At 44.5% G+C, this 57671-nt stretch carries 47 protein-coding genes, 1 pseudogene and 2 riboswitches (2 of these 50 running past the window's edge); of the genes and pseudogenes, 26 read left to right on the top strand and 22 right to left on the bottom strand.

The window, feature by feature from the left end:
* Nucleotides 1-361, bottom strand: the 5' end (the start) of a protein-coding gene (locus JMX70_RS01460; protein ID WP_201588970.1) for a DNA topoisomerase IB. The gene continues 773 nt to the left of window position 1, outside the view; only the first 361 of its 1134 coding nucleotides appear in the window; its start codon is at nt 359-361; its stop codon lies beyond the left edge, outside the window.
* A 190-nt stretch (nt 362-551) separates the two neighbouring features.
* On the opposite strand from JMX70_RS01460, the gene JMX70_RS12430 reads away from it, so the two are divergent.
* The gene (locus tag JMX70_RS12430) at nt 552-731 is read left to right on the top strand and encodes a hypothetical protein (RefSeq protein WP_227671121.1); all 180 of its coding nucleotides are present in this window, start codon (nt 552-554) and stop codon (nt 729-731) included.
* Nucleotides 732-746: 15 nt separating this feature from the next.
* A pseudogene (locus JMX70_RS12425) lies at nt 747-1007 on the top strand (GNAT family N-acetyltransferase); the annotation flags it as partial.
* A gap of 90 nt (nt 1008-1097) precedes the next feature.
* Here the strand turns inward: JMX70_RS12425 and ppnP are convergent.
* From ppnP to JMX70_RS01440, 3 genes are all read right to left on the bottom strand, one after another.
* On the bottom strand, nt 1098-1382 hold the full coding sequence (gene ppnP, locus JMX70_RS01450; RefSeq protein ID WP_068408828.1) for a pyrimidine/purine nucleoside phosphorylase: 285 nt from the start codon (nt 1380-1382) through the stop codon (nt 1098-1100).
* 212 nt (nt 1383-1594) lie between these two features.
* Nucleotides 1595-2690 (bottom strand): peptide chain release factor 2 gene (gene prfB, locus JMX70_RS01445; protein ID WP_191691386.1). Its coding sequence is split into 2 segments (ribosomal slippage): nt 1595-2617 and nt 2619-2690, totalling 1095 coding nucleotides; the frame shifts between segments, so codons are not numbered across the junction.
* A 116-nt stretch (nt 2691-2806) separates the two neighbouring features.
* Entirely contained in the window at nt 2807-3508 is a 702-nt protein-coding gene (locus JMX70_RS01440) for an HAD family hydrolase (RefSeq protein ID WP_201588967.1), read from the bottom strand.
* Nucleotides 3509-3703: 195 nt separating this feature from the next.
* On the opposite strand from JMX70_RS01440, the gene JMX70_RS01435 reads away from it, so the two are divergent.
* Entirely contained in the window at nt 3704-4150 is a 447-nt protein-coding gene (locus JMX70_RS01435) for a hypothetical protein (protein ID WP_198328059.1), read from the top strand.
* 19 nt (nt 4151-4169) lie between these two features.
* Here JMX70_RS01435 and JMX70_RS01430 read toward each other — a convergent pair whose 3' ends face one another.
* Nucleotides 4170-4706, bottom strand: a complete 537-nt coding sequence (locus tag JMX70_RS01430; RefSeq protein WP_201588964.1) for a gamma carbonic anhydrase family protein — start codon at nt 4704-4706, stop codon at nt 4170-4172.
* A gap of 199 nt (nt 4707-4905) precedes the next feature.
* Between JMX70_RS01430 and JMX70_RS01425 the strand changes: the two genes are divergently transcribed.
* From JMX70_RS01425 to JMX70_RS01390, 8 genes are all read left to right on the top strand, one after another.
* Nucleotides 4906-5481 carry a phosphatase PAP2 family protein gene (locus JMX70_RS01425; protein WP_201588961.1) on the top strand — a complete coding sequence of 192 codons (576 nt, stop codon included), beginning with the start codon at nt 4906-4908 and terminating at the stop codon, nt 5479-5481.
* Nucleotides 5482-5810: 329 nt separating this feature from the next.
* Nucleotides 5811-7043, top strand: a complete 1233-nt coding sequence (gene carA / locus JMX70_RS01420) for a glutamine-hydrolyzing carbamoyl-phosphate synthase small subunit (protein WP_201588958.1) — start codon at nt 5811-5813, stop codon at nt 7041-7043.
* 162 nt (nt 7044-7205) lie between these two features.
* Nucleotides 7206-10460, top strand: coding sequence for a carbamoyl-phosphate synthase large subunit (gene carB, locus JMX70_RS01415; protein WP_201588955.1), 3255 nt, complete (start codon nt 7206-7208; stop codon nt 10458-10460).
* Between the two features lie 375 nt (nt 10461-10835).
* Nucleotides 10836-11312 (top strand): transcription elongation factor GreA, encoded by a 477-nt coding sequence (greA, locus tag JMX70_RS01410; protein WP_144297093.1) that lies wholly within the window; start codon nt 10836-10838, stop codon nt 11310-11312.
* 494 nt (nt 11313-11806) lie between these two features.
* Nucleotides 11807-12757 carry a hypothetical protein gene (locus tag JMX70_RS01405; RefSeq protein WP_227671120.1) on the top strand — a complete coding sequence of 317 codons (951 nt, stop codon included), beginning with the start codon at nt 11807-11809 and terminating at the stop codon, nt 12755-12757.
* 230 nt (nt 12758-12987) lie between these two features.
* Entirely contained in the window at nt 12988-14256 is a 1269-nt protein-coding gene (locus JMX70_RS01400; RefSeq protein ID WP_144297094.1) for a putative DNA modification/repair radical SAM protein, read from the top strand.
* A gap of 57 nt (nt 14257-14313) precedes the next feature.
* Nucleotides 14314-15186 carry a TIGR03915 family putative DNA repair protein gene (locus tag JMX70_RS01395; protein WP_201588952.1) on the top strand — a complete coding sequence of 291 codons (873 nt, stop codon included), beginning with the start codon at nt 14314-14316 and terminating at the stop codon, nt 15184-15186.
* A 149-nt stretch (nt 15187-15335) separates the two neighbouring features.
* Nucleotides 15336-16754 carry a glycosyltransferase gene (locus JMX70_RS01390; protein WP_227671119.1) on the top strand — a complete coding sequence of 473 codons (1419 nt, stop codon included), beginning with the start codon at nt 15336-15338 and terminating at the stop codon, nt 16752-16754.
* A gap of 120 nt (nt 16755-16874) precedes the next feature.
* On the opposite strand, the gene JMX70_RS01385 is transcribed toward JMX70_RS01390, so the two are convergent.
* From JMX70_RS01385 to JMX70_RS01375, 3 genes are all read right to left on the bottom strand, one after another.
* A complete protein-coding gene (locus tag JMX70_RS01385; RefSeq protein ID WP_201588950.1) occupies nt 16875-18314 on the bottom strand; it encodes an APC family permease in 1440 nt (479 codons plus the stop codon).
* A 211-nt stretch (nt 18315-18525) separates the two neighbouring features.
* A complete protein-coding gene (gene gabT / locus JMX70_RS01380) occupies nt 18526-19824 on the bottom strand; it encodes a 4-aminobutyrate--2-oxoglutarate transaminase (protein ID WP_193030809.1) in 1299 nt (432 codons plus the stop codon).
* Between the two features lie 174 nt (nt 19825-19998).
* Nucleotides 19999-21471, bottom strand: coding sequence for an NAD-dependent succinate-semialdehyde dehydrogenase (locus JMX70_RS01375; RefSeq protein ID WP_201588948.1), 1473 nt, complete (start codon nt 21469-21471; stop codon nt 19999-20001).
* Nucleotides 21472-21733: 262 nt separating this feature from the next.
* On the opposite strand from JMX70_RS01375, the gene JMX70_RS01370 reads away from it, so the two are divergent.
* Nucleotides 21734-22510, top strand: coding sequence for an IclR family transcriptional regulator (locus tag JMX70_RS01370; protein ID WP_201588946.1), 777 nt, complete (start codon nt 21734-21736; stop codon nt 22508-22510).
* A 52-nt stretch (nt 22511-22562) separates the two neighbouring features.
* Here JMX70_RS01370 and JMX70_RS01365 read toward each other — a convergent pair whose 3' ends face one another.
* Nucleotides 22563-23762, bottom strand: a complete 1200-nt coding sequence (locus tag JMX70_RS01365) for a CaiB/BaiF CoA transferase family protein (protein ID WP_201588944.1) — start codon at nt 23760-23762, stop codon at nt 22563-22565.
* 172 nt (nt 23763-23934) lie between these two features.
* Nucleotides 23935-25119, bottom strand: a complete 1185-nt coding sequence (locus tag JMX70_RS01360; protein ID WP_201588942.1) for an acyl-CoA dehydrogenase — start codon at nt 25117-25119, stop codon at nt 23935-23937.
* Nucleotides 25120-25294: 175 nt separating this feature from the next.
* Between JMX70_RS01360 and JMX70_RS01355 the strand changes: the two genes are divergently transcribed.
* The 4 genes from JMX70_RS01355 to JMX70_RS01335 all read left to right on the top strand — a co-directional run bounded on the left by JMX70_RS01355 (nt 25295) and on the right by JMX70_RS01335 (nt 30045).
* Complete coding sequence (locus JMX70_RS01355) at nt 25295-26122, top strand: IclR family transcriptional regulator (protein WP_198328069.1); 828 nt, start codon at nt 25295-25297, stop codon at nt 26120-26122.
* Between the two features lie 179 nt (nt 26123-26301).
* Nucleotides 26302-26760 (top strand): DIP1984 family protein, encoded by a 459-nt coding sequence (locus tag JMX70_RS01350; RefSeq protein WP_102076625.1) that lies wholly within the window; start codon nt 26302-26304, stop codon nt 26758-26760.
* Between the two features lie 583 nt (nt 26761-27343).
* Nucleotides 27344-29146, top strand: coding sequence for an FMN-binding glutamate synthase family protein (locus tag JMX70_RS01340; protein WP_102076647.1), 1803 nt, complete (start codon nt 27344-27346; stop codon nt 29144-29146).
* Between the two features lie 56 nt (nt 29147-29202).
* Complete coding sequence (locus tag JMX70_RS01335; protein WP_201588940.1) at nt 29203-30045, top strand: phosphodiester glycosidase family protein; 843 nt, start codon at nt 29203-29205, stop codon at nt 30043-30045.
* A 130-nt stretch (nt 30046-30175) separates the two neighbouring features.
* Here JMX70_RS01335 and JMX70_RS01330 read toward each other — a convergent pair whose 3' ends face one another.
* The 4 genes from JMX70_RS01330 to JMX70_RS01315 form a co-directional block, all read right to left on the bottom strand.
* A complete protein-coding gene (locus JMX70_RS01330) occupies nt 30176-31399 on the bottom strand; it encodes a vWA domain-containing protein (protein ID WP_201588938.1) in 1224 nt (407 codons plus the stop codon).
* 81 nt (nt 31400-31480) lie between these two features.
* Entirely contained in the window at nt 31481-32344 is an 864-nt protein-coding gene (locus JMX70_RS01325) for an AAA family ATPase (RefSeq protein WP_144297108.1), read from the bottom strand.
* A gap of 258 nt (nt 32345-32602) precedes the next feature.
* Complete coding sequence (locus tag JMX70_RS01320; protein WP_144297109.1) at nt 32603-33220, bottom strand: hypothetical protein; 618 nt, start codon at nt 33218-33220, stop codon at nt 32603-32605.
* 231 nt (nt 33221-33451) lie between these two features.
* A complete protein-coding gene (locus tag JMX70_RS01315) occupies nt 33452-33772 on the bottom strand; it encodes a YcgL domain-containing protein (protein ID WP_102076631.1) in 321 nt (106 codons plus the stop codon).
* 236 nt (nt 33773-34008) lie between these two features.
* Nucleotides 34009-34145: riboswitch (glycine riboswitch) on the top strand.
* A gap of 52 nt (nt 34146-34197) precedes the next feature.
* A riboswitch (glycine riboswitch) is annotated at nt 34198-34356 on the top strand.
* A gap of 182 nt (nt 34357-34538) precedes the next feature.
* Between JMX70_RS01315 and gcvT the strand changes: the two genes are divergently transcribed.
* The 6 genes from gcvT (at nt 34539) to JMX70_RS01285 (ending at nt 41914) form a co-directional block, all read left to right on the top strand.
* Nucleotides 34539-35723 (top strand): glycine cleavage system aminomethyltransferase GcvT, encoded by a 1185-nt coding sequence (gcvT, locus tag JMX70_RS01310; RefSeq protein ID WP_201588936.1) that lies wholly within the window; start codon nt 34539-34541, stop codon nt 35721-35723.
* 72 nt (nt 35724-35795) lie between these two features.
* Nucleotides 35796-36176, top strand: a complete 381-nt coding sequence (gene gcvH, locus JMX70_RS01305; RefSeq protein WP_068404068.1) for a glycine cleavage system protein GcvH — start codon at nt 35796-35798, stop codon at nt 36174-36176.
* Between the two features lie 259 nt (nt 36177-36435).
* Complete coding sequence (locus JMX70_RS01300) at nt 36436-37194, top strand: nitroreductase family protein (protein ID WP_201588932.1); 759 nt, start codon at nt 36436-36438, stop codon at nt 37192-37194.
* A gap of 71 nt (nt 37195-37265) precedes the next feature.
* The gene (gene gcvP / locus JMX70_RS01295; RefSeq protein ID WP_201588929.1) at nt 37266-40163 is read left to right on the top strand and encodes an aminomethyl-transferring glycine dehydrogenase; all 2898 of its coding nucleotides are present in this window, start codon (nt 37266-37268) and stop codon (nt 40161-40163) included.
* Between the two features lie 329 nt (nt 40164-40492).
* On the top strand, nt 40493-41113 hold the full coding sequence (locus JMX70_RS01290) for a hypothetical protein (protein WP_201588926.1): 621 nt from the start codon (nt 40493-40495) through the stop codon (nt 41111-41113).
* 108 nt (nt 41114-41221) lie between these two features.
* Complete coding sequence (locus JMX70_RS01285; RefSeq protein WP_201588924.1) at nt 41222-41914, top strand: esterase/lipase family protein; 693 nt, start codon at nt 41222-41224, stop codon at nt 41912-41914.
* Between the two features lie 34 nt (nt 41915-41948).
* On the opposite strand, the gene JMX70_RS01280 is transcribed toward JMX70_RS01285, so the two are convergent.
* From JMX70_RS01280 to JMX70_RS01265, 4 genes are all read right to left on the bottom strand, one after another.
* The gene (locus JMX70_RS01280; RefSeq protein WP_201588922.1) at nt 41949-43286 is read right to left on the bottom strand and encodes a ribonuclease D; all 1338 of its coding nucleotides are present in this window, start codon (nt 43284-43286) and stop codon (nt 41949-41951) included.
* Nucleotides 43287-43434: 148 nt separating this feature from the next.
* On the bottom strand, nt 43435-44028 hold the full coding sequence (gene recR, locus JMX70_RS01275; RefSeq protein ID WP_144297116.1) for a recombination mediator RecR: 594 nt from the start codon (nt 44026-44028) through the stop codon (nt 43435-43437).
* A 121-nt stretch (nt 44029-44149) separates the two neighbouring features.
* Nucleotides 44150-44479: a YbaB/EbfC family nucleoid-associated protein gene (locus JMX70_RS01270; protein WP_068404078.1), complete on the bottom strand. Its 330-nt coding sequence runs from the start codon at nt 44477-44479 to the stop codon at nt 44150-44152.
* A gap of 90 nt (nt 44480-44569) precedes the next feature.
* Complete coding sequence (locus JMX70_RS01265) at nt 44570-45889, bottom strand: O-succinylhomoserine sulfhydrylase (protein WP_201588920.1); 1320 nt, start codon at nt 45887-45889, stop codon at nt 44570-44572.
* A gap of 485 nt (nt 45890-46374) precedes the next feature.
* Here JMX70_RS01265 and JMX70_RS01260 point away from each other — a divergent pair, with 485 nt between their 5' ends.
* The 3 genes from JMX70_RS01260 to dusA all read left to right on the top strand — a co-directional run bounded on the left by JMX70_RS01260 (nt 46375) and on the right by dusA (nt 50677).
* Nucleotides 46375-48045, top strand: a complete 1671-nt coding sequence (locus JMX70_RS01260) for a phospholipase D family protein (protein WP_201588918.1) — start codon at nt 46375-46377, stop codon at nt 48043-48045.
* A gap of 91 nt (nt 48046-48136) precedes the next feature.
* Nucleotides 48137-49438 carry an MFS transporter gene (locus JMX70_RS01255; RefSeq protein ID WP_198327927.1) on the top strand — a complete coding sequence of 434 codons (1302 nt, stop codon included), beginning with the start codon at nt 48137-48139 and terminating at the stop codon, nt 49436-49438.
* 267 nt (nt 49439-49705) lie between these two features.
* Complete coding sequence (gene dusA / locus JMX70_RS01250) at nt 49706-50677, top strand: tRNA dihydrouridine(20/20a) synthase DusA (RefSeq protein ID WP_201588916.1); 972 nt, start codon at nt 49706-49708, stop codon at nt 50675-50677.
* Nucleotides 50678-50775: 98 nt separating this feature from the next.
* Here dusA and JMX70_RS01245 read toward each other — a convergent pair whose 3' ends face one another.
* The 4 genes from JMX70_RS01245 to JMX70_RS01230 all read right to left on the bottom strand — a co-directional run bounded on the left by JMX70_RS01245 (nt 50776) and on the right by JMX70_RS01230 (nt 57040).
* The gene (locus JMX70_RS01245) at nt 50776-51564 is read right to left on the bottom strand and encodes a CPBP family intramembrane glutamic endopeptidase (RefSeq protein ID WP_227671118.1); all 789 of its coding nucleotides are present in this window, start codon (nt 51562-51564) and stop codon (nt 50776-50778) included.
* Nucleotides 51565-51638: 74 nt separating this feature from the next.
* The gene (locus tag JMX70_RS01240) at nt 51639-52526 is read right to left on the bottom strand and encodes an alpha/beta fold hydrolase (RefSeq protein ID WP_201588913.1); all 888 of its coding nucleotides are present in this window, start codon (nt 52524-52526) and stop codon (nt 51639-51641) included.
* Nucleotides 52527-52652: 126 nt separating this feature from the next.
* On the bottom strand, nt 52653-53708 hold the full coding sequence (gene sppA, locus JMX70_RS01235; protein ID WP_198327924.1) for a signal peptide peptidase SppA: 1056 nt from the start codon (nt 53706-53708) through the stop codon (nt 52653-52655).
* A 266-nt stretch (nt 53709-53974) separates the two neighbouring features.
* Nucleotides 53975-57040, bottom strand: coding sequence for a ComEC/Rec2 family competence protein (locus JMX70_RS01230; protein ID WP_201588910.1), 3066 nt, complete (start codon nt 57038-57040; stop codon nt 53975-53977).
* Nucleotides 57041-57327: 287 nt separating this feature from the next.
* Here JMX70_RS01230 and JMX70_RS01225 point away from each other — a divergent pair, with 287 nt between their 5' ends.
* Nucleotides 57328-57671: the 5' portion of a DUF2062 domain-containing protein gene (locus tag JMX70_RS01225; protein WP_223808538.1), read on the top strand. Its footprint extends 235 nt past the window's final position; only the first 344 of its 579 coding nucleotides appear in the window; it begins with the start codon at nt 57328-57330; its stop codon lies off the right edge, out of view.

Raw genomic sequence — 57671 nt, 5'->3', positions numbered from 1 at the left:
CAAAGCCTATCATCGCTGCAAACTTAGCATTGTCTCGCACGCGATTCCATTCGGGATGATATAGGTACTGCTTGCGCGCTTTGTCATCGCGGCCTGTCGATTGCAGATGACCTTTAACATCTTGGCATATCCAAACCTCTGACCACATCGGCGGAATGACCAAGGCATCAAAACGCTGACGCAACGCTTTATCTTTGACCGTTTTGCCGGTGGCGTCTTTATAAGTAAAGCCGCGGCCCCAACGCCTGCGAGTAAACCCTGGCTCATCATCGCTGACGTAGCGTAAGTTGGCCAAGCGCGCCAAATGTTCATAATCATGGCGCACATCTTGCGTGGTCGTTTGGTCATCTAGCTTCGCCATAAAAAATACTCAATTAATCAAATAGTCGTTTTAGGATAATGAATTGCGGCTATTTTTGCTGTTTGTTTGCCACAAGCAAAGTGTAATCGATGTGTAAAACACCGCTTTGAAAGGTTCTAAACGATGAGATTTTGAGCCATAATTCGCCGAACCCCACAACTTAAGTCAAATAAATATAATGACAAATACTTTGATAAAAATAGTCCCGTTATTTATAGCTCCATTGTCTAAAGCGGATTACGACGCTTGGTTAAAATTGTGGCAAAGTTATTTAACCTTTTATGAAACTCGTCTGCCGCCAAGTACCACAGAAAAGACATGGCACAACCTACTTGAAAGCGATGTGCCGATTTATGGCTTTGGTGCGTAGCAGGACGACAAGTTAGTAGGTATCACGCATGTGGTACTACATCCCAATACTTGGAATACGACAGAATGTTGTTACTTAGAAGATTTATACGTTAGTGATGCGGTTCGCGGGCAAGGCGTTGGGCGCGCACTGATCGAACAGGTGTATGAATTTGCCAATGAGAAAAACTGCAACCGTGTTTATTGGACGACGCAAGAAGACAATGCGACGGCGCGCAAACTCTATGATGTAATCGCTACTAAAACTGATATGGTGCAATATCGCAAAGATTTATGACTTAAACTTATCAAAAAACACAGCCATAAAAAAACGCCAAGTGTTAAACGCTTGGCGTTTTTTTACGACACAAATCTAAACTAAAAATGATTATTTACCATAAGTACATAAATAAGCACTTTCAACGTCTACTTTTACTTGAAACTTCTGATTGGCTTCAACGGTAAATTGCTCGCCAGCCTTAAAGGTTTGCCACTCATCGCTTTCTGGCAATTTAACCGTCAATGCCCCACTGACTACGCTCATGGTTTCAAATTCGCTAGTACCAAACTCATACTCACCAATTTCCATCACGCCGACGGTAGCTGGCAGGGTTGCCGTTTGAAAGGCAATAGAAGTCACTTTATTATCAAAATAGTTATTAACGCTTGGCATAATTTTCCTTAAGTCGTTTCGTTTAAAGTCTGATTAGTGATTAAATAGCAGCAATAGCCCATCTATAACAGCATAGCAATTTAATAAAGAACACTCGGCTCTGTTGTTCGTAAACTCTCAAAGTCGCTCGTTTATCTTTATTAAATCGCCTTTATAATAGGCTATTGCTGTTCCTTTTATGTATAGCAGTCGATAGTGTTTATAGACTAAATTTACAGCCCAGCTTTTAAGCTTGCTACAATAAATTGATCGAGGTCGCCATCTAATACCGCGCCAGTATTAAAGGTTTCAACACCAGTACGCAAGTCTTTGATACGCGAGTCATCGAGTACATAAGAGCGGATTTGACTGCCCCAACCGACATCAGATTTATTATCCTCGACCGCTTGCTGGCTCTCCATACGTTTTTGCATCTCAAGCTCATACAACTTGGCGCGGAGCATTTTCATCGCCGTCGCTCTGTTTCCATGTTGGCTACGCTCGTTCTGACACGTGACCACCACGCCACTTGGCTCGTGAGTAATACGCACCGCAGAATCGGTGGTGTTCACGTGCTGACCACCCGCGCCTGATGAGCGGTAAGTATCGATACGCAAATCGGCTGGATTGATATCAATTTCAACGTTGTCATCGATTTCAGGCGATACAAAAACGGCGGCAAAGGAAGTATGACGACCATTATTACTATCAAATGGTGACTTACGCACTAAGCGATGCACGCCAATTTCGGTACGTAACCAACCAAAGGCATAATCGCCTTTAATCTCAATCGTCGCTGACTTAATGCCAGCGACACTACCTGACGATACTTCGATAACTTCGACTTTAAAGCCATGAGATTCGGCCCAGCGCGTGTACATCCGCAGCAGCATTTCTGCCCAATCTTGCGCTTCGGTGCCACCACTACCCGACTGGATATCCAAGTAGCAATTGTTCGGATCCATCTCACCGCTAAACATCCGGCGGAACTCTAAATCCGCAACGCGTTTCTCCGCATTGTCGAGCTCTGCTTGCACATCAGCAAGCAAGGATTCGTCTTCTGCTTCTACTGCTAAATCAAGCATGGCAGCGGCATCTGCTAAAGTCATTTCAAGCGAAACCACAACGTCGATGACGCCATCAAGCTGACTTTTTTCTTTATTAATCTTGGTCGCGCGCTCTGGATCATTCCACAGCTCAGGGTTTTCCAACTCTAAATTGACTTCCTCTAAGCGTTCTTGCTTACCGTCGAAGTCAAAGATACCTCCGCAAATCCTGCCCACGCTCAGATAAATCTTTGATACGTTCTTGATACGGATTGATTTCCATAAAGTTTCCTGTCTTTTTAAATAAATATCTTACTGATATGGCGCTATTTTAAATGAGATTGATGCTAAATAGTTGGCTAATTAATACTGCCTTTATATTAAATAGCTATAGACCAGCTAAATCGTCCAATCTTCTACTGCCCAGCGATGGGCAAGCGCGTGCGCATGTAGCGCATCATCGGGTGACACGCAGATAGCCACATCCGCCCATTCGAGTAATGGGATGTCATTTTTGGAATCTGAATAGGCATAAGTTTTATCAAAAGTGATACCCGCTAATTGCTTTTTATTAAGCCACTTGTCTAGATGGTAGATTTTACCTTCTTTAAAATTGGGCTTATCGGTTAATTTACCGGTATAACGCTCGTTTTGAATTTCAAGCGGTGTCGAGAGCACATTGGCATCTTCAATACCGAAATGCTTGGCAATGGCGGATACCACAAAGTTGTTGGTGGCAGAAATAATCACCACGTCGTGACCCTGCTCGACGTGATGACAGAGCGCCTCCATGGCTTTTGGGCGAATATGCGGCTCGATTTCCGTCTTAATATAATCTTCGCGTAGCTCATGCAGTCTGTCCATCGGTAAACTGCTCAAAAACTGCGCGACAAATTCATTGTATTCGGTCGCATCGAGCGTACCTTCGATATAATCTTGATAAAACTTTTGATTGGCGGTGCGATATTCAGCTTCGTCAACCAGATTATGCTTGACGATATACTCGCCCCATAGGTAATCGCTATCGACATCGAGTAACGTATGGTCTAAATCAAAAAGTGCCAACTCTTTTGGAGCTTGTCCCGCTTGTGTTGCCTGCATAATGGAGCCTTGTTTTTATTAATTAAAGGAATGATTTTTTGACTATAAAATATGTTAGAAAATTATTGGATATAAAACGTGTTGCATCATGCGCTATAAGTCTACTGTTTACTAAACATAATTATGCTAACTTATTTACTTTAATATCTCATTACCTTATCTTTAATCTGCTTGATAATAACAATAGAGAACTGTATGAAAGCGCCTGATGATAAAACTGCTTTGTCCAACCGACCGCGACGTCCTGCCCGCTCCATCAGAGAAATCAGGCGACGGCAGTTAGGCAAAAGCTATCAATCGCCTTTAGAGCGTCTACTTTATGCGCTGTTAAACGCTCTGTTATATGGTTTTGGCGGCTTACTTATCGACCTTGCCATCGTTGTTATTCGCTCCATCGCCGGTATGGGCAATGGCGAGATATTCTGGCTATTCACGCCGTTTATGCTAGTTTTGGGGGCGTTAACGGGTTTTATTGTCGGTAAAAGCGCCGGCGCTGAAAGCGTCAATGCTTTAAATATCGATGATACGAGTAATAATTATTACCTTAATGACCATTCTATACGCCATGATATCTTCCGCGGACTGATTATCGGTATTATCATTTTTGCCGTTATTTGGCTTATCATGATGCTAATGGCATAAAATTCCGCTTTCTGATGCCTCAATCAGGCATCGCTATTTCTGTTAGGCCGGTTTTAAATTTCTGACAGCGCTCCGCATAATGCATAGCTGATAGCTTTAACATTGCCGCTTGCTCATCGCTTAAGGTTTTGACCACTTTTGCCGGCGCGCCTATCACCAGCGAATTATCCGGTATCTCTTTACCTTCGGTGACCAAAGCTTTGGCACCAATGATACAGTTTTTGCCGATTTTGGCATTATTCAATACCACCGCACCGATACCAATCAGGCTATTATCACCAACTTCGCAGCCATGCAACATCGCTAAATGGCCAATGGTGACGTAATCGCCGATTTTAACCTCAATACCAGCATCGGTATGAATGACGCTGTTTTCTTGTACATTACTATAATCGCCGATATGAATGCGCTCGTTGTCACCGCGTATCACCGCCCCAAACCAGACGTTGGCTTGATGACCCAAATACACATCGCCTATTACGCGTGCGGTATCAGCTACCCAACCGTTAAATGGTACGGCAAACTCTGGCGTTTTGTCTAAATATTGATAAATCATCATCCATCCTTAGTCATTATTCTCATAAACGTTTATAAATAGTAAAAGTGTGGTAAAAAATGATAGCGTTATAGTCTTGTCTTAAATAAATATGGTGTAAAGCTTGTAAGTCATAAATAGCTGTAAAATTTTATAAAAACTATTTTATAAAAACTTTATAGTATAATGCCGCCCATAAATCCTCTTTAGGCTCGCCGCCATGTTTATCATTAAAAGCAGTAAAAAACATCCAACGACTATTCTATTATCTAGCGTCCTATTAACCAGTGGCGTTATCGTCACTCTCCCTGCTCACGCAGACAGTAGCACTACTAGTAAAGTGGGCGATGTGCTGAGCTTTGCTATCCCAGCTGCTGCTTACGGTAGCACTTATTATATGGATGATAAAGAGGGTCGTCAGCAATTTTACTATTCATTTGCGACCAACGTTGCTACGACGCAAGTCCTAAAGTCGGTGATAGACAAAGAGCGACCCAATGGCCGTGATGAGGATTCCTTCCCTTCTGGCCATACCTCGATGGCGTTTCAGGGTGCCAGCTTTATCCATAAACGCTATGGCTTAGAATATAGCATTCCTGCGTATATTGGCGCAGGTTTCGTGGCTTATAGTCGTGTTGAAGCCGATGAGCATGATGTGGCCGACGTGGTGGCAGGGGCAGCATTAGGAATTGCCAGTAGTATGTATTTAACCAAAAGCTATTATGACGACCAAGTGCACATCGCCACCAATTTAGCACCCGACTATTATGGGGTATCGGTGCATTATAATTTTTAATAGCACTTATTTATCCCATTTGAAAGCACTAAATACAGACATTAGAAATAACAGAAGAGATAAGATGCTAGCCCTTAACGCAAAACTCTAGTATAATGCGCAAAATCTGTGCCAAAGCGAGCGGACATGATGCAAGTTACTCATTCACCCTTAGTGAATCCTGTACCTTTTCATCTATGATGTCTTCTCGCTTTTTTGTGGAAAAAATTTGGCTTCAGCCCTTTTTTATGTGTATTTAGCAGTATTTAAATACCTCTAAAAAGCCATTTTAGAACAAAATTTTTATCATAAAACATCACGGCACTCACCCATAACAGCGGAGGCAACCCTTGAATTCATCGGCAGAAATACAAGCAATTTTGGCACTAGCAGACGGTACTATTTTTCGCGGTTTGAGTATCGGTAGTCTTGGTCATCGTGTCGGTGAGGTGGTATTTAATACAGCCATGACAGGGTACCAAGAAATTCTAACTGACCCAAGTTACGCGCGCCAGCTGGTCACGCTTACCTATCCGCACATCGGCAATACTGGCACCAACGCTGAAGATGTCGAATCTGGTAATGGCCATCAAGTATGGGCTGAAGGGCTTATCATTCGTGACGCGACGATGGTCACTTCAAACTTCCGTAACTCAGAGTCATTGACGGATTATTTACAGAACCATGATACGGTCGCCATTGCTGATATCGATACCCGCCAGTTGACGCGCTTATTACGTGATAAAGGTGCACAAAACGGTTGTATCATGACCGCTTCTAACGGCGCAACGATTAGCAGCGAAGATGAGCAGCAAGCGATTAAATTGGCGCAAGAATTCGCTGGTATCGAAGGCATGGACTTGGCAAGAGAATGCTGTACGCCGAAGACGTTTGAATGGACAGCAGGCAGCTGGGATTTGTCAGACACCCTACTCAACCGCGATATACCGGGCAGCCATGATAGCGGTACGGGCGGCTTTTTTAAACAGCTTGGCACCCATGTTGACTCAAAATACAACGTTGTCGCCTACGATTTTGGTAGCAAAACCAATATCCTGCGTATGCTCGTAGACCGCGGTTGTCATGTGACGGTCGTACCCGCCCAAACGCCTATTGCAGATGTGTTAGCAATGAATCCAGACGGTATCTTCTTATCAAATGGTCCTGGCGATCCTGCGGCTTGTGATTACGCTATCGATGCGGTCCGTCATATCATTGAAGAAACCGACATTCCAACCTTTGGTATCTGCTTAGGTCATCAGCTCATTGGTCTTGCCAGCGGTGCCAACACCATTAAGATGAAAACCGGCCATCATGGTGCCAATCATCCAGTACAAGACTTAGCCACTGGTACGGTGATGATTACCAGTCAAAACCATGGTTTTGCCGTTGATGAAGACACCTTGCCTGATAACGTTAAATCTACCCATCGCTCATTATTTGATGGTACCAACCAAGGCATTGAACTGACCAATAAGCCGGTCTTTAGTTTTCAAGGTCACCCAGAAGCCAGCCCTGGTCCACATGATGCTGCGCCACTGTTTGATAGGTTTGCGGATATGATGGCAGCGGCAAAAGCGTAACTTATCAATAGTTAACCGCAAACAGAGAATAAATATAAGTATAAAGCTTGAAGCACAGATGGTGGTTCAAGCTGCACCCTAGCAGACACGATAAGTATTATCGAACATATCGTTAAAATACAGATTACTCAAAATATCACCCAAACGAAGGTAGCCCTAACTATGCCAAAACGTACCGACATAAAAAGCATTCTTATCATTGGCGCAGGCCCCATCGTCATCGGTCAAGCATGTGAGTTTGACTACTCAGGCGCGCAGGCGTGTAAAGCGCTAAAAGAAGAAGGCTACCGCGTCATCTTGGTCAACTCAAACCCTGCAACCATCATGACCGATCCTGTCATGGCTGATGCGACTTATATCGAGCCGATTACCTGGCAGACGGTTGAGCAAATCATTGCTAAAGAGCGTCCTGATGCTATCCTGCCAACGATGGGCGGACAGACAGCGCTAAACTGTGCTTTAGACCTAGACAAACATGGCGTCTTGACCAAATACAACTGTGAATTGATTGGCGCGACCAAAGACTCAATCGAGATGGCAGAAGACCGCAACTTATTTGATAAAGCCATGAAGCGTATCGGCCTTGAATGCCCGCGCGCTGAAACCGCTGAGACCATGGAAGAGGCCTTTGCAACCCAAGAAAAAATGGGCTATCCGTGCATCATTCGTCCGTCATTTACCATGGGCGGTTCAGGCGGCGGTATTGCGTACAATCGTGACGAATTTATCGAGATTTGTGAGCGCGGTTTTGACTTATCACCGAACCATCAATTGCTTATTGATGAGTCACTAATCGGCTGGAAAGAATATGAGATGGAAGTGGTTCGTGATAAAAACGACAACTGCATCATCATTTGTGCGATTGAGAACTTTGACCCAATGGGCGTGCATACCGGCGACTCAATCACAGTCGCCCCAGCACAAACTTTGACCGACAAAGAATACCAAATCATGCGTAATGCTTCATTAGCCGTACTGCGTGAAATCGGTGTGGAAACAGGCGGCTCAAACGTCCAGTTCGGTATCAACCCTGACACGGGTCGTATGGTCGTCATCGAGATGAACCCGCGTGTCTCACGCTCATCGGCATTGGCATCAAAAGCAACCGGCTTCCCGATTGCTAAAATCGCTGCCAAATTGGCGATTGGTTATACCCTAGATGAATTGCAAAATGACATCACAGGCGGCAAAACGCCAGCGAGCTTTGAGCCGGCGCTCGATTATGTTGTGACCAAAATACCTCGCTTTAACTTTGAGAAATTCCCACAAGCCGACAGTGTGTTATCAACCCAGATGAAATCGGTTGGTGAAGTGATGGCAATCGGTCGCAACTTCCAAGAATCGATGCAAAAAGCCCTGCGCGGCATGGAAACCGGCAATGATGGTTTTGATGAGCAAATCGACTTAGCAAAAGTCAGTATTGAAAAAGCCCGTAGCGAGATTAACAATCGCTTAACCATTCCAACACCTGAGCGCATTTATTATCTTGCCGATGCTTTCCGTATCGGCATGAGCGTCGATGAAGTGTTTAATTTAACCAAAATCGACCCATGGTTTTTGGTACAAATTGAAGACATTGTCAAAACCGAAGTACAAGTTAAAGCCCTAGGCTTTGGCGGTTTAACTGAGCAAAATCTGCGTAGCTTTAAGCGTAAAGGCTTATCAGATTTACGTTTGGCAAAATTGCTTGGCGTCTCACAAAAACAACTACGCAAAAAGCGTTGGGATTTAAACGTTTATCCAGTATATAAACGCGTCGATACCTGTGCAGCAGAATTTGCCACCAGCACCGCTTATATGTACTCAACGTACGATAGCGAATGTGAAGCCAATCCAACGGATAACAAGAAAATCATGGTTATCGGTGGCGGTCCAAACCGTATCGGTCAAGGTATCGAGTTTGACTATTGCTGTGTTCACGCAGCCCTTGCCATGCGCGAAGACGGCTACGAGACCATCATGGTTAACTGTAACCCAGAAACGGTTTCAACCGATTATGACACCTCAGACCGTCTGTATTTTGAGCCAATCACGCTTGAAGATGTGTTAGAAATCGTGCGTATCGAAAATCCAGACGGCGTGATTGTGCAATTTGGCGGTCAAACGCCATTGAAACTGGCGCGTGCGCTTGAAGCTGCTGGCGTCAAAATCATCGGTACCAGTCCTGATGCGATCGACCGTGCTGAAGACCGCGAACGCTTTCAGCATATGATTCAGCAATTGAATCTTGTGCAACCAACCAATGCGTTAGCGACAAGCTTAGAAGATGGTTTGGTTAAAGCCAAAGACGTTGGCTATCCGCTAGTAGTCCGCCCATCATATGTACTTGGTGGTCGCGCGATGGAAATCGTCTATAACGAAGACGAGTTAAGACATTACTTGCGCACCGCGGTTCAAGCGTCAAACGAAGCGCCTGTACTCCTTGACCGCTTCTTAGATGATGCCATCGAAGTCGATGTTGACTGTGTCTGCGACGGCACTGACGTGGTGATTGGCGGTATCATGCAGCATATCGAACAAGCTGGCGTACACTCTGGCGACTCAGCCTGCTCATTACCACCTTACTCATTATCAGATGAGCTTTGCGATAAAATGCGCGCGCAAACCGTTGCGATGGCAAAAGAGCTTGGCGTCGTCGGTTTGATGAACGTTCAGTTCGCGGTAAAAGGCGAAACGGTTTACATTCTAGAGGTGAACCCACGTGCAGCCCGTACCGTACCTTTCGTATCTAAATGTATCGGTACGTCATTAGCACAAGTCGCGGCGCGCTGTATGGCTGGTACGTCATTGAAAGATCAAGGTTTTACCACTGAAATCGTCCCAGCATTTTATGCGGTCAAAGAAGCGGTATTCCCATTTGCTAAATTCCCGGGTGTTGACCCAATCTTGAGCCCTGAGATGAAATCAACCGGTGAAGTCATGGGCGTTGGTAAAACCTTTGGCGAAGCATTCTACAAAGCGGTTATCGGTAGTAATGAGCGTCTGCCAGGTCTACCAACTGAGGGCGAAACCAAAACTGTCTTTATCTCGGTGCGTGATAGCGATAAAGAGCAAGTCACTCCTATCGCTCGCCAGCTTCTAGATTTTGGCTTTAACATTGTTGCCACCACTGGTACGCAAAAAGTACTGGCGGAAAACGGTATTGAATGTAAGCAAATTAACAAAGTCACCGAAGGTCGCCCACATATCGTCGATGCCTTGAAAAATGGCAAAATTGACCTTATTATCAATACTACTGAAGGCAAACAGGCGCAAGAGGATTCATTCTCTATCCGCCGCAGTGCCCTACAAGGTAAAGTATTCTACGTCACGACATTAGGCGCGGCAGATGCAGTTTGTAAATCTTATGCGATTGACCTACCGTTTGATGTGTATAAGCTACAAGATTTGCATGAACAAGCAAAGACTATCGCTTAGCACTATTGACTTGGTGGTATAATTTCAGTAGATTAAGCATCATAGTGACGTTTATTTAAAAGCGTTGGCAAAAATTATGTCTGGTTTTTATACGACTATAGTACTTAAAAAAATTGTACTTTAGAAAAATAAAGTTTTTAAAAGATAAACCTAAAAAGCATAGTGGCTGAACTGCGACTATGCTTTTTATTACGTAAGGTTAAGGCGTCTTTTCGGTAAGTGTATCCGTACTGATAGTTAATCGCTAAGTGTGCAGTTACTTACGACGCAGCCTCAACCTCATTCTTTTTATATTACATACTCATTGCAACAACACTGACACCATCTCACTATTCACTAGGAGATGGTGTGGTGTTATTGGTTTAAGGAAAAAACATGCAACGTTATCCCATGACTCCACAAGGACATGCGGCGCTAGAAGCCGAACTAAAACAGTTAAAAAGTGTCGACCGTCCACGTATTACAGCGGCCATCGCTGAGGCGCGCGAACACGGCGACTTAAAAGAAAACGCTGAATACCATGCCGCTCGCGAACAACAAGGTTTTTGCGAAGCGCGTATACGTGATATCGAAGCCAAGCTTGGCGCTGCACAGGTCATCGACCCTACTACGCTACCAAATGATGGCCGAGTGGTATTTGGCGTGAGTGTGGTCATTGAAAATATGGATACCGAAGAAGAAAAACAATACAAAATCGTTGGTGATGACGAAGCTGACTTTAAAGCTGGCAAAATCTCAGTCAACTCGCCGATTGCGCGTGGTTTGATTGGCAAGTCTGAAGGCGACGAAGTCCGTATCGAAACGCCCAAAGGCATAGTCGAGTATGAAATCATGAAAGTGATTTACGATTAATCTTGCTTATTTTATAGATAAATAGATCACCTTAAAAAAGCTTTTGATAACAAAAGCTTTTTTTGTAGATAGGTATAGTTAATTAGATATAAAAATGATACAACTTTTCATTGAACGATTTGATAGCGACGTATCTAATTTATTTGTATTCAACTATATATTTTTAGTGCAACTTATAGATGCAAAAAATAGTACACAACGTCATTATTAGTAAAATATTAGTTACACAATGCAGCTTTTTTACTCAATTCGTTTTAGCGCATAATTGTTCACACATTAAGTGCTAAGCATTTGACTAAAATAATGATGGAATGATAGCAAGTGTTGGCTATCTTAAGTACCTTTGCCCTCGTTATTTGACATGGTTTACATGCTCATTTGACGAGGGTTTTTTCTTATATAAGCGTTGTTTTTCTCAACCTTGTTTTTTTAAATTTTATTTTTTTGCTACTTCATTAGCGGCTTTATTTACTGCTACTTTAAAGGAATCTATTATGACCACGCCAATCAATACGCCAGCATTTCAGGCTACGAATAAAAAAGCGCTTAAACACGCCTTCATTAAGAAAAACACTATCCCTACAGCCATATCAATGGTCTTAGCGGGTAGTTTTCTGACGCTAACTGCTGCCCAAGCTGCACCTGAAGTCACGATCGTACCATCTGTGAGCAACAGCACCACAGTGGTCGAAAGTTACTCAGACGGCAAAACAGCGGTTATCACTGCAACGCCAAATGGCATTACCATGCAAGATGGTATGCCGTTTTACAGTACACAAGTGAGTACTGCGCCCCGTTATGTGGTTCGCTCAGGCGCTAATACTGTCGTTACTCAAGGCAATGCCACGGTCACGAGCGTACCTGTGACCAACCAAGTCACCAATCAAACCAGTAGAGTTGACGTCATAGCGGTTCCAACGACCAGCGTGACCGAAGTCTTGCCGGTGACGCCGGTGACCCAGTTGCCCGTCATCAATGCCCCAACGACTACTATCGTCACCAACCAACCGGCAACGACGCAAATCGTTTCTACCTCTTTAGATACTCTGCAATTGACCCCAACTTTTAGCACGCCTGATGTGGTTAATGCTCAAACCAAAGTCATGAAAATATTAAAAAATAAAGATGGTCGTGAAGTGGCCGTACCCGCCAATCATATCGCGCCTGGTGACGTCATCGAATATCACACCACTTATACCAATACCACCGCGCAGCCTGTTACCGATATCAATGCCATGGTTTCTCTGCCAAATGGCGTGCAATTATTGTCACTAAACAGTCCGTTACCAACGCTTGCCACCACTGGCGGCGATAGCTATCAAACTATTCAGCAAGTAGGCAATACAGTCGTGGTTAAAGAAAACTATTCTGGTCTTAAATGGAACTTGGTTGATCTAAGTCCAAACGCTGCTCAGACCGTCGTTATACGTGCGAAGGTTCAGTAACGACTATCTCATAAAACATCATATTTTATTAAATGGTTACTCTAAAGCCTTGCAAACGCGGGGCTTTTGTCATCTTAAAGAAGTATGAATACCAACTATTCTTGTTAATATTTTTAGTGTTCTAGCGACACTAGTTGTCGTCTTGTTTATATAATTATCCTACCTTTACAATGACTTAAGCTTAATTTTGCTAAAATACATACCTATAAATGATTTGGTAAATAGCGCTTATGGCAACCATCAATTATGAACGCCTGCAAGGTAAGCTCAATATCTTAGCAGACGCTGCTAAGTATGATGTTTCGTGCTCATCCTCCGCTGGTACGCGCAAAAACCAAGGCGGTGGCCTCGGTGATGCCTCAGCAACCGGTATTTGCCACAGCTACACCGAAGATGGTCGCTGCGTGAGCCTGCTTAAAATCTTGCTAACCAATCACTGTATATACGATTGCGCATATTGTACCTCGCGTAAAAGCAATGACACGCCGCGCGCCGCTTTTAGTGTCGAGGAAGTTGTTGATTTGACCATGCAATTTTATCGTCGTAATTATATTGAAGGGCTTTTTCTCAGCTCAGGTATCTTTAAAAGCGGCGATTATACGATGGAGCGCTTGGTCGAGGTCGCCAAGATATTGCGGACACGTGAACGCTTTAATGGCTATATTCACCTTAAGACTATTCCGGGCGCGTCAAAAGAATTGCTACTAGAAGCGGGATTGTATGCCGATCGCCTTAGCGTCAATATTGAGATTCCAACCAAATCAGGACTGGCTTTGCTCGCTCCAGAGAAGTCGCATGATGAATTAAAAGCGCCAATGGAAACGGTTAAAACTGAAATTATCACCATCAAAGAGAGCCGTAAAACCCATAAAAAAACGCCTAAATTTGTGCCAGCGGGTCAGACCAGTCAGATGATTGTTGGCGCCAGCAATGAGACCGATTTGCAAGTCATACAGCTATCGAGCCATTTTTATCAGCAATATGATTTAAAACGTGTTTATTACTCAGGTTACGTGCCGATGTTGTCTGATAGTCGTCTGCCAGCGATTGGGACGCCTGTACCGATGATACGTGAAAACCGTCTGTATCAAGCGGATTGGCTGATGCGTTTTTATGGTTTTGGTGCGCACGAAATCGTTGAGCCAGATTCGCCATTTCTAGACTTGGATTGCGACCCGAAACTTGCTTGGGCAATCCGCCACCGAGAGCATTTTCCCGTTAATATTCAAACCGCCACTTACGAGATGATTGTGCGTATTCCCGGTATCGGTACCAAAACCGCTAAGAAGATAGTGAAGGCGCGTAAGTTTAATCAGTTGACGCTTTATCATCTCAAAAAAATGGGCGCGGCGGTCAATCGAGCTAAGTACTTTATCGCAACAACGGGTAAAAACGAGCATTTGGCGCATTTAACGCGTGATAATTTCCGTCAATATGTACTGGCGCAAACGCAAACCAAATATAAAGATCAGCGCAATGGTCAATTGGCGCTGTTTTAATCAGCATGGTTTTAGTCGGCATGGTTTTAATTGTCACTATTTCAAATAGGAACATAAATGTCACAGTTGATGCAAAGTCATGACTATATTGTCGGTCACTTAACGCCCAGTATTGTGCTTTATGAGCCCAGTTTTGAAGGTTGGCTCAGCGCAGTATTTTATGTCTATACCAATAAGTTACAGGACGATGAATCCCTACAACTAATTGCTCACGACTGCTATATACCATCGTTGATTGCGCAGGCAACAAGCGTAGCAATGGATGCAGACAACGCCGAACGTGTACTAACCAAGCTGCATAAACTCTTAGGTCGCTCAGGTATGCGCAATATCCTCTGGGGATTTTTATCAGAAAAAGCTCATATCGGCACCACTTTATTTCAAGTAATCAAATACGCCATTGACTACCCTAGCCGCTCTATCATGGAAGATTTGGGTAACCTAAATGTTTTAGAATTGGTACAAACCGTCAAGTCTGTTGCCCGTGAAAAACATCGCATGGAAGCATTTGTGCGCTTTGAGCATACCACTGACGATATCTACTTTGCCCGCGTTGAGCCTGATTTTAATGTACTGCCTTTGATTGGTGAGCATTTTCGCCAGCGCTACCAAGACCAGCATTGGGCGATTTATGATGTGGTGCGCGGCTATGGCATTTATTATGATAAAAGTAAAAGTACGCCGTCGCGCCCTGCTGCCCTGCAAACCATCACTAACCTAGATGATGCGGTACTGCGTAATCCTGCCAGCATTCATAGTAAGGACGAACAGCGTTATCAAAAGTTTTGGCAAGGCTACTTTACTAATGTCAATATCAAGGAGCGTAAAAACCCACGGCTACATAAGCAATATCTGCCGCAGCGCTATTGGAAATATCTTAGTGAAAAGCAAGTGCTACCAAATGCTGAGCATTTACAAAAACGTCGCTAGTTTAGTAACGATACCTATTGCCAACTGCTTATTCTCAGCTAAAAAAAGTATGGCAAATTTGACCTTATCTTTTTACCTTGGTGGTTGAGTTTTCAGTACTTTTAACTGACAATAGCAGCTTGATATCTTATTTGGTGACCGACGCTATTATGAAAGTTATGCGCTTACTGTCGTCCTTAAAGCATGATGAATCCGAGCGCGGCATTTTTCATCTGGGTCGCGCTTTGGTTAAAAATGGGCATACTTCCATTATTATCGCTAGCGCCGATGAAGAAAATGACTTGGTCAAACGCCTAAAGCGCGATGGTAATATCTACCATCAGCTGTATATGAATAAGAAATCTTGGCTGTCGCTGCTACAAGTCGCCCCGCTGCGCCGCCTGATTGAGAAATATGACCCTGATGTCATTCATGTGCATTCGCGCACCCCTGCATGGATATTGCATTTGGCCTTGCGCCGCGCCCGCCTCAAGCGTCGTCCCAAACTGGTCTCGACCATGTACGGTTTTTATCCGATTAATAAGTACTCGCAAGCGCTGCTCGATGTCGATACCATCATCACGGTCTCTGATAGCGTCACCAATTATTTAAAAAAAGGCTTACGCCGTGAGGAGCTAGAACCTAAAGTTATTAAGCGCATCTACCGCGGTGTCGATACCCGTCGCTATCCGTATCGACACAACCCTTCTGTGTATTGGCTGCGACATACGTTCGCCGAATACCCTGAACTTGAACATAAAAAATGGCTGGTTTTTCCGACTATTATTGGCAATGAATATGGGCAAGAATGGCTGATTGATATCTTGGGTAATCTGCAAGAACAATTTCCCAATATTCACGTCATTATTATGGACGATGATTACCGCGAAGGTGATGTGGCGCATGAAGATTTCCGCCAGCGCAGCAATACGCTTGGACTGTCTGAGCGCATAACTTACGTCGGCAGCAAACGTAATGACATGCGCGAATGGCTGTCGGCGGCCAATATCGTCATGGCGTTGGCCAACGAGCCAGAATCGATTGGCATCAATGCCCTGCAAGCAATTCACTTAGGTACGCCAGTCATTGGCTGGGATCAAGCGGCCTTTAGCGAGATACTACAGCCACTTTATCCGCAAGGATTGGTCAAAAAATACAACGCCAAAGCGCTCTGTAAAGCGGTGCGCAACCAGCTAGAGAGTGTCACCCGTCCTGAGATGACCAATAAATTCACCATGCGTGAGATGATTGAACAAACCCTACTCGTCTATCAAGGGTTATATGACCAATCGCTTGCAGAAGAACAAGCGCAGGCGGATGCAGCGGCGATTAAAAAAATTAAGAAAAGTCTGAAACCAACGATAAAACCTTTTGATAAACTTTCTGATCGTTTAGTCAATCAAGAGCCTGCGCTACCCATTACTCTCAAAAAGGATAAAATAATAGCGCAAGATAACGCGGTTATGAAATCTGATAAAGAAGTTATGCAACATAAAGACAGTATCACTTTAAAGGATAAAAAACTGGATAATGCCTCTTTAGATAAGCACGCTTTAAAGAATGATGCGTTAGATAATAAACCGTTATAAAATGCCAATCTCGCTAACGGTTTGGTGCAAGATTATTGGTTGATAAGATTGATGCTGTGAATATGTAAAGAAAGCCTAACGCTTACGCTAGGCTTTCTTTATTTTGAAAAAATCTTATTTTTATTTAGGCGGATTATCTTTCAACCATAGCTGATTGACGATTTTTAACTCGCGTAGCTCTTCTGCCATAATAGCTTCACTGATGCCTGGATATTTGACGACGGCATAGCTATAAAGACCGATACCGAGCGCTGTCCAACCAAAGAAAATCCACCACTCGATAGCGCTGAGCGCTGACGGCATACCCGGCATATATAAGATGAGCAAGCCAATGCCCAGTACGATGGTAAACATACCGACCAATTTGCCCGCTGGCACTCTAAACGGGCGCACCATATCTGGCTCACGGTAGCGCAAGACTAAGAAAGAGATGGCGACACAGGTATAAGCAATCACGATACCAAAACCACCAGCATTAACAATCCATACTAGCATCTTACGACCAAATAATGGCGCAAGCGTCGCTAGACCACCAATCAATAAAATGGCGTTTTTTGGCGTCTTATACTTCGGATGTAGCTTACCCAAAAATGCAGGCAACATATGGGCTTTTGACATGGCATAAAGTAAGCGACTGCCACCGATTAAAAACGCGTTCCAACTCGATAAAATGCCTAATACACCGCCAATGACTAGTAAAATACCCGCCCATTTGCCATGCCACGCATTGGTCATCGCGTCAGCGGTCGCCAAGGTTGAGCCTTGTGCTTGAATGAGCGGCAAAGTGCGACCGACACTCCATGCTACGCCGACATACCACATCACCGCAATAATAATAGAGACAATCAAAAACTTACCAATATTAGGACGGGTCAGATCAATCTCTTCGGCCGCTTGCGGAATCACGTCAAAACCAACAAACATAAACGGCACCATGACAATCACCGTCATCATACCGCCGATACCACCGATAAAGGCAGGCGCTTGTACAGCGGTTGAATTCGCAGGATTGTAAATTACCGCACCAATAAACAATAACGTACCGACAAATAAAATACCGAGTACGGCTGTTTTTTGGAACCAAGCGCTGACTTCCATGCCGCGAATATTAAGCCAAGTGACGATGATTGAGCCTAGCATACCGACGCCAACCCACGTGGCATAAACGTCCCAGCCCGCTATCGTCCACAGATAGCCTTGGTTATAATTGGGAATAAAATATTCAACTACCGTCGGCAGCGCTACTGCTTCAAAAGCAACGACCGAGAAGTAACCAAATAAAATACTCCAAGAGCAAATAAAGGAAACCGTGACCCCGAGCGCTCGGTGGGTATAGGTATGCTCACCGCCGGTGACCGGCATTGATGACGCTAGCTCTGCATAGTTAACACCAATCATGATAACGGCCAGACCACCAATCATGAATGCTAACATCGCGCCCCATGTGCCCGCCGCTAAAATCCAGTCCCCTGCTAAAACGACCCAGCCCCAACCAACCATAGCACCGAATGCTAAAGCAATAATGTCAAACATGCCCAGCGATTTTTTTAGCTCAGACATAACCTACTCCTTGTCCGTGTGTCATCCGTGTCAGCCCTTTTAAACGGTACTGATACCCACTATTTTTATGTAATAGGGCGCTGCCCTTTCTTATCTTTTCCTGCCTATCAAGCGATAGGTTTAGTATTCAAAACTTGCTTAGCAAAGACAGCAACGGCGTCTTGATTTGCAAGGCGCCGCTGTAAAACCACCACTCAAAGCAGCACTGTCATTATCCTAAGCTTAAGCTTTCATTTTTTGAATTAACGCCTTGAGCGGTCAAAATACCTTTGATAATATCAAGGCCTTCTTGTAGCACTTCGTCCTCCACTGTGAGCGGCACCATCACACGAATGGCGTTGCCAAACATGCCACAAGACGCAAGCAGCAATCCTTGCTCGAAAGCTTTGGCTTTTAGGTTGGCAGTCGCCGCCGCATCAGGCTTGCCATCGTTGTCGATTAGCTCAAACGCTAACATCGCGCCTTTATGGCGAATATGACCGATGCTGCTTAGGTTCAAATCTTTTAAAAATGCTTCGATTTTGTCACCAATCTCGATACTGCGCTCAAGCAGATTTTCTTCTTCAATCACTTCCATGACAGCAAGCGCAGCCACACAAGCCAATGGGTTACCAGAATACGTACCGCCCAAACCGCCGACTTGCGGGGCATCCATGATATCAGCGCGACCGATAACGGCAGAAATAGGATAGCCACCCGCTAAGCTTTTAGCACTGGTCATCAGATCCGGCTCAACGCCCAATTGCTCAGACGCAAACAAGGTACCGGTACGAGCAAAACCACACTGGACTTCATCAAAAATCAGTACGATGCCATGCTCATCGCAAATCTCGCGCAAGGCTTTGGCAAACGATGGCGTCACTTGATGGAAGCCGCCCTCGCCTTGTACGGGCTCAATAATCATCGCTGCCACTTCACTTGGATCGATATCCGCTTGGAAAATCATCTCAAGGCTATGCAATGCTTGTGCTTCGGTCACGTTTAGCTCTTCTGCTGGGAATAACGCATGGAACACAGGACCTGGCATCGGACCAAAGTTCTTTTTGTACGGCAATACTTTACCCGTTAGGCTCATGCACATTAGCGTACGACCATGCCAACCGCCAACGAAAGAGATGACACCCGGACGACCGGTTTTTGCACGGGCAATTTTAATACAGTTTTCGACCGCTTCTGCGCCAGTGGTCAAGAACAAAGCTTTTTTCGGACCGCTGATAGGCGCTTTTTCGCAAAGCTTTTCAGCAAGCTCGACGTAGCATTCATAGTTAACCATTTGCGCGGCAGTATGGGTAAATTTGTCTAGTTGCTCGTGCACACGCTGGGTGATTTTTGGATGGCTGTGACCGGTATTCAGTACTGAGATACCACCGACAAAGTCAATATAACGATTGCCTTCGATATCCCACACTTCTGAGTTTTTTGCTTTTTCGGCAAAAATAGGAAAGGCAATGCCAAGGCCTGTTGGCAAAACAGCTTTACGGCGCGCAAGTAATGATTGATTGGTAGTCATAAGAATATCCTTTTCTTTTTTCTTTACGTAGATGCCAATGATGGTATGGCGGTTTATAAAATAAGCTGTGGCTAAATTTAGGATTTATGCTATTGAATCCCGTTAAATGCTAGGTGAAAATCTATAAAAAACAAATGGTTAAAATATAAAACAGCTAACCATTAGCTCTAACTATTAACTAACATCAGAGCACCAATATTTGGTCACGACATATTCTTCAATGCCGTATTTTGAGCCTTCACGGCCAAAGCCTGATTGCTTGACGCCGCCAAATGGTGCGACTTCGGTAGAAATAAGACCGGTATTATGACCGATGATGCCGTACTCTAAACCTTCGGTGACGCGCCATGACCGTGCATAGCTGCCGCTGTAAAAATATGCAGCCAAACCATAAATAGTGTCGTTGGCTTGGCGAATGACGTCGGCTTCATCTTTAAAGGTAAAGATAGTAGCGATAGGACCAAATATCTCCTCATGGGCGATATCCATGTCACTGCTGATATCGGTAATCACCGTTGGGTTATAAGACAGCTCTGATGCGCCGTTGGTGCTACCGCCCGTGATAAGAGTTGCGCCTTTATCTAACGCGTCTTTGAGCAGCGCTTGTACTTTATCCAACGCTTTTTTGTTAATTAAAGGACCAATATCCACGCCTTCATCCATGCCATTACCGACATTAAGCTCAGCGACTTTTTTTACAAAGACATCGAGGAATTTGTCTTTGATACTATCCTGCACGTAGACACGGTTGGCACAAACACAGGTTTGACCCGCGTTACGATATTTAGAAGCGATTAAGCCTTCAGCGGCTTTTTCAAGATCGGCATCATCAAAGACGATAAATGGCGCATTGCCGCCGAGCTCTAATGACAGTTTTTTGATAGTTGGGGCACACTGTGCCATCAAGGTACGACCGACTTCGGTAGAGCCAGTAAATGACAGCTTATGAATGCGTGGATCGCCGGTTAGGATATCGCCGATGGTTGACGATTTGCCCGTGACGACTTGAATAACGCCTGCTGGAATACCGGCTTGCTCAGCCAATACCGCTAATGCCAATGCAGAAAATGGCGTTTCGGTTGCAGGTTTGATAATCATGGTACAGCCTGCCGCTAGTGCAGGAGCTGCTTTACGGGTAATCATCGCTGCTGGAAAGTTCCAAGGCGTGATTGCCGCGCAAACACCGACCGGCTGTTTTAAGATGACATGGCGCAATTGGGTTTGATTGGCAGGGATAACATCGCCGTATACACGCTTGCCTTCTTCAGCAAACCAGCGGATAAAACTATTGGCATAGCCAACTTCCCCGCGTGACTCGGTTAAAGGCTTGCCTTGCTCGGCGGTCATAATGATGGCCAAATCTTCTTTGTTGGCATCGATAAGGTCGGCCCACTTTTGTAGTAGCTCAGCGCGCTCTTTTGGGGTTTTGGCCGCCCACGTGATTTGCGCCTCATGAGAAGCCGCAACCGCATCATTGACATCGTCGGTCGTCAGGCTTGGCACGCTACCGATAATCTCGCTGTTAAAAGGATTGCTGACGTCAATAGTCGCGTCATCACTAGCACCATGCCAGCCATCTTTGATGAAGCACTGCTGTTTGAGTAGGTCTGGGTTTGATAGCGGTAGCGTATGTGGCAGTTGTGACATGTTGACACTCCTTGTCAATGTTATTTTGCAGATAGGGTTTGCAGATTTATAGCGATATATCACTAACAATAAGTAAAAGGTTATAACTTAAATAATTATTGATAACTTGTTATTTGTTCAATATACTGAACATCTATTCTATATATGAGACATCATTATAAGAATGATGGACGCATATTTGCAACCCCTATTATCAACTTTGTGATGATTTATCACTTTATTTTGATATTTTTTTAATTTTACCGACTTTTATAGGTTCCTTATGAGCACCACTGCCGTTCCTGCTTTGGACAAGACTTTTCAGATTTTAGATTTGATAACCGACAGCGCCCAGCCTTTAACGGCGGCTCATATTGCAAAGGAGCTCAACCTGCCGCGTAGCTCAACCCACAATATTTTGCAGAGTCTTTTGGCCAAGCATGTCATCTATAAAGACAGCGATAGCCGCTTTCATTTGGGCTCGTATTTAATGTATTGGGCGGGCAAATATGAGCAGCAGCAAGGCGTCATCCAGCTATTTAAAGACCTTATTGTCCAGTATCCAACCCTGCTTCAACATACGGTGACTTTATCCAAGCTCGATTTTGGTGAAGTGGTGTTTTTGGCCTGTCATGAAGCGCCGGCTCCGCTTGGCTTTACTTTCCGCGCTGGTGTTCGTGTACCGGCAGTATTTTCTGCTACCGGTAAAGCCATGCTTTCCACCTTTTCTATGGACAGCATAAAGTCCATCTATGCCAGCGGTTTCCCTACGCCTATTACCCAGCATGGTGTCGATAACTTTAATGACTTGTCCACTGAGCTGACGGCTATTCAAAATAGTCGCATCTCCCTTGACGATGGACAACTGCGCGAGGGCATGTATTGCTTAGGCACTTATATTCGCAATGCGTCAGGCAACGCGGTTGCCGGTATGGCGGTCAGCTTTTTGCAAGCAGAATATGAGTCCAAGCGAGCTGAGGTCAGTGCGGTACTGATTGAATTGGCAGAGCAAATTGAGCAGCGTTTGGGTTTTAAAGCCGAGTATTTAAAACTGAGATAGCAATAAATATTATTAAACGTCCGCTACTGATATCTATGATTTAAAAATAAGCTTAAACAATTCCATCGGCTTTAAGCTTGGCTATCATGTCACTGTCATAGCCCAAATCAGCAAGCGTACTATCGGTATGCTCGCTCAATTGCGGTGGCGGCGTACGATAAGTGACCGGTGAGGCGGATAATTTAATCGGATTCCCAAGGGCACGAACAGGGCTGCCTTGTTTGGCAAAATCAACCACCATCTCACGTGCCAGCGCTTGCGGCATGGCCAATGCCTCAGAGACATTATGAATCGCCCCACAAGGAATACCTGCTTTATCTAACACCTCTAACCAATAAGTACGAGGTTGCTCGGCAAACTTCTTAGCTAACTCATCACACAGCAGCTCACGATGAGCCACGCGTTGTGGATTGGTCGCAAAACGGCTGTCGCTATGCCAATCAACGCCCAACACAGTGCAAAGCTTGGCAAACTGACTATCATTACCACAGGCTAAGATAAAGTGCGCGTCACCCTGCCCAGCAAACACTTGATAAGGCACGATATTGGGATGCTGATTGCCAAGTCTTGGCGGCACTTTATCTGATGCCAAATAGTTCATGCCGACGTTGGCGAGCATCGCAAGCGCGCTATCAAGCAATGCCACATCGACATGTTGCCCAAGTCCGGTATGCTGACGCGCTAATAGAGCGGCTTGAATACCGATGGTCAGCTGTAACCCTGCAAACAAATCAACCACTGCCACGCCAACCTTATGCGGTTCGCCATCGCTTGGACCGGTAATACTCATCAGTCCTGACAAGCCTTGAATGATATAGTCATAACCGGGGCGCTTGGCATCAGGCCCTGTCTGCCCAAATCCCGTTAATGAGGCGTAAATAAGGCGCGGATTGTCTTGTTTTAGACTGTCGTAATCTAAGCCGTATTTTTTTAAACCGCCAACCTTAAAGTTTTCAACGACGATATCGCTATCGGCGACAAGCTGTTTGATAATGGTTTGTCCGGCAGGTGTGGTGATATCGACGGTGAGGGATTTTTTATTGCGGTTAATAGTGGCGTAATAAGCAGAAGTGTCATCGCTGAATTTTGGCGGCGCCCAATGCCGCGTTTCATCTCCAATATGCGGACGCTCAACCTTGATGACTTCAGCGCCCAAATCTGCAAGTACTTGTGTACAAGAAGGACCGGCCAATACTCTCGATAAGTCGAGCACCTTAATACCGTGTAATGCACCTTTTGCCATATCCGTCATAATAATCCCTTATTGTGTCGCGTATTTTTTTGATTTTTTGATGGTAAAATTGTTTTTCATCATTTAATTGCCAAGCAGTTAAATGATGAAAAACAACTGAAAAACGTACGCTACTGTTTAAAATCTGCTTATAGGAAGCCAAACAGTAGCGCACGTAATTAGCTAATAAGGCTTAATAAAATGCTTGAATACCCGTCTGCGCACGACCTAGGATAAGCGCATGAATATCGTGCGTACCTTCATAGGTATTAACCGCTTCTAAGTTCATCACATGACGAATAATGTGGAACTCATCCGAAATACCGTTGCCGCCATGCATATCACGAGCAATACGCGCGATATCGAGCGCCTTACCGCAGTTATTACGCTTAATCAGTGAAATCATCTCAGGCGCCGCATTGTCTTCATCCATCAGACGACCAACACGCAATGCCGCTTGTAGACCCAAGGTAATTTCTGTTTGCATATTGGCAAGTTTCAACTGTACGAGCTGCGTTGCGGCGAGCGGACGACCAAATTGCTTACGGTCTAGCGTGTATTGACGCGCCGCTTTCCAGCAAAATTCAGCCGCGCCCATTGCGCCCCATGCAATACCATAACGAGCTTTATTTAAGCAACCAAATGGCCCTTTTAGACCACGGATATCTGGGAAAGCATTGGCTTCAGGGACAAATACCTTGTCCATGACAATCTCACCGGTAACTGAAGCACGCAATGAAAACTTACCTTCAATCTTCGGCGCTGATAACCCTTTCATACCTTTGTCTAAAATAAAGCCACGAATCTCATCGGCGTCATCTTTTGCCCAAACGACAAATACATCAGCGATAGGACTGTTGGTGATCCACATCTTATTGCCCGTCAGCTCGTAACCGCCATCAACCGCGCGTGCACGGGTCGACATCGAGGCAGGATCTGAGCCTGAATCTGGTTCCGTCAGGCCAAAACAGCCGACATACTCGCCAGTCGCAAGCTTCGGTAGATATTTTTCTCTTTGCTCTTCGGTGCCATATGCCCAAATAGGATGCATAACTAAGCTCGACTGCACGCTCATCGCCGAACGATAACCTGAATCCACCGCTTCGACCTCTTTGGCAATCAGACCGTAGGCAACACTTGATAAACCGGCACAGCCATAACCTTCAATCGTCACACCAAGCAAGCCCATCTCACCCATTTGACGCATGATATTGCGATCAAAGTTCTCGTTACGATTGGCCTCTAAAATGCCAGGCATCAGCTCTTTTTGAAAAAACTGACGGGCGCTGTCAGTGACCATGCGCTCTTCATCAGTTAATTGGTCGCGTAATAAAAACGGATCTTCCCAGTCGAAACTTGGACGCTTAGATGTTGCCATGTGGAACTCCTTGTTATCAGTCTTCCTGACCGATGAGTAGTGATTAATGAGTAAATCGCTTATATAAATGATTGACTTGTTAATTCCGCTATGCGAAACTTAGTTTCATAATTTAAATCTATTTAAGCAAAGTTTTACGGCGCTGTAAACCTTTATCAAAAAAAATGAGCATAAAATGGCAAAAAATGTATCGGCAGCTCTGCCACTACTCGATCGAATGACCACTATTCTTGTGCAAAGTAAGGACGATAACGATAGGCAGTTTGTCACCGCACTGGGCCGTGGACTGACTTTATTGGCAGCCTTTGAGCAGCATAAGCAGCTTAGCCATCAGCAATTGTGCCAGATGACCGCCTTGCCAAAAGCCACTATTACTCGGCTTATTCATACCTTGATGACGCTTGGGTTTTTACGTATGACCGAGCACGGACAATATCAGCTGGGCAGTAGCGCGGTGCGATTAAGTGCTACCGCGTGGAGTCGTCATGACATGGTGGCAACTGCTGAACCATTGCTGCGGCAATTTGCAAGTAGCAATGAGGTATCGGTGAATTTGGCAACCGAAGTCGAAGGAGAAATGCGCTATCACGCTTGTTGTCGTAGCCCTGCTCGCCTATCAGTCAATTTGCAAGTTGGCTCAGCCGTACCTGTCGCCCGCACTGCCATTGGTCGCGCTTTTTATGCAGCGAGCTCGCCAGCGAGAAAGGCGGTGATTCGTAGTAATCTACAAGAGCATTTATCCAAAGAAGAGTATGACCGGGCACAATCTGCATTAAGTGAGGCGACGGAGCATTATGTAAAATACGGCTATACGGTATCCGATGGTGAGTTTTCTACCGATATATTGGCGGTCGCCGTTGGCGTCTTTGACATCGCAACTGGGCAGTATGCGTATTCGCTCAATGCCAGTGTGCCGAGTGCCAATTGGCAAGCAGATAAATATGCAGCGATGATTGTGCCAAAATTGCAGGCGTTGGCTGAAAGGGTTGGCAGTGGTGTTTAGAAAAGTTGAGTGGATTTATTTATTTTTTAGCGGTGTATAAAGGTGTTGGTAATGCGATGAGACACAAAATGATTTGGTGGAAGTGCTATATAGTTTTCGGCAAGTGGTTTGTGTTAAAGAATGAGAAGCGCTAAACTTTAAAGCAAATATCAATAATAATAAAAGTATTGGAGTCAACCATGAAACTCGCCGAAGCCCTCCTCATCCGTAGCGATATGCAAAAAAAGCTCGCCCAAATTAAAGGGCGTATTCGTAGCAATGTCAAAGTCCAAGAAGGCGACGCGCCAAACGAAGACCCAAACGCGCTGATGATTGAAGCCAGTCAAGTCATTACTGAATTATCGGCTTTGATTGAACGTATTCACCGAACTAACGCTGTCGCTCAGACCAATGAAGGTCAATCGATGCTGACACTATTGATCGAACGTGATACCTTAGAGATGCGCCATAAGTTATTGATTGAGGCCATTGAAGCCACTGATACCGAGGTTGACCGTTATAGCCCTCGCGAGATTAAATGGCATATCATGGTTTCGGTTGCCGGTTTACAAAAGCAAGCCGACGACATCGCGATGAAACTACGCAAGATTAATATCGTCATTCAAGCCAATAACTGGCAAATTGACCTTGTTGAATAAGTATTTTTAAACCATTGATATGAGAATTTTCTGTCCGTTTTATTTATTTAACAATACTATTCGATAATAAACGGATAGACTGCCCCTTTGGAACCGACTGGGCGAGTGTCAGACCCCAAACCGCCACAGCAGGGGGTTGAAAACATACTGTAGTGGCTGCTACGCGTTGCGGGCAAACGCTTTTTTTACCATTCATGCCCTGCACCCGTCACAACTCACAAGGCACTATTTAGACCTTACTACCAGACACTGACAGTCGGTTTCAATCTTATTTTTAATGCTTTTCGTTATTGCCATTGAGTGCCTTTTCCTTATCTTCGTAGCCAAATCATCAGCAGAAAATCATTTGAAATAATCAATCAGAGCCGATTACGTCTAAAAATTGTTATTTTGAGCGCAACATTAGCACTCTGTTACCCAATTAAACCATCTCAGTGATATCATATGTGTATGATGTACGCGATAAATTTAAGCATTTAATCCATTCTTAATAACCATGTTTATGACATGGTTATTTTGTTATGGATATTTTGTTTTTTATCATTGCGTTTTTATTATTTACGTAACACTGTTGAGTATCGTTATGCCCCAATCTCGTACCAATCTAAACCCAAAACCCAAACAGGATTCTCCTTATTTAGTTGGCGTTATGTTGCGCTACAGTACTTTTGCCGCTGCAACCCTGCTGTTTATAGCGGGGCTGTTATTGATGAATTGGTGGCTGATTATTCTTGGCGGATTGGGTGTGGGTTTGGGGATTTATGATGTCATACAGGCAAAGCATGCCATCTTAAGAAACTATCCAGTTGCAGGGCATATTCGCTATGTGCTTGAAGATTTTCGCCCTGAAATTCGCCAGTATTTATTAGAAAATGACAAAGAACAAGTGCCGTTTTCACGCCAGCAGCGCGCGCTGGTGTATCAACGAGCCAAAAACGTCAGTGATACCAATGCTTTTGGTACGCTTGATAATTTATACGCGCACGGTAAAGAATGGTTTTTGCAATCAGCGGTCAGCCAACCGTTAGAAAATAAAGACTTTCGTATTATCGTTGGCGGCGAGCGATGTCAACAGCCGTATGATATGTCGGTATTTAATATCTCAGCGATGAGCTTTGGGAGTTTATCGGCCAATGCCATTATGGCGCTTAATCAAGGCGCTAAATTGGGCGGCTTTACTCATGATACTGGCGAAGGCGCCATCAGCCCTTATCATCGTAAGTTTGGTGGCGATTTAATCTGGGAGCTGGGCACCGGTTATTTTGGCTGCCGTGATGAGCTTGGCAATTTTGATCCGCAGTCCTTTGCCGAACAGGCAACCGATCCGCAAGTAAAAATGATTGAGATTAAACTCTCGCAAGGTGCAAAACCAGGTCAAGGTGGCGTACTGCCAGCAGAAAAAATCACGCAAGAGATTGCGGATACGCGCCACGTGCCGATGGGTAAAGACTGTGTGTCGCCCTCTTCGCACAGCGCCTTTAGTACGCCGCGTGAGTTGGTGACTTTTTGGCAGCAGCTACGTGATTTATCAGGCGGTAAACCAGTCGGCTTTAAGCTGTGTGTCGGTCAGCCATGGCAGTTTATGGCGATTGTAAAAGCTATGATAGAGATGGACAATTATCCTGACTTTATCATCATTGACGGCGCTGAAGGCGGTACAGGTGCAGCGCCTGTTGAATTTATGGACAACGTCGGTATGCCGATGGTTGAAGGCTTTATGCTCGTGCATAATACTTTGGTTGGTGCAGGTATTCGCGATAAGATTAAGCTTGGCGTTAGTGGTAAAATCGTCTCAGGCTTTGATATTGCGCGTATGATTGCGCTGGGTGCTGACTGGTGTAACTCGGCGCGCGGCTTTATGTTTGCCGTTGGTTGTATCCAATCGCGCTCATGTCATACCAACACTTGCCCGACTGGCGTTGCTACCCAAGACCCGTATCGCCAAAAAGCTCTTGATGTACCAAGTAAAGCTGAGCGCGTGGCAAGTTTTCATAAAAATACGCTAAAATCACTTGCCAGTATCGTTGGTGCGGTTGGTCTTCAGCATCCAAGCCAATTACAGCCGTATCATATCGCCCGCCGTTTAGACGATGGCCAGATTAAGCTGTTATCGAAGTTTTTTTACTTTGCCGACCAAGGCGCCCTGCTTGAGGAAAATGCTCGCGCCGACGTCTTTAACCAAATGTGGGTGATGGCAAATCCTGATAGCTTCCTTGCCAATAACGATGCGCTGATTGCTTATAACAAAGACTCGCGTGATAAAGGTAAAGAAACCAATGCCCCAACCACCCAGCACCCCGATGATTCGGTAGATCTCATCGATGGTGGTCTGTTAATTGGTAACGTCAATAATACTTTCCGCGAAATTCCGCCATTAGACGATTAAGGATTATGGCGTTTTTTAGACCATCTAACGTTATCCTATAAAAAGATAAGTCATCGATGCCAAGTTCTATATTTAGGTTCCCTTACTCATTGTTGGCAGCAGCGCTGGTTGCATTAAGCATCAGTGCTTGCCAGCCAGCAGAAGATAATAACCATGACGCGATAAGTAGTGATGGCAAGAATTGGTCATGTCAGGCGCAAAATACGCCCTTTGCCTATAGCGTTTGCCGTATTGATGCAAAGGCGCTGACCGACACGCGTTATTCATTACAGCTATTTTGGCAACAGAGCGATAGCAATGCTGATAACAACCAGCCGCTACTGACTTTTGATGCTTTATTAGCATCGCTACCTTCTAACCAAACCCTCAACTTTGCCATGAATGCTGGCATGTATAATGAAAATTATGCGCCGATTGGCTATACGGTTATCGAAGGTAAAGAGCTGCGCGCATTAAATATTAAAGAAGGCGGCGGTAACTTTCATCTGTTGCCCAACGGCGTCATGGGGTGGGATAAATCTGGCAAAGTAAAGATTACCGAAAGCAAAATGCTGGATAATCAGCTCAAAAGTGGCAATGCGCAGCCTTGGTATGCGACGCAATCGGGTCCTATGTTAGTCATCAATAATGAGATTCACCCGCAGTTTAAGCCTAACAGCACTTCGCTTAAGCTACGTAATGGCGCAGGTGTTTGCAGTGATGGCAGCATACAATTTGTCAATAGCGAGGCGCCGGTGAGCTTTTATCAATTTGCCGCGCTGTTTAAAGATGAGTTAAGCTGCCCAAATGCCTTATTTTTAGATGGCGGTATCGCTTCGGCACTCTACGCACCAAGCATTGATAAGCACGATAAAAAAGAGATGGGCGTGATGATTGGGCTGATAGAAACGAAAAATTAGAAACAAAGAATTAGCAAAGCAAGAGTAAAAACAGAAATTAGAAATGAAAAAATAGCCGCTATATTTTATAACGGCTATTTTTATGCGTGTTTACAAAATAAATAAAGTAAATGATTCTTACAACTGTCCCTTAGCGCGCCAGATAATTGGTCATCTCTTCCACACCATGCAAGGTCATCGGATACATTTTATTGTTGAAGATTTTTTTAATCTCAACGATGGTTTGGGTGTAATTCCAATACGCAGGATTTTCCGGATTGAGCCAAGCGACTTTATCAAAATGCGCCAGTACCCGTTTTAGCCAAACAATGCCCGCCTCATTATTCATATATTCGACGCTACCGCCAACCGTCATCAGCTCATACGGCGACATCGATGCATCGCCGACAAATATCAACCGATATTCGCGACCATAGGTATTGAGTAGCTCATAAGTCGGCATCGGAGCGCTGTGGCGACGATTATTGTCTTTCCAAACATAATCATATAAGCAGTTATGAAAGTAAAAAAACTCTAAGGTTTTAAACTCGTTTTTGGCCGCAGAAAACAACTTTTCCAATGCTTCGACGTGAACATCCATACTGCCACCAACATCAAATAGCATCAGCACTTTGACGCGGTTGCGGCGCTCAGCTTGCATATGAATATCGAGCACACCTTTTTTGGCGGTACGCTTAATGGTTTCGTGAATATCTAGCTCATCGGCGCTGCCGGTACGGGCAAACTGACGCAAGTTGCGCAGTGCCATTTGGATTTGGCGCGTGCCAAGCTGATTGTCATCATCGAGATTGCGATATTTACGCTGCTCCCACACTTTGGCAGCGCTGCGTTTACGTGACTCGCCGCCGACGCGCACGCCTTCTGGATGGTCGCCATAGGCACCAAATGGTGACGTGCCGCCAGTGCCGACCCATTTACTGCCACCTTGATGACGCTCTTTTTGCTCTTTAAGACGCTCTTCAAGCGCTTTCATCAACTCCTCTAATGAGCCATATTTTTTCAGCAAGCGCCGCTGCTCTTCGGTCAGATTTTTTGGATCAAGCTTTAAATCTAGCCATTCTTTTGGAATATCCGTCAACTTTGCAAGCAGCTCATCCATATCAAGACTATCGACGCCCTCAAAATAATCTGCCATAGCACGGTCAAATTTATCAAAGTGACGCTCGTCTTTGACCATACAAAGCCGAATCAATCGATACATATCCTCGCGACTGGCAAAAGTAGATAGCTCTGGGTTTTCAGGATGCGGCTGCATCATCAGCCCTTGATCTAAGGCCGCGTTTAGGTCAAGCAGCTCACGCGTACTGACTGGCACGCCGTAGGTCCGCAGGGTATAGAACAATTTGATAAACATAAAAGTCGCATCACTTATTGGCTGATAGAGTTACGAGTTGGACTGCTTCATTAGCTTCAATTATGACAAACGAGCTATCGCTTAACGACGCATCATATTGGCAAAACGCTGCAATAAACTCACATCGGCTTCGTTTTTCAGCAGCGCGCCATATAGCGGCGGAATAGACTTTTCCCCGCGTAAGTTTTCTTCCAGCTCGTTTTGTGCCATATCATCAGCCAATAATAGCGTCAGCCAATCGACCAATTCTGAGGTTGATGGTGGCTTTTTAAGTCCTTGGATGTTACGCAGTTTATAAAAAATATCGAGCGCATCATTGACGAGTTTTTCTTGGATATTCGGGAAATGCACCTCAATGATTCGGCGCATGGTATCTTCTTCTGGGAAATCGATATAATGGAAGAAACAGCGGCGCAAAAACGCATCTGGCAGCTCTTTTTCATTATTTGAGGTGATGATAACCACCGGACGCTGCTCAGCAGTGATGGTCTCGCCCGTTTCATAAACGTAGAAAGACATTTTATCGAGCTCATGCAGTAAGTCGTTTGGAAACTCGATATCGGCCTTATCAATCTCATCAATCAATAACACACTGCGCTCACTGCTCGTAAAGGCTTCCCACAGTTTACCAGGCTTGATATAGTTGCCAATCTCATACACCTTGTCGTCGCCCAATTGCGAATCACGCAAGCGCGATACGGCATCGTACTCATACAGCCCTTGCTCAGCTTTAGTGGTCGATTTAATGTGCCACGTAATCAGCGGCATCCCTAAACTCTCCGCCACTTCTTCAGCCAGTAACGTTTTACCCGTACCCGGCTCGCCCTTAATAAGTAGCGGCTTTTGTAACGTCATTGCCGCATTAACGGCCAGCTGCAAATCATCGGTAGCAATGTAGTTTTGCGTACCGGTAAAGCTTTTTTTCGTTTTATCAGTCGTGCTCATAATACATTCTCAGTTATTAGAAAAAGTTATTAAAATCAGTTATTGTTATCCGTTAAATATAGTAGAAAGCTTAGAGAAAGTCGTTAGCAGATACCTAATTATTTAGATTAGCACAGTGCCATTAATTGCCAAAATACTCATGCGTTCGTAGTTATCATTGACTGGCTGTACAGCCGATAAATGAGTATAAAAAAAGACACGCAGGGTGTCTTTTGTCTAATAAATATCTACAGCAAAAAGCTTTATTACTCATATCTATTATTTGCGGTCTTTTTTTAAGCTAACCTCAGCTTTAGGCTTACTTAATTCAGTCCTAGCCAATTCAGGTTTAGACGACAATGCTGAATGGTCAAACGACTCTGATAAACCCGCGTCGTCTGCTAAATAATTACCAGTAGTCAATTGGGCAGTCGCTTGCGCATCATCCGCCGTACGGCTGCGAGCTTTATCCAAGCTGGACTCAAACGCGCCGCGAATCAGTTGCCAGACAAAACCCACAAACAAGCCCACGACCAACACCACTAAAATCGGCAGCATATTGGCTATCGCGCCAGCCGTATCTTTCATCATAATCGCATAAACGACACTGATACTCGCCGGCGCAATCACACTAGGATCACCAAGCGCCGTACCAGGCGCGAGCAAGACGGCAAACAATATCATCCAACTCATACCACCAAGCGGGCGCGGCAAAATACGAGCAACCAACAACCAGAGTATCAAAACGATAATGACGCCGCCAAGATACGCATACATAGGTAAGTCTGCGGGTGGCACATCTTTGACCAGTTGCCCCCACCAAATCGTAATCTCACCGAGGATATCACTGATAGCGCCTATCGGTAAGCTGTCTATAATGCCTTTTAACCAATCCATGCGTGTTTCTTTACCTGCGTTTATTACCTGCGGCGCGTAAGGCGTCAGGCGGTATAGGGTAAGTTTTGTCAGACTAACAGTGCGACAAAATACATAATCATCAACTGCACTTAATTATGCGTGTCTAATGGCGATTAGTTTATCACGACTTGCTAGCAAAATGCATAAGCGCAAATGTTTCGTCGCTTTTTTAGTGCATTTAGGCCAAGTCTCTTAATTTCAAAACCTCTATCAATCGTAGATATTATCCTGCGCTTCACGAGCGCGTAGCTCCGCTTGACGGCGCATGACATCTTGCGGCGGCAACTGCACGAAATACCCTTGCGACTTTAGTTTTGTCAGCACTTCTTCTTTGTCAACGCGCGCCAATTTTGGCGTGCTCGCCAAGTCTAAATGCATGACAAACTGACTACGCCCTAAGCTTGCCCGAAACTCTTTTGGCAGTACACCAAGCCAGTCTTTAATCTCATCGGTATCATCAGGATAATCAGGGCGAGCAATGTAAACATACATATCGTCGTGTTTGGGAAATTTATAAATATCGCAATGCATAAAAACAACCTATCAGAAACTATCGCCATAGATTAGCATATTTGCGGCTGCAATCAGTAGTCGCTTTACGTTTTGCTATGGTAAATCACTGTAAAGTCCGCTAATTTAATGACCTTTTACACATGCTATTTATTCATAAATTTGTCAGCGCTGCTGCTAAAAAGTTGTTTTTAACAACATTATCGACTTTAATGCGGCAGATGGCTTGTAAAAACAGCCTGAACCTTTCATAATAAAAGCGTTTTTCAGGAGAGAGTCTTGGGCATTATATTAAGTGCGCTTATATTTACGAGCTGCGCTAATCACTGCTTGATGACCACCGAAGGCGCATACACCCTGCCAATCGCTCAGGTAAAAGGACTGAAAAACATATGTCACAACTGTTTTATTGCTATCACAACTGCATAGCATTCCAAAACATAAGACATAACAAATCTGGAGAGCGGTAAGGACGGACGACGCCTTACCCACCGAAGGGGAGAAAATGCGACATTATTTGCTTGGGCTTTTTAAGGCTTTGGCTTTAAAAAATCACAATGATGGTTCGTGTTGAAAATCTCAGGTTACAGGACAGATAGGGCTTTTGCTTAAACCGACGTTTGGCGTCTGTTTGGCTGATTGTTCTATTTTTTTGTACGGCCCTTGGTTGCACTGCTTGCGCCCTGCAAGATTGCTACTCACTACTATGATAATGCACATCTGCCCTGCTACTTTGATATTTTATACCTGATTATCAAGTGCTGCTGATGTTCCATAAGGATTTGTTATGACCGACACTCACAATACCAATTCTCACAATACCAGCACTTCCGCCCCTAAACGCACGCCCCTTTACCAGTCGCACCTTGATAGTGACGGCAAACTGGTGGATTTCTCTGGTTGGGAATTACCAATCCATTATGGTTCACAAATCGAAGAACATGAAGCTGTGCGTACCGATGCCGGTATGTTTGATGTCTCACACATGGTCGTTGTTGATGTTAAAGGCTCTGATGCCAAAGCATGGTTGCAAAAGCTCCTTGCCAATGATGTCGATAAATTAAAAACCGTCGGTAAAGCACTTTACTCTCCGATGCTCAATGAGCAAGGCGGTATCATTGACGATTTAATCGTTTATCTGATGAATGAAGACGCGAGCGAATATCGTATCGTGTCAAATGCGGCTACCCGTGATAAAGACATGGCACAATTTGAAAAAGTTGCCGAAGGTTTTGAGGTTGCTTTAACGGAACGTGATGACTTGGCTATGCTCGCTATCCAAGGACCGAATGCCGTTGCAAAATTAGCAGAAGTCAAACCAAGTTGGGCAGATACATTGGCTGCCCTTAAGCCTTTCGTTGGTGCTGATTTAACCGATATCGAAGGCAAAGATTGGTTTGTGGCGCGTACTGGCTATACAGGCGAAGACGGCGTTGAAGTGATCATGCATGGCGATGAGGCCCCAGCGTTTTTTGAGCAATTAAAAGCCAATGGCGTCAAACCTGCTGGTCTTGGCGCGCGTGATACCTTGCGTATGGAAGCGGGCATGAACTTGTATGGTCATGATATGAATGAAGAAACCAGCCCTTACGAGTGCAACATGGGCTGGACACTGGCGCTAAAAGACGAGCGCGACTTTATCGGCCGTGAAGCCTTAGTTAATAAGCGTCAACAAGCAAAAGATGACAACAGTGCCATGAAGCAAGTCGGTTTATTATTGACGACACGCGGCGTCTTACGTGAAGGCATGACCGTGACCATCAATCAAGGCACGTATAATGAACAAACGGGTCTTATTACCAGTGGCACTTTCTCCCCTAGCCTAAAAAATTCGATTGCTATTGCCCGTGTGCCTGCCAGCTTATCAGATGACGATAGCGTGCAGGTCGATTTGCGCGGCAAGGGTAGATTCGTCGACGTCCGCGTTGTCAAGCTGCCCTTTGTGCGTAATGGCAAGCAGCAATTTGACTGATATCCTTGTTACCTTTTATTATGAGCGTCCCTTGTTTTTATTAACCATTCTCTATCATTTAGGAGAGAGACCATGAGCAACATCCCAGCAGAACTAAAATACATCGCTAGCCACGAGTGGCTGCGCCTAGAAGACGACGGTACGATTACGGTTGGTATCACTGACCATGCGCAAGACTTACTCGGTGACGTGGTGTTTGTTGAATTACCAGACGTTGGCGATATCATCGCGGTTGATGACGAAATCTCTGTGGTTGAGTCTGTAAAAGCGGCCTCTGACGTTTACGCGCCTATTTCAGGCGAAGTGGTTGCCATCAACGAAGCATTAGAAGATGATCCAGAAATCATCAACTCTGACCCATACGGCGAAGGTTGGTTCTTTAAAATGAAGCCTGACAATATCGCTGACTACGAAGCTTTGCTAAGTGCTGATGAGTACGAAAACGAGCTGTAATAGTAAGCTAATAGGCGCTAATTAATTAAGCTATCGCTATTTTTAATATTAAAAACACAACTTGTTATGACAGATATTGGCGTCAGCTGGTATCTGTGCGCTTTTTCTTAACATACTTAGCCTTAGGGCTTAATTTAGCATTTGCAATCGCCCGCTCATTTTTGGGCCGTACTCATTGAGCAAAGAATATTAACCACGCACCTCAAGTATCTCGACACACAAACTTAGCCACGCACTCAATCCCAGCATGGATTTTCATATGACCTCTGATACTAATAAGCAAACCATTATTGCGACGCCCGATCATACTCCGCAACTGCAAGCCTTTCGCGATGTGGTTGAATCACGCCGCTCTGTGCGTCGCTTTACCGACACCAAGATACCTGATGACGTGTTGGCTGACTGTCTGCGTTTGGCCATGCTCGCGCCGAACTCGAGCAATCTACAGCCGTGGGAATTTTATGTGATTGATGATGCGGATAAACGCAAACGCGCGATAAAAAACTGCATGAATCAAAATGCGGCGAAAACCTCAGCGCGCTTGATTGCCGTCGTTGCGCGTACCGATGTTTGGCACGACCATGCCAAGCAAATATTGCGTGAATATCCGGACACGCCCGTGCCCAAAAAGGTCAAAGATTACTACAACAAAGTTGTGACCATGGATTTCTTACGCGGACCGGTCAACGTTATATCAGCGGCCAAATGGGGTGCAACGCAAGTCGTCAGACGGGTAAAGGGTCCGATTAAATCACCTTATTATACCTTTGAAGACACCAAAAACTGGGCCACCAACAATACTGCTCTTGCAGCCGAAAACCTCATGCTTGCTTTACGCGCGCACGGCTTTGATAGCTGTCCGATGGGCGGCTTTGATGAGCCTGCGATGAAACGCTTATTAAATTTAAGCGACGATCACCATATCATTATGATGATTGGTGCCGGTGAGCGCGCTGATAATGGCGTCTACAACACCCAGTTCCGCTTTGACCAAACTCAATTTGTCCATTACGTCTAAAACCGTAAACCGTTATTATTTATTCGTTATTTTAGCCATCTCCTTTATCATCCCTTTTATCAAGGACCGTTATGACTATCTCTCAAAACCCAACGTTTGATACCTTTCAAGGTTTATTCAACGAAGCTGAATTTGTCTATCGTCATTTAGGCTCAAATGATGCCAAACAAGCCGACCTATTAAATGCCGTTGGTTATCAAGATATGGCAAGCTTTATCAATGATACCGTGCCTGAACCTGTGCGCTTGCATAAAGAGCTAGATTTACCTGTGGCCATGAGTGAACACGCCGCGCTTGCTAAACTACGTACCATGGCAGACGATATCACGGTTAATAAGAGCTATATTGGTCAAGGTTACTCGCCTGTGCGTATGCCAGCAGTGATTCAGCGCAACGTCCTTGAAAATCCAGGTTGGTACACTGCTTACACGCCTTATCAAGCAGAAATCGCCCAAGGTCGCCTAGAAGCACTGCTTAACTTCCAGCAAGTTTGTATTGATTTAACAGGTTTGGAGATGGCTGGCGCGTCATTACTTGACGAAGCAACGGCTGCGGCAGAAGCGATGGCCATGTCGAAGCGTGTGAGCAAAAGCAAATCAAATCAGTTTTTTGTGGATGAGCGTATCTATCCGCAAACCTTAGATGTCATCAATACTCGTGCCAAATATTTCGGTTGGGAAGTGGTGGTTGGTGATTTCGAACTGGCTAAATCAGGTGATTATTTCGGTGCTATTTTCCAATACGTCGGTGTTGAAGGCGATGTAAAAGACTTAACCGATGTTATTGCGGCGGTAAAGAAAAACAAAACTTATGTGAGCGTTGTCAGTGACATCATGAGCTTGGTGCTATTAAAGTCACCAGCCGATATGGGCGCAGACGTAGCACTCGGTAGCACTCAGCGTTTTGGTATTCCGATGGGTTTTGGTGGTCCACACGCCGCCTACTTTGCCTTCTCGGATAAAGCCAAGCGTTCAGCACCTGGTCGTATCATTGGTGTCTCTAAAGACTCGCAAGGCAATACCGCGCTACGTATGGCACTGCAAACTCGCGAGCAGCATATCCGCCGCGAAAAAGCCAACTCAAACATCTGTACCTCACAAGTATTACTTGCCAATCTAGCTGGTATGTATGCCGTTTATCATGGTCCAAATGGCGTTAAGCGTATCGCCACTCGTATCCATGCGTTTGCGACTGCCTTTGCTGATGTTATTAAAGGCGCTAACGATAGCAATTTAAATGTGGTACATGATCAATTCTTTGACAGTGTCGTCGTTGATTGTGGTTCAGAAAAAATGGCAACGCAGATTTTTGAAAACGCCGACAATATTGGCTACAACTTATGGCGTCTTGGCGACACTAAATTAAGTGTTGCCTTTAGTGAGACTAGCGATGCGCAAGATTTTAATGTCTTAACGCAACTATTTGTCAGTAAAGCTCATGACTTGCCAACAGAAGCTCGCGTGTCACTCGATGGCGCTCACTTGCGTAGCGATGACATCTTGACCCATCCAGTCTTTAACTCGCATCATACCGAACATGAAATGCTGCGCTACTTAAAATCGCTTGAAGACAAAGATTTGGCGATGAACCGTAGCATGATTTCACTCGGTAGCTGTACCATGAAATTGAATGCGACCAGTGAGATGCTACCGATTACGTGGCCTGAATTTGCCAATGTGCATCCATTTGCGCCACGCGGTCAAGTGACTGGCTACATTGCAATGATTGATAGCTTGCAAGAGCAACTCAAAGCCATCACAGGTTTTGATGAAGTGTCTATGCAGCCTAACTCTGGCGCTTCAGGCGAATACGCTGGTCTCTTAGCAATCCGTCGTTACCATGAGTCATTGGGCGAAACGGACCGTGATGTTTGCCTAATTCCAATGTCAGCGCACGGTACCAACCCTGCTACCGCCATGATGATGGGCATGCAAGTCGTCGTGGTGAAAACCGATGAAAACGGTAACGTAGACATCGATGACTTGACCGCCAAATGTGAAGAGCACAGCGCGCGTTTAGGTGCCTTGATGATTACTTATCCATCGACACATGGCGTATTTGAAGAAGGCATTCGTCATATTTGTGATTTGATTCATAAGCATGGCGGTCAAGTATACATGGACGGCGCCAATATGAATGCGCAGGTCGGCATGATGCAGCCTGCTGATGTCGGTGCAGACGTACTACATATGAACTTGCACAAAACTTTCTGCATTCCACATGGCGGCGGCGGTCCTGGCATGGGCCCTATTGGCATGAAAGCACACTTAGCACCATACATGGCCAACCATACGTTGAGCCCTGTACATAATGCGCAAAATGATTGCTCAGCTGTATCAGCAGCACCTTATGGTTCAGCGAGTATCTTACCTATCTCATGGATGTACATCGCGATGATGGGCCGTGATGGTCTGCTAAAAGCCACTGAGCTTGCATTATTAAATGCCAACTATGTTGCCAGCCAGCTGAAAGACCACTACCCTGTTCTTTATACGGGTAAAAATGGCCGCGTCGCTCACGAATGTATCATCGATATTCGTCCATTGAAGGAAGAAACTGGCATCAGTGAAAGCGATATTGCTAAGCGCTTGATGGATTATGGTTTCCACTCACCAACGATGAGTTTCCCAGTTGCAGGCACCTTGATGATTGAGCCCACTGAGTCTGAATCTAAAGAAGAGTTAGATCGTTTTATCAGTGCGCTACAATCTATCAAAAATGAGGCAATGAAAGCCAAAGCTGGCGAAGATGGTTGGACATTAGAAGACAATCCACTGGTCAATGCACCGCATACCGCGGCGATGATTACTAGCAGCCAATGGTCACATCCGTACAGCCGTGATACCGCTGCATTCCCACTGCCTTACATCCGCACCCATAAGTTCTGGCCGAGTGTGGCACGTGTTGATGATGCTTACGGCGACAAGAACCTCATGTGTTCTTGCCCAAGTATCGAAAACTATATGTAGTTTTCAAACAAAGATAAATAGTTGATATAAAAACAAACCTCCAAGTCAGTAGCTGATTTGGAGGTTTTTATTTTGTATTTACTTTATCTGACTTATTATGCTCTTAGCATTATTAATTCTATATAAAACAGAGGATGACCAGAATAGCCTGCTACTGGTATCTTGCTTGCTGTGCGACTTCGTCACTGTAGATATTACGTAAAACTCATCTCACCAGCGCTTGCTTCTTTTCAAATTTAATCAACCATAGTTAATTAAAACCACAATTGTTTCTATAAGCAAACGCTTTATAATGATCTTCTCATTTAATCTTATGTGGAATAGCTAAAATGACTCGTGCAAATAAAAATACGACAGTGTCTAATCACGAGCCCATTCAGCTTGAAGGTGTCATACTCACAGCAGGCATCATGTTTTTTGCTGCTCTAGCCACAGTTATCAGTATCTATTTTAATGACTATAAGTTAAACATCAGCTGTGAAAAAAAACGACATAACGAAATCGCAATCTGTCAAGTTGTTAAAGTAAACCTACTTGACCAGAAGACTGTGTTGTTTAATGATCAACCTATTACTACTGCTAATGTATTAGGAGTATCAGTTTTTAACAGCAGTCCTAGCGCAGTTAGTAATAACTTCCAAAAAAAGCGGTGCAAAGCTCAATTATATGGTATTTATAAAGAAGTAATTTGGAAAACTCAGCATTATAATGGATGGTGGGAACAAAACTGCTTTGGATATGATGATAGTGGCGCCTTTGTAGATTATTTAGAAAATCAAGAAATTGAAGAAAACAGAAAGCTGAGTCACAACTACCAACTTGTTGTCTATAAACATTGGGATAAGTACTTCCTAAGCTTTCTAGGTTGGGCATTTGTTTTCTCGATTATCCTTATTATATATTGCTATATAAGGTTGGGAATAGAGCTCCGTAAAATGAGTCAAACTTGAACTAGATTAATATACATAGATTATATGAGTTATAAAGACTGGTTCTTCATATTTTTAGTATTTTTTTTATATGTTACTAAAACTATTTTTACTTTGTTGGAAAACGCCATGCCACAAAAAAACCGCGTCATTCTGATTCATGGTCTGCATCAAACCGCTTGGATTATGCGGCCATTAGCCAAACGCTTGCAAGCCGCAGGATTTGATACTTATCAATTTGGCTATCGTAGTCTGCGTGATGGCATCAAAACCAATAGCGCACGGCTCAATCGTTGGCTGGAAGAAAACCACCATCCTGACCAGCCAATCGATTTAGTCGGTCATAGTTTGGGTGGTTTAATTATTCGTGATTTTGTTAATGAATATCCACAATGGCAAATTGGACGCTGCGTAACGCTTGGGACACCGCATTTAGGTAGTGTTTGTGCAGATTATATTTGGCGCCTAACCCCAGCTGTGGTGGGACGCTCTTACATCGATGCACTAGATGGAACCGTCGCACCTTTACCGGAGCATATTACCTTAGGCGTGATTGCCGGTAATCGTCCTTATGGCTTGGGGCAGTTATTTTTGCAATATCATAATCGCAAACTGCGTCAGACAGATAACAAGCCATCAGCAGAACATCTGCTACACGATGGCACAGTATATATAGAAGAAACCAAAATAGAGGCAGCCACTGATCATATTGTTTTACCAGTGTCGCATACTGGGATGCTGGTCGACAAAACAGTGGCCGCACAAACCAAGTGTTTTTTACAACATGGACAGTTTGACCATAGCGAGCTTAAGCATTTATGAATGCTTAATACTTATAAACGCTATTCTTTATCGCTTAGCGAACATTGATACCCATACCCTGCTGCAACTCAGTTTTATGCTCTTCAATCACCGGAATCAAAGTTTGCATCACCCACTCATTGCGCCAACCTTTTAACCCTTCAGGCAACTCGCTTATTTCTTTATCAAAAGCAATCACTTCATAGAGCTGCGCGAGCCATTTTTTACGCATCAAGACATTAGCAGGCACACCGATTTTTTCTGCTTGCGCATCGATTGCTTGTTGCACAGCTTTTGATAAGACTTTGTTTTTTGAGCGATACGGTGGCAGTAGACAATCCGGATGCTCAGCAGGATGCAGGTTTTTAGCTTCTTTAATCACCTTGAGCAACTCTTCACCATAGAGGCGTAACATACTACGGTGCATCGTGGTTTTGTGCGCCAGCTCGCGCATACTGCTTGGTTTTTCTGTAATAATCTCGCGTACTGCTTGTTTTTTTATCACAAAGGTACGCGGCTGATTGGTCGCGCGTGCTAGCTCTTCGCGCCATGTTGCCACTGCTTGTAGTAACGCCATCTGCTCAGAGGTATAACGATAATCTGCCATCGTTAGATACATCTCATCATCGGCTACATGCTGCGCGTCATATAAATCACTAGCATAAAGCTGGCAGTCCGCCCACACGTATTCAAACAGACCCTGCTTTTTCAGCTCATATTCAAGGCTTAGATAAAGCGCTGGCAAAAAACGCACGTCATCTATCGCATACTGCTCTTGCTCATCTGATAGCGGGCGTTGCAGCCAGTCTGATTGGCTTTGCTCTTTATCGATATGCATATCTAATTGGTCATCAAGCGCCTGCTGATAGCCCATTTGCAATTGGCCAGTTAAATATGACAGGGCAATTTGCGTATCAAAAATATTGGTCAACGGCGGGCAGTCAGACAATAGATAAAAAATCCCCAAATCTTCACCGCAGGCATGCCAAATCGCCACGTCTACTTTAGCCAACGCTTCCCATAGCTCGGCCAATTGCAACTGCGGCGCATCTAGTAAATACACATGATTGCCAGTATTCAGCTGCACCAGTGCCAAGCGCGGATAGTAGGTATCGCGCTTGATAAATTCAGTATCTAACGCCACCCGGCCGCAAGTTGCCAACGCATCGATAACTTCAGCCAAATCATCCTGCTTACGTACCCAGGTAACAGCCGCGTCATCAGCGGCATCTAACAACGCATCGATATTTGGCTCTGGCGGCAAATCTGCTGATTGTGTAGCAACATTCGTTGCTTGCTGTGCTAAATTGTCATAACTAACGGCATTTTCAAGATTATTTGATTGAGTTGAGACGGTTGAAGTGCTTGAAGCTTTTGAAACATGGTTTGACACGGGCAGATACCTGCTTAAATAGAAAAGAATAAAACGCTAAACCGCGCCTTAATAAAAGTGAATATCAAAACCATTATAACAATATCACAAAATAAAATGGACAAGACTTGAGTTTTATAGAGAATTTATAAAATTGCTACCATTAATACTACAAAAATGAGCGATTTTGCATGGCTTGCCCAAGGGTCATACTATCAAGGTACTCAAGCTCGCCGCCCATCGGTACGCCTTGCGCCAAGCGGGTGACTTTATTGACATGACGACCAACCGCCTCACTGATAAAGTGTGCCGTCGTTTGACCTTCGACCGTCGTACCAGTCGCTAAAATTAGCTCTTCAACCGGCTCTTGCTTCACCCGCCAGACCAGCTGATCGATATTTAGATCATCGGCGCTGATACCGTCTATGGGCGATAAATGCCCGCCCAACACAAAATAACGCCCACGATAGCCTGCGGTTTGCTCGATAGCCATCACATCGGCGGCGGTTTCGACCACGCATAACAAGCCATCATCACGCCGTGGATCTTGGCATAATGGACAAACTGCCTCGTCGCTAAAACTATGGCAGCGCTGGCATTCGACAATATCACGCATCGCCTCATCAAGTGCTTGGGCTAGCGCCATGCCTTGGGGGCGTTTTTTGGTAAGCAAATGCAATGCCATACGTTGGGCACTTTTTTGCCCCACGCCCGGCAAAATACGTAGCTGTTTGACCAGCTGATCAAATTTGGCTGTCAGCAAAGTAACTTCCTTTATTTAACTTAATTTATAAATCGTAGCTATAAAAATGGGGTCGTATCGTGTCGATAACAACCCCATTTTTGTGGTCAATCAGCAGTTTTTAGCGCTTATAGTCCGCTATTTAGAACAGACCTTGCATGCCTGGTGGTAAGCCCATACCTGATGTTGCGCCAGCCATGGTTTCTTCATACAGCTCATCCGCTTGACGCACGGCATCATTGATGGCAGCAGCGATTAGGTCTTCAATCATATCTGGCTCGTCTTCCAATAAACTTGGATCAATGGTCAAACGCTTAACGACGTGGCGACCAGTCATAGTGACTTTAACCAGACCACTGCCCGCTTCGGCTTGCACTTCTTTATTGGCCAATTCTTTTTTAGCGTTTTCAACGTTTGCTTCGACTTTCTTTTGCATCGTTTGTGCTTGTTGCATCAATGCTTGAATATTCATAGTTGCCTCTTTTATTTTGTCTTAATGCGTATAATTATAAAGCGTTATTCATCACTAAATCTGATGTTAATGGCGATTATACCTTGATCTTTACAAACTGTCTAAACCACGCGCCAAATCTTTGATGATATCTTCCACATCTTCTAAGCCTACCGACAGGCGGATGAGACTATCATTAACGCCTGCTTCTGCGCGCGCCTCAGGCGTCAAGCGAAAATGGGTAGTAGTCGCGGGATGGGTAATGGTGGTTTTAGCATCGCCCAAATTATTGGTGATAGAGACCATTTGTGTTGAATCAATCACATGCCACGCTGCGGCTTTTGCGTCCTCAATATTTGAATCAAGGCTTTTTGAATCAGAGCTAGCTGACGACTTAACTTCGAAGCCCATGATAGCGCCATAACCATCTTTCATATGATGTTGACGCGTTGCCAATTCATGAGCGGGATGGTCGCTTAATCCTGAAAAGTGCACGGTTCTGACGTTAGGATGATTGACCAAAAATTCTGCTATTTGATTGGCATTTCGACAATGCGCTTGCATACGTAATTTCAGCGTTTCAAGCCCTTTAGTAAAGACCCATGCGTTAAATGGGCTCATACTGATACCACCTGAACGAACCACAGTAAACGCCTCTTGCATCAGCTTATCGCTACCGACTAAAGCGCCGCCTAATACCCGACCTTGACCGTCTAAATATTTGGTCGCAGAGTGAATGACCACATCCGCGCCCAAATCTAATGGGCGCTGCAAGGCTGGTGTGGCAAAGCAGTTATCAACGACCAATAAGATATCATTGGCTTTACACAGCTCGCTCAGATAGCCGATATCACAAATTTGTGCAAGCGGATTGCTCGGGCTTTCACAATAAATAACCTTGGTATTTGGCCGCACAGCTTTTGCCCAAGCGTCATTATCGAAGCAATCGACATAGCTGACTTCAACGCCAAACTTTGCCATATAGTTATTAAACAAACCAATCGATGAGCCAAATAATTGATTGGCGGCGAGCAAATGATCGCCAGCTTTAAGATACGCCAAACACATGGTCAAAATCGCGCCCATACCTGAGGCAGTCGCCACCGCACGCTCGCCATTTTCAAGCGCGGCTAAACGACGCTCAAAGGTGCGGACGCTAGGATTGGTATGGCGTGAATAGACGTTGCCCGTCTTGTCACCGTTGAAATGGGCTGCTGCATCTGCCGCCGACTCATAAACATAAGAGCTGGTGGTAAAAATAGCTTCTGAGTGCTCGCCCTCGTCGGTACGATGCTGCCCTGCCCGTACTGCTATCGTTTGCATACCATAATCGAGTTCTAGATTGAGCGCGTCACTGCGCCAGTTAGGGTCTACTTTATTTGTCTCTGTTTTATTTGCATTGCTATCATCATGCACTTGCGACTGGCTCATAAATTTTCCATTGCACTGGTTATTATTAAACATACGGCTTATTTTGATTATAAACACTCTTTATTCGCGTTATCATAGCATGGCAACTTATTCCAAACAGCTGGTTTCAAAGCCATGCTAAATATTATTTTTGCATAGCGGCTAGTCGTTATTTGTCATTAAACCTTTGTGGTTGAACAGCTCGCACTAAATATTTGAGCCAAAATAGCTTGCTGCATTTCTAATGACACATTGCAAGCGCAGACGATGACTGGACGATGTGGTTATCATGACCAAATAACGTGCCGTATCTAACAAAAATAACGTATTTATAATAGGCACAGATGACAACAGCTGCTAAGCTTAGCCGCGCTTTGAATATTGCTTTGAGCGATATTATGATCCGCTTCATAATCAGTGCTATCATCGGTAAAAACAGCAAGCAAAGTTAAGTCCATTATTCACCAGTATGTCATTACATTCAGGCTCATTAAGGTATCTCATTTATGTCGATGTTTAGTATAGAACCAAGCAACTTATCGCTGAGTCTAACACTGGGACTCACCTTAAGTCTTAGTGGCTGCCAAACTTTACCAAAGCAGCCGCATTTGCCTGAAAGCCAAGCTTTATCCGCGCGTATCGACGCTTTATATCAACAAGAGGGTCGCGAGCAAAATAGCAATCAGAAAGACGGCCAACAAAACAGCCAAAATACCAATACAAAAACGGATAGCACTGACTTAGTCGCCGCTATCAGTGAACAAAATGAGATTCACCCTGATTTATCGGGCTATCATCCGATTGTGACAGGTGCCAACGCTTTTGCTTCACGCAGTATTTTGACCAGCATGGCCACGCGTAATATCGATGCCCAATATTATATCTGGCACGATGACCAAGCCGGACAGCTGATGCTAAAGGACTTATGGGACGCGGCCGAGCGCGGCGTCATCGTTCGTTTGTTGTTGGATGATTTTAATAATAGCGCCAAATTTGATCAGCATTTATTACGTTTTGCCAGCCACCCAAATATTGCGGTGCGTATTGTCAATCCATTGATGTACCGTAAATTTCAAACCTTAAACTTCGTGACAGGTCTACCGCGCATCAATCGGCGTATGCATAATAAAAGTATGACTTTTGATAAGCAAATTACTATTATCGGCGGGCGTAATATTGGCGACGAATACCTAAGCAATGACAAAAACAGCCAATTTGCCGATTTAGACGTTTTGCTCATCGGTAAAGTAGTCGCTGACATTGACAATAGCTTTGCCAGTTATTGGTCAGCGCCAATTTCATTTGATATCCAAACCCTTGCCACCCTTGATAAAGGTGAAACCACGGATTTTTTGGAAGGTTTGGACAAACTCAGAGCTGATGAAAAAAACAACAGTAAGAGCAGCTTAGACGTCTATAAAACGGCTATCGAAGATTCCTCTATTGATAGTGACTTAATCAATAAGCGCGTGCCCTTTCGCTGGACTGACATGCAGTTTTTAAGCGATGACGTCGGCAAATTGACCAAGACTGTCCCAGCCGATACCAATTTGGTACATCAGCTGCGTACTTTATTGGGCAGTCCAACCAAACGCCTGACGATTATCTCATCCTATTTTGTCCCCACCAAAGACGGGGTCAATACACTGGTCGAGCTGGCAGAAGCTGGTATTGATATTAAGATCTTAACCAATTCCTTTGACGCCACTGATGTGACCGCGGTGCATTCTGGCTACAGTCAATGGCGCCCAAGCTTATTGCGAGCTGGGGTAAAAATCTACGAGCTAAAATCAACCGCTTCTGAAGAAAAACGCGAAAACAAGCTTTGGAAAGCGCGCAGTCAATCGTCTACCAGCCTGCATGCCAAGACTTTTGCCGTTGACGACTACCAAGTATTTATTGGCTCATATAATGTCGATCCGCGCTCCGCCAATATTAATACCGAGATGGGCGTCATTATCAATGACGAGGAGCTGGCAAAACAATTGCATAGTGCGCTCAGCGATGAATTATTGGGTCAAGCCTATGAAGTTAAGTTGTTAGAAAATGGCAGCTTGCAATGGCATACCGTAGAAGCTGGTGAAAAGGTTGTTTACGATTCAGAGCCGCGCGTCGATATTAGTGATCATGTTTGGTTGGCCATCATGTCATGGCTACCGATTGATTGGTTGTTATAGATAGCCAATACTTTTATCGCACGACTGTTATTTCATACGCTTTATTTACCCATTCTAATCAACCCCTCTTTAAGTGGATGCGTGATCTATTATGCCTTCTCGTTCTCAATATGCTCTGATGTCTTCTAAAGATAGAAACGCTGTGCTTTTTATCTGCTTTAGCAGCGCAGTCGCGTTCTTTGATTTTTTGATTTACTTATATCTTGCTGATATCATCGCTGCCGCCTTTTTTCCTGCTAATACCAGTGCGGCGATGGCGAAAATACAAGGGCTTGGGCTATTTGCGATTGGGTATTTGGCACGTCCGTTTGGCGGGGTTATCTTTGGGCGCTTTGGTGATATCAGTGGACGAAAACCGATATTATTAATGAGTATTTTGGTGACCGCTGCAAGCTTGCTGGCGATGGCCTGCTTGCCAACGTATGCGCAATGGGGTATGGCTGCGCCTGCTTTATTCATTATTTTACGCCTGATACAAGGAATGGCGTTTGGGCTTTTTGCACCGCTGGCTTGGGTTTTTGTGTCAGAGCATGTGCCGCGCCAATATTTGTCAGTCGCCTGTAGTTATGTAACGGCAAGCTTTTTTGTCGGTGTACTATTTTCCAACGCCTTTTTTCTTTGGCTAACCAACTCCATGACCACCGAGCAACTGGCCGCTTATGGCTGGCGGGTACCATTTTTTATGGCGGCCATCCTAAGCGTGGTGCCTTTTTTGGCGTGGCGCTGGATAGATGAATCGCCGTTTTTTATCGCCATGAAAGCTGCAAAGCCGCGTGATTATATTGCCAAACCCTTTATCCTGCTCTTTAAGCATTGTAAGCATTCTATCTTTATCGGCTTGCTACTTACCTTTATCATAGCCAGTATCACCACCGTTATCATTCTACTCCTACCCGATTTAATTGAGCTGCGTTTTACTTTGGATAATGATTTATTTGGCTTTTCACACAGTTTAGGCATCGTATTTATGATTCTCGGCTGTGTGTTTTACGGAATCATATCCAACCATCAAAACTTTGGTAAAGTATTGGCCATTGGTTCTATCTTGTTGATTGCGCAGATGTTTGCATTCTTTTATCATCTACAAGCAAGTGGCGATTACATTCTTATCATGTATGCGCTGTTAGGGTTTTGTGCGGGTATTGTGGGCATGGTTCCGGCCATTTTGGTACAATTATTTCCCACCAACGTGCGCCTGACAGGTATGGCACTTTGTTATAATGTTGCTTATGGGATTGTCGGAGTGTTGGTGCCTTTTGGGCTTGGTTACGCCACTTTATATATCAGCTTTTCGCCTGCGCTATACATTGCCTTTGTAGGCTTTATCGGCATTATCATGGGCATTTATTTTTATAATTTGCCTGAATTCAAAAAAATTGATGAAGTGATTTAGAGAATAATTACTGAGTTTTTCCCTATTTTTGCTTTATTATTGATTTTCCTATTATTTAACTTATATAGATAGAATAATCAAAAGGCGTCATGAAAATAACACTCATGGCGCTTTATCTATTCTCCTTTTAAACACATTTAAAAATGCACGTAAAAGTATGGTCGGTTCGCAATAAAATTGGCAAATTGATGAATATCGACGTGAGACTGGTATAACGATTTTAAAACGACCTACTATATGCTTGCATAATAACGAGGCTTTACCCTAATGGTTGATATGACCAACAAACGACTCTCTGTTGCGCCCATGATCGACTGGACAACGACAGATTATCGCTACTTTGCACGGCTGTTTAATCCGCACGTTTATCTTTATACCGAGATGATTAGTACTGGTGCGCTGCTCTATGGCAATCGCGCGCGGCATCTGCGCTTTGATACGCTTGAGCATCCACTGGTGCTACAACTTGGCGGTGCCGATACTAGCGAGATGACCCAATGTGCCCAATTTGCCCAGCAGCATGGCTACGATGAGGTCAATATCAACGTCGGTTGCCCCTCTGATCGCGTCCAGCACAATAAAATTGGCGCTTGCCTCATGGCAGAGCCGCAGACGGTTGCTGATTTGGTCAAGCACATGCAGGCAGCGGTCGATATTCCGGTGACCGTTAAACATCGTATTGGTATCGACGATTTTGATAGTTATGAGTTTATGGTAGGTTTTGTCGAAAAAGTCGCAGCGGCAGGTTGTACGCGCTTTATTGTTCATGCCCGTACGGCGTGGCTACAGGGCTTGAGCCCGAAGCAAAATCGCGAAATACCGCCACTGCGTTATAATGATGTTTACCGTCTCAAACAAGACTTTCCAACGCTTGATATAGAAATTAATGGCGGTATCGAAACAGTTGCCGATATTAAAACGCATTTACAGCATGTCGACGGGGTGATGATTGGACGAGCGTTTTATCACAATCCGTACCTACTGGCAGAAGCCAACAGTTTATGGGGCGCGCCGATTACTAAGCGCTCGGATATTTTAGCGCAATTGTACCCTTATCTAGAAAAACAAATCGCTAAAGGTGAAGCACTACCAACGATGACTCGGCATTATTTAGGGTTGTTTCAAGGCTTAACAGGTGCGCGCAAGTGGCGACAGGCATTGAGCGGTAAACCGCAGCTAACGATAGACGATATTAAACGAGCCGCTGAAGAAGTCTTAGCCTTAAATCCAGATGCCTAGTCATCAATCACTATAAACATAAAATAACAGCTAATGGGTGCATAGCTAGTTGATAAAGACATTCATCAATTAGCTATTTGACGTTTATATATAAACCTTTAACTAATTTCCGCTAAATACTGCGCCATCGCGGCGCCATTATTAACAACATGTAACAGCATCGGTAATACTAGCGAGTCTGATTTGATACGCGCATAGCAAAATATCAATGCCAATACCACAATGGTGCCGATTTCATAAATGCCATATTGCAAGTGAATCACCGCAAATATCACGCTGGTCACTAGGCTTGCGACTATTGTGCCGCGATGCTCTGCGTTGGCTACGTTTGAGAACTGCTCAGCAATAGCCGACCATAATAATCCACGAAATATAAGCTCTTCATAAATCGGCGCGACAATCACCATGGCAAATATCAATAACCAGACTGAGCTGACAGACTGATATAAAGGGTCGACGAAGACCAACGGTGATTCATTGAGCAGGTAAGTTAACGCTTGACTGCCAATCATAAATATCAGCAATAACCCTAACATACCGATGCCAACCGACCATGAAAATGGCTGTAGCGCCAGATACTTCCTTACATTGCCGCCCCTCACCCCAATCAATAAAGCGCTGACTGCCACCAGTAATACACAGCCAATAATGATAGAAAGACTGACCACCGTACCATCATTACTGCCGAAAAAGAAAATATCGCCCATAGTAGCGTTTTTAGTAGCGGGCAATATAAGCTTTCCGGCGATATAGACGCCGATTAATTGACTGATAAAGAAAGTCACTACCATGCCTATCACTAACAACAACGCACCCAAGCGTGAAAATAGCGGCGTAGGTTTAGACGCTGTGGTCTTAATAGATGCGGTGGTCGCTTTTTTTAGCATAAATCGTCACTCAAAAAAGTGTGCTAGCTGCTCACATTACATTTATCCTAACTTCTAGGATTCACAACCATCAGTTATTGTGGCAACTGCTTTTTGATAAGCTCAAGCACTTGACGCGCCACCGACTCTGGGTGCTCAAGCGGGAACATATGTCCGCCAGTGTGGGTTTCATAATCGATATTCAGGCGTGATTTGATTTGCTGCGGGAAGCGGCGCTTGAGAAAGATACTGTCTTCACCAATGATGAGCGTCACTGGCGGTTTAGGTGCACGGTTTGGGGTCAGCCAATACCATGACGGGTTGGTGCGAAACACCTCAACTTCACTGGCTTTAGGGATTGCCAGTGTGACTTTGCCGTCCGCACGCTCATGTAAACCATGCTCGATATAGCCTTGAAAACTACGCTCATCGAAATCTTTAAAAAAGCCTTTATGACGCAGCTTATCATAAGCGTCTTCGCGGCTATCCCAGACATCACGGCGATGCTTGGACACGCCCGCTGGCGACAGCTTATCCATCAAGCGATTATTCATCAGCGGTAATCTATCGGCGTTTTTTGCCAAATGCCACAGCAGGCTTACTTTGCCATAAATCCACGGTGGATCCATCAGCACCGCTTGCGCAAATATCTCCGGCGCACGGTATAACGCCTGCATAGTACACATGGCACCAAGCGAATGCCCAACGCCTACTAACTGACTCACCCCATGCTGCTCACACGTGCGTTTAACGCTATCAATAATCTGCTGGGTCAGGCTTTGCCAATGGTTATCTACTGGATAATCGGGCGTATTACCCAGCATAGGGATATATTCAATGGTAAAAAATTCAGCAAGCGGGGCAAAAAACGGCGCATAAACGGCGCTTGGCATACCATTGGCATGGGCAAAATGAATGACAGGTTTTTGGGTTATCTTAGACTTGGGTAGTGACGCAAAGGTCTGTGGATTAATGGCACTCATGACAAGCTCTCAGTAATTTAAATAGCTGTTTATTATAATAATCGAAATTTATATACAATTAAGGCTGAGCATAATCACATACTCAGCCTTAACAATCATACACATTAAATCTAAAATATAAAGCGCTTAGCGCATCTGCGCTTGACCCTCTTCTTGCGGTAACACGTCAAGCTTGATACTTGAGCCAAGACCGGCGCCTAACTTAACGGCAAAGCGGTCCATAAATAAGCTAAATGGGTCGGTCGGCGTATAATTAACGACGTTATCAAGCTTCAGCTTCTTCTCTAAAGTCGAAATACTGCCCTTTTTGTCAGCTAAGCCAAGCTCAATCGACTGCTCGCCGGTCCAAAATAGCCCTGAAAACAGTTTGTTTTCCTCAGGATTCTTTAGACGATCGCCGCGACCTTCTTTGACCGCATTGATAAAGTGCTTATGAGTATTGTCCAAAACTTTTTCGACGTGCTGCTCTTCATAATCAGTGAGCGGACGTGACAAGCTTAAAATATCTTTATACTCGCCTGCGGTAATGGTGCGGTCTTTAACGCCAAATTTATCCATTAAGCCTTCGATATTGTAGCTTGGCATAATTACGCCAATCGAACCGACTAAGCTTGATGGATTGACATAAATCTCATCCGCAGCTGAAGCGATATAATAAGCGCCCGAAGCACCCATATCACCAATCACAGCGTAGAGTTTTTTATCAGGATATTCTTGACGCAAATCCATCATCGTCTGCCAGATTTCATCAGACTGTACGGGTGAGCCGCCGGGTGAGTTGATATCAAGCGCCACGGCTTTGGCATTACTGTTTTCAAAAGCGCGAGTTAAGGCCTCATTAACATCGTAAGCATTGGCGACATCACCACTACTAATCGTTCCTTGGATTTCAACCACCGCCAAATGCGGCTTACTGGTATCCACGCCTTCAAGCCCGGACGGTGTTTTGGTACTACAACCGCGACCAATGGTCAAAAATATCAATAAAATATAACCAAAGGTTAATAACTTAAAGAAAATACTCCAGCGACGGGCGCGGCGCTGCTCAACCACACTGGCTAATAACGTATTTTCAAGCAGTCGCCACTCTTGTCCACTCGGCTGATTTTGCTGCTGCAGCGGCGCTGGCTGGTTGGCCGAGTTGTCAGGACGTTTGTTAGGGTCTGGTGGCCAGTTGGGCATATAACTTCCTAAGTCAGAAACAATGTAAAACGATAAAAGAGAAACTCTAAAAAATTACATAATAAGAATTAAATATTTTTACTTAAACAAGCAGTTTTTTTTAGAACTTCAATAATAAGAATAATAATTAAATAAGCTACTAAGTATGGTAGCATTTCGCTCATGGTTCAATAGCAGAACTGTGAAATAGCTTGATATTATAAAGGCGACAGGTTATAGGAGCGAGATGTTTTATAAGGATGATACCAATAAGTCAGATTATAAGGTTAATCCTTACTATCGGCCTCAAAAGCTAGAGCGGCATCTAGTGACTTATTATCATAAGTGATTGTCTCATCGATTTGTTGCGCCCTTATTGCATCTGCAGAGATATGCGAAGTGCTATACCCAAGCCATGTTGTGCTATTCATAGCACTATTTAAAGAGTTTTTTAAAGTGTCATTTTTAGTATTCGGTTCAATCGCGCATAATAACGACCACATTTGCCACACGCGCGGATGGGTATCGACATTTAAAATCAAACGTGATTGAGCATTTTTAGTATGAGAAGGTGGCTCTTTGTTATCGGACTGAAGTGTTTGTACTTTAGTAGCTAATGATTTAAGCGGGTCAGCAGCATTATAACTGACAATTTGAATAGGTAATCGACTATCAAGCGCAAGCGTACAGTCCCAGACACTGGCATCGTTTATTTTGCTCCAACCTGTGATAGCTTGCAACGTTAAATCACCATTGGCGAGTTGCCAGGTTTTACCTTGCTCACAAGCTTGGGCACTGATGGTTGCCTGAGTTTTATTTTTACCAGATTGACTGGTCAGTTGATAAGCGCGCTGGAGCTCGGGCCAACGCTCGCTACGCCCGGCTTGCCAATACTGAGCGGTTGGGAGACGTTGACTTAACTCAGCGACGGTCATTGGTAGCAGCTCAGAGTCGTTTGGCTTATAGATGGTCGGCTGCAATGACTGACGGTTGTTATTTGTTAATGTCACTAAAGATGTCGTCAAGGCCGCGCTACTGCTTTGGACTACCATACCTTCTAGACGCTTGATAGATAAGCTGCGTAGTTGTTGCTCTAATGTCGCAGATAGCTTGTCAGCGGTTAGCGTGCTTGGCATCGTACGAGTATCATAAGGCCTATGATCGGCTAAAATTAACCAGCTAACGTTTGTCTTATTATCTTCATTATTTAGCACAGGGTATTGTAGCACCGCCGCGCTTAAATATTGGTCGCCCGTTGGCAGAATATAGAGAGTTGGAGTCATGGTTAACGACTGCTGGTTGGCGTATACCGTCATAACCAGTAGCGTTAACGGCGCTAGCGCGAGCCAACGACTGATAAGGCCACGCGCTAATAGCCACGGCAACATCGCCAATAATACCATCAGCAAAATTGCCATATTCACTGGCGTATAAAGCCATGCCCCTGAGAATATCGGTAACGCCGTTAGCCACGTGATAAGCTCGTGTAAATGAGCGACGAGAGCAATCACCAGTGCCCAAATAGTATCAGCTAGCGCAGGCGAGATAAGATAGCACAGCCCAGCCAGTAAATTTAGCGGTACAATCACCCAACCAAATAATCCAATAGCAAATAAATTAACGATAAGCCCTAACAGTGATGCCTTACCGAATAACAATAAGGTTATGGGTAATAGCGCAATAAATAGCCAAAACTGTAACTTAAACAACCTTTTAAACCCTAGCCGTAAGCGTTGAATTATCTTCGCATTTTTATTGTCATTAGAGTTCGTGGTCGTTAAGCTTGCAGACTCTGCTTGACTCCATGCTACTGAACTATCTTCGTACTTTAATAGCAGCGCTACCGCTATAAAGGACAGCCAATAACCAGCCTGCCACAGTACATACGGGTCGAACCATGCCATCAGTATCGCCAGCGCCAACAATGTACGCATGGTACTAATTGGCAGTAGCGTTAAGCGTATCAAACCTATAACTAATAACATCCACGCGGTACGCGCAGCAGGGACATCAAACCCAGTAAATAAGGCATAAATAAAAGCCGCGCTCATCATAACCCACCAGCGCAATTGCCAGCGCGGGATATGACGATAGAGAGAGGGGTAAAAACGATTCAACAGTAAGACTGCCAATCCCGCTAACACAATCGCTAAAAATAAAACATGCGTTCCTGAGATGGCCAATAAATGAGAAATACCTGCCAGCTGATATAAATCTTTGGTAGCGCGATTGATTAAACTGCGATCACCGGTCAGTAAGCTTAAAGTCACTGCTTTTGCTTGCTGCTCTGCGGGAGTTTGCCCTGCCCAATCTTGATAAAAATGCTGACGTAGTTGCCAACGTCCTTGGTCGATAGCGGTACGCAAACGGTATAGATAAGAATCGTCCGCTTTAGACAATGCTGCTGAGTCATTAAACGGAATAGTTGAGGTACTGGTCGCTAATATCGTGGCAACCCCATCGATATGTCGCCCTCGCAACCACCGATAACTATCAAATCCCGTTGGATTGTTCAACGCTTGCTCAGAGTTAGCAAGTGGCGCCAGCGTCAAAGTCATCAGTAACTGATCGCCGGGCTGCAAATGATTTAGGTCTATAGTCTGCGATTTATTGTCAGTACCTTTCTTAGAAGGTTTTTTAGGGAGCGACTTCTTAGAGTAAGATTTTTTTGGATAAGCATTTAGCAGTATACGATATTGTTTATTTTCGAAATATTCGAAATTATCTCCGTTTAAATTATTTTCCTTATTGCTTAGGCTATTATCAGTCACCTCTTTATAATTGGCATTGTAATTTACGCTCAGTTTGTCCAAATCCTGCGACGTTATCTCGGACAGTAAAGGCGATATATGGCTAATGGTAGCAACCTGCCGATAGCCACTATTACTTGCGTCGTCATAGACACTGTCACTGATGCCTTCGATGCTCACCAACGCTTGCACGCGCACAGTTTGTTTGATGGCATTACTTTGCGCCTGTTGCTGATTTATCAAAGCGAGCAGCCCACTACCAGTAATCAGCGCTAACGCTAATACTGTCGTTAATAAATAATGAGCAAATTTATAGAGTAATGGTGATGTAGAAGATGGGGTTTTAGCAGAATTTTGAACAGCAAGATTTTGAGCAGAGGAATTTTTAGAAACCCCTTTTTTAGCGTCAATCGAAGGTGCAAGCGCAATGTAACGCTGATTGATAAATAGCAGAACAATGGTCAAAGCCATTAATAATAACGGCAAGATAGAAGATGTGCTGAGGTCTGGTAATAAGGAGCCAATAGGCAGCGGAATAGTATCCGAGACGGCCAAAACCCCCATCATAACGATGATTATCAAGCTACCAATTAACCAGTACACCAGCGCTCCTCGCTTGCTTGATAGCTCGTCCATTGCATATAATTTGCATGATGGATAATGACCGTTCTAAACATTGAACCAACCACCAAGTGCGCAAACCGTCAAGCGATGGCATTTATGTGGCTATTACCCTATACTTACCAGAAATATTGCAATAGTGATTATTCAACATTATCTAGCCGCTTTTCTGATAACATTTATAGCTATATTTTTTATTAATAATATCACTGTATATCATCCCATCAATATGATTGAGCGGGTTGAAGTTAACATGTAAAGGCGATTCTGTGCCAAACAAACGTCTAAAAGACCTACTCCCTACCCCTGAAAAAATCTTAGAAAGTCGCTCATTAAAACTATTTGCGCCGCAACTTGCCGACCCGCGTTTATGGCATTTTAATCGCCATAGTTTAAATAAAGCGGTTTATATAGGCGTGCTCAGCGCATTTTTCCCGTTGCCAGGACAGATGTTGCTGGCCTTAATCGGCGCGCTTATTTTTCGTGCCAATGTGCCAATGGCGCTTGGTCTGACTTGGATTACTAACCCGCTGACGACCCTGCCGGTGTTTTATGCTGGCTACTATATCGGTGCCAAAATCCTTGATGTGCCGATGATAAGCTTGCGCATTAT

Source organism: Psychrobacter pulmonis, assembly GCF_904846465.1.
GTDB lineage: Bacteria > Pseudomonadota > Gammaproteobacteria > Pseudomonadales > Moraxellaceae > Psychrobacter > Psychrobacter faecalis.
Note: the sequence above shows the minus strand (reverse complement) of the source record. Positions and strands in the feature narration are given on the sequence as shown.

Excerpts from the sequence above, each read along its gene's own strand:
- sppA (WP_198327924.1), bottom strand. The coding sequence starts at position 53,708 with ATGCCCAACTGGCCACCAGACCCTAACAAACGTCCTGACAACTCGGCC.
- JMX70_RS01320 (WP_144297109.1), bottom strand. The coding sequence starts at position 33,220 with ATGGATTGGTTAAAAGGCATTATAGACAGCTTACCGATAGGCGCTATC.
- ppnP (WP_068408828.1), bottom strand. The coding sequence starts at position 1,382 with ATGCCAAGCGTTAATAACTATTTTGATAATAAAGTGACTTCTATTGCC.
- JMX70_RS01315 (WP_102076631.1), bottom strand. The coding sequence starts at position 33,772 with ATGCATTGCGATATTTATAAATTTCCCAAACACGACGATATGTATGTT.
- JMX70_RS01335 (WP_201588940.1), top strand. The coding sequence starts at position 29,203 with ATGCCAAGTTCTATATTTAGGTTCCCTTACTCATTGTTGGCAGCAGCG.
- JMX70_RS01260 (WP_201588918.1), top strand. The coding sequence starts at position 46,375 with ATGTCGATGTTTAGTATAGAACCAAGCAACTTATCGCTGAGTCTAACA.
- JMX70_RS01435 (WP_198328059.1), top strand. The coding sequence starts at position 3,704 with ATGAAAGCGCCTGATGATAAAACTGCTTTGTCCAACCGACCGCGACGT.
- gcvT (WP_201588936.1), top strand. The coding sequence starts at position 34,539 with ATGACCGACACTCACAATACCAATTCTCACAATACCAGCACTTCCGCC.
- JMX70_RS01290 (WP_201588926.1), top strand. The coding sequence starts at position 40,493 with ATGACTCGTGCAAATAAAAATACGACAGTGTCTAATCACGAGCCCATT.
- gcvP (WP_201588929.1), top strand. The coding sequence starts at position 37,266 with ATGACTATCTCTCAAAACCCAACGTTTGATACCTTTCAAGGTTTATTC.
- JMX70_RS01385 (WP_201588950.1), bottom strand. The coding sequence starts at position 18,314 with ATGTCTGAGCTAAAAAAATCGCTGGGCATGTTTGACATTATTGCTTTA.
- JMX70_RS01440 (WP_201588967.1), bottom strand. The coding sequence starts at position 3,508 with ATGCAGGCAACACAAGCGGGACAAGCTCCAAAAGAGTTGGCACTTTTT.
- greA (WP_144297093.1), top strand. The coding sequence starts at position 10,836 with ATGCAACGTTATCCCATGACTCCACAAGGACATGCGGCGCTAGAAGCC.
- JMX70_RS01365 (WP_201588944.1), bottom strand. The coding sequence starts at position 23,762 with ATGACGGATATGGCAAAAGGTGCATTACACGGTATTAAGGTGCTCGAC.
- JMX70_RS01265 (WP_201588920.1), bottom strand. The coding sequence starts at position 45,889 with ATGAGCCAGTCGCAAGTGCATGATGATAGCAATGCAAATAAAACAGAG.
- gabT (WP_193030809.1), bottom strand. The coding sequence starts at position 19,824 with ATGACTACCAATCAATCATTACTTGCGCGCCGTAAAGCTGTTTTGCCA.
- JMX70_RS01330 (WP_201588938.1), bottom strand. The coding sequence starts at position 31,399 with ATGTTTATCAAATTGTTCTATACCCTGCGGACCTACGGCGTGCCAGTC.
- JMX70_RS01240 (WP_201588913.1), bottom strand. The coding sequence starts at position 52,526 with ATGAGTGCCATTAATCCACAGACCTTTGCGTCACTACCCAAGTCTAAG.
- JMX70_RS01375 (WP_201588948.1), bottom strand. The coding sequence starts at position 21,471 with ATGTCACAACTGCCACATACGCTACCGCTATCAAACCCAGACCTACTC.
- carB (WP_201588955.1), top strand. The coding sequence starts at position 7,206 with ATGCCAAAACGTACCGACATAAAAAGCATTCTTATCATTGGCGCAGGC.
- JMX70_RS01370 (WP_201588946.1), top strand. The coding sequence starts at position 21,734 with ATGAGCACCACTGCCGTTCCTGCTTTGGACAAGACTTTTCAGATTTTA.
- JMX70_RS01360 (WP_201588942.1), bottom strand. The coding sequence starts at position 25,119 with ATGGCAACATCTAAGCGTCCAAGTTTCGACTGGGAAGATCCGTTTTTA.
- JMX70_RS01355 (WP_198328069.1), top strand. The coding sequence starts at position 25,295 with ATGGCAAAAAATGTATCGGCAGCTCTGCCACTACTCGATCGAATGACC.
- JMX70_RS01425 (WP_201588961.1), top strand. The coding sequence starts at position 4,906 with ATGTTTATCATTAAAAGCAGTAAAAAACATCCAACGACTATTCTATTA.
- JMX70_RS01350 (WP_102076625.1), top strand. The coding sequence starts at position 26,302 with ATGAAACTCGCCGAAGCCCTCCTCATCCGTAGCGATATGCAAAAAAAG.
- JMX70_RS01285 (WP_201588924.1), top strand. The coding sequence starts at position 41,222 with ATGCCACAAAAAAACCGCGTCATTCTGATTCATGGTCTGCATCAAACC.
- JMX70_RS01255 (WP_198327927.1), top strand. The coding sequence starts at position 48,137 with ATGCCTTCTCGTTCTCAATATGCTCTGATGTCTTCTAAAGATAGAAAC.
- JMX70_RS01400 (WP_144297094.1), top strand. The coding sequence starts at position 12,988 with ATGGCAACCATCAATTATGAACGCCTGCAAGGTAAGCTCAATATCTTA.
- JMX70_RS01395 (WP_201588952.1), top strand. The coding sequence starts at position 14,314 with ATGTCACAGTTGATGCAAAGTCATGACTATATTGTCGGTCACTTAACG.
- JMX70_RS01325 (WP_144297108.1), bottom strand. The coding sequence starts at position 32,344 with ATGAGCACGACTGATAAAACGAAAAAAAGCTTTACCGGTACGCAAAAC.
- JMX70_RS01390 (WP_227671119.1), top strand. The coding sequence starts at position 15,336 with ATGAAAGTTATGCGCTTACTGTCGTCCTTAAAGCATGATGAATCCGAG.
- dusA (WP_201588916.1), top strand. The coding sequence starts at position 49,706 with ATGGTTGATATGACCAACAAACGACTCTCTGTTGCGCCCATGATCGAC.
- gcvH (WP_068404068.1), top strand. The coding sequence starts at position 35,796 with ATGAGCAACATCCCAGCAGAACTAAAATACATCGCTAGCCACGAGTGG.
- JMX70_RS01405 (WP_227671120.1), top strand. The coding sequence starts at position 11,807 with ATGACCACGCCAATCAATACGCCAGCATTTCAGGCTACGAATAAAAAA.
- JMX70_RS01270 (WP_068404078.1), bottom strand. The coding sequence starts at position 44,479 with ATGAATATTCAAGCATTGATGCAACAAGCACAAACGATGCAAAAGAAA.
- JMX70_RS01300 (WP_201588932.1), top strand. The coding sequence starts at position 36,436 with ATGACCTCTGATACTAATAAGCAAACCATTATTGCGACGCCCGATCAT.
- JMX70_RS01245 (WP_227671118.1), bottom strand. The coding sequence starts at position 51,564 with ATGCTAAAAAAAGCGACCACCGCATCTATTAAGACCACAGCGTCTAAA.
- JMX70_RS01340 (WP_102076647.1), top strand. The coding sequence starts at position 27,344 with ATGCCCCAATCTCGTACCAATCTAAACCCAAAACCCAAACAGGATTCT.
- JMX70_RS01430 (WP_201588964.1), bottom strand. The coding sequence starts at position 4,706 with ATGATTTATCAATATTTAGACAAAACGCCAGAGTTTGCCGTACCATTT.